A 55,866-nucleotide genomic window follows, 5' to 3' on the forward strand; every position below is an offset into this window, starting at 1 on the left:
GTCATGGAGCCTCCCGGAAGCCTGGTCGTCATATCGGTGACGTTCTGCTTGTCATCACTTGGATGACATGTTACAACGAAGGCAGGTGAACCGCATTGGCAGCAACGTGCCTGACCTGAACAACTGGAGGTGTTTCACGATGTTGATGCGCACCGACCCGTTCCGTGAGCTCGACCGGCTCACCCAGCAGCTCCTGAACACGACCGGGACCTGGACGCGGCCGTCGGCAATGCCGATGGACGCCTACCGTGAGGGCGAGGAGTACGTGATCGCCTTCGATCTGCCCGGCGTCTCCGCGGACGCGATCGACATCGACGTCGAGCGGACCATGCTGACCGTCAAGGCCGAGCGGCGGCCCGTCGCCAAGGCGGACGACGTGCAGATGGAGCTCTCCGAGCGGCCTCTGGGCGTCTTCTCCCGCCAGGTCGTGCTGGCCGACACCCTGGACACGGAGCACATCAAGGCGGACTACGAGGCGGGTGTGCTCACCCTGCGCATCCCGATCGCCGAGCGGGCGAAGCCCCGCAAGATCGCCATCGGTGGCGGCTCCGCGCACAAGGAGATCAGCGGCTGAGTCCCCTCCCGGCCGCGCCGGAGGCGGGGGAGCGGGCCACCCCCGCGGCCGCCCCCCGCCCCCGGTCCTCCGCTCGCCGCCGCACAAGCAAGGGAGCCGTGATGACCATGCGATGGGAGGCGTTCCTGGACCAGGTCAAGGAACGCGGCGACTACGAGACCACCAAGGAGGCCGAGCGGGCGGCCCGCACGGTGCTGGCGCTGCTGGGCGCGCACCTGGTGGGCGAGGTACGGGCGGAACTGGCGGCCCGGCTCCCGGAGGAACTGGCACTCCTCCTGCTCAATCCGCTCCAGGCGCACGAGCCGCTCCCTCCGGAGCGGTTCGTACGGGCCACCGCCGCGTGGATCGAGGGAGCCACCGAACAGACCGCGGCCTGGGACGTGGGCGCTGTGCTCAGCGTGGCCTCGGACGCCGCGGGCGACGAACTCACCCGCCGCATCCTGCTCCAACTCCCGGTGGGCTACGACCTGCTGTTCGGCCATCCCCAGCGCGTATAGCCCGCGAGCGGCGAAACCCCTGTTCCTGACCGGGCGAGCCGCCGGCCACCGCCTCGCGATCACCTCGCACGAGAAAGGCAACCGCGTCACCGACGATTCCCCTGCAGGAGCCGTGCCGGTCCACCGTCGGCACGACCTGGCTCGCGGGCCGTCCGACGGTCAGGCCAGCAGGCTGACGACGTCCAGGACGCCCAGTTTCCCGGTCAGACCCACCACCCTGGCGAAGCCGCGCGGCACAACTCGGGCGCGGAGCGTCACCCGCGCCTTCAGCGGCGCTCCGTCCGGTGCCGACGCCAGGAGCCGCAGTTCTTCGTTGACGTGCAGGAACTCCTGGTCGGAGGCGCGAAAGTCCCAGCAGGCGGCTGGGAACCCGATTCCGGAGGAGGTGATCCGGGGGCAGTAGACCGTACGCCTCCGGGTCACCTGTGGCGTCAGCTCGGCGCCGAGCCCCGCCACCACCGTGTCGAAGGACAGGCCCACCCCGAGCGTGGTCTCGATCTCCACCGGCTCCTGGCCTTCGACCAGGATCGGCGCCATGTCCTCCACCCGGGCCCCCGCGGTCACCGACAGGTCCAGCACCAGGCGCGACCAGCGCACGGTGCACTCGGGGTGCGTCTGTACGACACAGATCAGGGGGATGTCGTAGCCACGGCGGCCGGGTTCGCCGGTGCCCAGGGACTGCACTGTGCCCCGTGCGAGGCCGATCCTGGTCTCCCGCCGCATGGTTCGGATCACCTCCTCGTGCACAGCCTCGAAGCCCCGCTCATCCCGGTCCTCCTCCACCTCCGGCTCGACGAGGGCCAACAACTCGAACCGGTCCGGCAGTTCGCGCGACAGCAGCACGGTGACCTCCACGGGTGTACACGACGGAACCGGACGGAACAGGAAGGGAGCCGTGGCTACGGCCCGGCGCGCCACTCGCCGAGCAGGCAGAACGCGGCCCACTGGTCGATCCGGCCGCGGCCGGATCGGTTCCGTGCGGTGAGCATCGCCGTCCTGAGGGCCTGCCCCGGGGCCTCGCCGCTCAGCGTGAGGTCGTGGAAGTCCCCCATGATCGTCGCCGTGGGCGCGTCCGGTACCCGCCACAGGCTGGCCACGAGAGACCGCGCGCCCGCGTACAGGAGCGAGCGGCTGAGCCCCAGGGTCTCGTCGGTACGGCTCTCGTCCCCCAGACCGGTCTCACAGGCCGACAACACGGCAAGCCGCAGACCGTCCCAGTCCTGCCGGAGGATGTCCCGGGCAGTCAGCACTCCGTCCGCCAGGACGAGTCCTGACGACAACGGGTCGTCGGCGTCGAACGCGGCATGACACGCCGCGTGGAAAACCTCTGCCCCCGGAACCCGGCGCAACACCTCCGCACGGGTCGCCTTCGGCCCGAGCAACGGCCGGCCGCCAAGTCGCCGGCCAAGGATCTCGGCCTCCGCACGGGCATACGGGAGGTCTCCCAGGGTGTCACCGAGGACGACAGCGCCGGCGCCTCCGCCCGGTGGCCGTCTGCGCAGCGTGCGCAGCACCGACACCGTGGGCAGATAGGCCACCGGGTTGCGGTCCAGCAGCATGGATCCCCCCGGCAGGGCCAGCGCGTGGAACGGCACATGGTGCAGGGCGCCCGTGGGACAGATCAGCACCGTGTCCTCGGGCCGGCTCAGCTCCGCCAGCGGGGCGACGAGCGGATCGAGGACGTGGAAGAGGTCGGGTGCGTCCTCGACCAGCTCCCGTACCCGCCGGGTCCTGCCCATGTTGTCGGCGACGAAGCGGGTGATCTGCCCGATGTCACCGTCGACGGCGCGTACGGTGAGCCCGTGGTCGGGTGTGAGCGCGAACACGACCAGATCTCCCGCGGGAAGCCGGGCGTAGGAGGCGACCACCACGCGTTCACCGGCCAGGTCCGCCAGCACCGTCGCCGGGTCCGCGACCGTCGAGCGGCGCACTCCGACGTACTCCTGGGCATCGGCACCGTAGGCACCCATCTTCGTCCAGACGTCCTCCAGTTCGGCGACGGTCCGGTCACGTGCCGCCCAGTCGATCCGCTGCCGTTCGGCCTTGGCACGGAGTTTGAGCAACTCCGCCTCGCGGTCGAGGAGTTCCGCGGGCACCTCCTGGGGCGGTCGGAGCCGGGCAGTGCTCAGCACGTCGAGCAACCGCCGTGACCGGAGCCGTTCCGCCGTCATGAAGGCCCGGGCGACCTGCTGTCGGGAATCGTGACCCGTCTCCGCTTCCCCCGCAGCCAACTTGAGGCTGTACTCCATCAACAGCGCGTAGGTTTCCGCACGTTCGGACTGGAGGCGGCGGCGCAGATCCGGGTCGGGCTGTGACGCCCGGACCAGGTCGGCGAGGTCGACGGCGAGTTCCAGGACGTCGGTCGCCATGGCGAACTCGCCCCCGTCCCAGGCTGTTTCCGCCATGGGACGCAGTACGGGCCAGACCCGCTCCACCCACAGGATGCGGTGGGCCTGGCGCTCGGCACCGTCTGCGGTGAGACCGCGCGGGCGCCAGAGCAGCGGATCCCCCGCGCTGCCCGGCACGCCGGACAGCAGCAGCACCTGTTCGTAGGCCAGCACCGGGCTGCCCAGATCGGGCCGTCCGCGCAGCAGCTCGGCAGTGGCCGTCCAGTCCTGGGCCAACCGGTCGGCGTTGTCCGCGTTCAGTTCGCGTGCGCGTTCCAGATGATGCAGGGCGGTTCGGCACAGGCCGAGGCCGCCGAGCAGCCGTCCGAGGTGGCGATGGGCCAGGGCGATCAGCGGGCGGTTCCGGCCGTCGCCTTCCTCCGTGAGAGCGAGGACGGAGTGCAACTGCTCGAGCGCACCGTCCATGTCACCGCCCTGGTGCCTGAGGAGGCCCTCGGCGATCACGTCGCTGATCCGGTCCTGGTCGGTGGGAGGCACGATCTGGCCCCACTCGTGGAGCCTCAGACGGCAGGTCTTCGCGGCCTCGGCGTCGCCGCAGCGTTCGGCCAGCCTCAGGAGTTCCCTCGTCAGTTCGATCACCGGGTCCGAACCGGCCAGACGGTCCACGGCGGTGCGCCGGGGCACCCCGGCCCGGGCGCGTTCCCGCCAGTCGGTGTGCAGCCAGACCTCGGCCTCGCGGAGCCGCGCGTACGCCTCGCCGTGCCGCCCCATGCCGTCGAGGACGAGGGCCAGGGCGCTGAGCCGGTCGGAGATCAGCCGGGCCCGGCCGAAGCCGTCCGTGCGGCCGTCCGGCCACTGTTCGTCGAGGCGGGCGACGATCTGGAGGCTGCGACGGGCGAGGAGCCAGGCCCGCTCCAGGTTCCCGGCCCTCGCGTTCCACAAGAAGGCCAGCGTCGAGAGGTAGTGGGCGACCTCATTCCAGTGGGCCGCCCACCACTCGTCCAACCAGGCTGCGAACCGCGCGTCGTCGTCGAGAGCGTCGAGGAGCGGACCCATGGCCGGGTGCCTGCGGACCAGTGTCCGTTCCAGTTGGGCCGGCGTGTCCGCATCGATGCCGGGGTCCTCAGGTCCGGAGATGGGCAGACCGGCCCGGTCCGTGCCCGGAGCCACATGAGCCGGTGAGACTCGCTCCCGGGGCATGCCACGGGTGGACCGGTCCGGCCGGTCGGTGTCACCCCCGGTGTTCCCGTGGCCGGCGGAGAGGCCGAGCAGTTTCGCCGTGTACCACCCGCGATTCACGGATCGTCCGGGCTCTACGGGGCTCGGCAGCGCGTCGAGGAGCAGCCGGACGAATCCGTACTCGGGGTCGAGTTCCAGCGCGCGCGTGTAGCAGTGGCGGGCCGCCTCGGTGCCGTTGGGCCGGTTACGGAAGGTGTCGCCGAGGTAGCGCCAGGCCAGGGCCGACTCCTCGATGGCGAGCGACTCCTGGTAGTGAACCCGTGCGAGATCGAGCCGCCCTTGTACGAAGTGCACCTCCCCCAGCAGGAGCAGGGCAAGGCCACTGTCGGGTTCCCGGTCGAGGGCGGCCTGGTACTTCGACGCCGCCTGCTCCCACTCGGCGCATCGGAAATGCGCCTCCCCCTCCTCGATCAGTGTCACGGCCTCCTGCTGGGGGCGTGTGAGGTACGGCAGACCGAGCAGGGCGCAGACCCGGGCCGCGAGCTGCGGGGCATGCTCCATCATGTCCCGCAGCCACTGCCGCCCTTCGGGAAAGCCGAGGACCTGCGCGGCGGCCATGTGGACCATCACCTCGTCCGGGCGCAGTCCACCGATCTCCGGCGCCACCACCACCGTGTCGTTCTCATAGTGCATGAGCACCGGTCCGGGCGAAGGGGAGGGTGACACGGACGGCATCCCGCTCCTGTCGGGAAGGAGACGGGCCGTGTCCCGTTCGGGGGCCACACGGGACAGTGCGGCCTGCCAGTACTGTGCCTCGGAGGACTCCAGGCCCTGCAGATGCAGAACCAGCGCGGCGAGGATGTCCCGCTGCTCGGGCCGGGGCGGGTCGGACACGTACCGGCGCAGCAGAGCGGCGCCTTCCTCCATGCGCCCGGCCGCGGTCAGGACGGAGGAGAGCCGCAGGACGAGGCCTGTCTCCTCCTCCTCGGTGTAACGGCCGCCCGCCAGGGCATGGCCAAGGAGTTCGGCGACCACGTCCTGGCGGCCCTGCGACTGGTAATAGTTGGCCGCGATCCCGGCCAAACCTTGCGGGTGTGCCGCGAGCCGACCGAGCGCCGCGTCGCCCTGGCAGGCCCAAGTGACGGCCTGGGGGATCCGCCCCGCGACCATCAGCGAGGTGAGCACCCGACGCACCGCCCGGGCCAACTCCTTCTCCGCGCCCGGGGGCTGCTCCTGCGTCCACCGTCGCAGGGCCTCCGCGGTCTCGGGCCCGCGTTCGGCCTCCCACGTCTGGCTCAGATAGGGCCGGGCGAGCTCAACGACGAACACGGCGGCCGATCGCCGGACGCGAACCGAGTCCCGCAGGCGATTCTCCAAAGCCGGTTCGAGAGCCAGCAGCCGCAGGTCCGGTTCCACCGGGCGCCGGATGCCGTCGGATCCGTGCGCAGCACGGTCCCCGGCCACCGCCGCCTCACCGATCTCTCCGAGGACGTACGGCGTCACGGCGCTCCGTCTTCCGGCCTGAACGGCCTCGGCTGCCAGATGCACCGCCCACCGGAACCGGCGTGCCGCTTCGGTCAGGGCACCGTCGGCGTCGTCCGCCACTCCGTGCAGGAACTGGCTGTCCGCCCGGAACTCGTCGGCCAGCGGGGCGTCGCCCATGAGAAGAGCCATGGCGTCGAGAATCCTCGCCAGGGGCTTGAGCACGGGGCGCAGTCCATCCGCCTCGGACACGATACGAACGAACTCGATCGTCTCCACGATCAGCCGGACTTGATCTTCGTCGCGGTAGCCTTCCAGGGCCGCGACCAGCTGGTCGTCCGGCAGTTCGACCAGCCTCGACAGGTCCTCGCTCACGAGCGGACCGTCGTTCGCCGCTTCGCCGGTGCTTCCCCGGATCACCGACCAGACGAACAACAACGCCGAGTCGAGCATCGCGCACCCCCGTCCCGGGACGCCCCCGCACCCGAGGCGGAGATGCTACCCAGCGCCGGGCGGGCGGACACCGGCCCACGACGGCCCCTTCCGGAGCGCGGCACGTCGGACGGGCGGGGGGCGCGCGAGACCTCGGCGTGGCCGCTCGCCCGGGGGAAGCGCTGGTGGATCCGGAAGGCCGCCTCGCCCCGGTGCCGGCACGAGGCGGCGTCGCGCCGGCCGGGGTGCCGGCTCGGTGGTCCAGCGGGCCGCCCGGGCGGGCGGGACCGGATCGTCCGCTCGCGCCGGGTCCGGGGCGGGAGAGGCCCCGGCGGTCGAGTGTGGGCCCACGCCCAGGCCCGTCATCGACGCCGGCGTCGGTGTCGCGGTGCCGAAGGAGACGGCGGATGCGACCAGGCCGAGCCAGGTCCGCCCGGCCGCCGGTCCGACCACAGAGGTCGGCAGCTGCACCCCGGCCGTGGCGACGCTGCCGAAACCGACGAGCAGCACGACCACGGCGGAACGCCGCCCGGGCGCTGCGTTGTTCGGCCCTGTCCGAGCCGATCCGCACCGGCAAGGCAGCTATCGGGTCAGCCAATGATCCAGTTCGGTGAGGACGTTGTCGATCTCGGGATGGAGCGCGTCTGCTATCTCGGTCACGGTCTGGCCTTCGCGGGCGCGGCGGCCCGACTCGCTGATGATGATCTGGAACACGCCGGCCAGCGCGATGCCCTGCAGGCGGGCGATCTCCGGTGCGATCGAGCTCGACTCGCCGATGGCCGCGGCGAGCGCGTTGGCCTGGCGGTCGGTCAGCTCCAGGGCCAGTCGGTTGACCGCCGGGCTGATGGCCGCCAGATAGCCGAGTGTGCCGCGGGCGTTCTCCTGAGGCATGCCGCGGATCGCCGACACCGTCTCCAGGACGTAGTCGCGGATGGCGGCGGCCGGGCTGGTTCCCTCCGGCCGGGAGCGGATCAGGTCGCTCAGCCGCTGCTGTATCTGCTGTTCGCGGTCGGTGACCAGCTGTTCCTTGGTGGGGAAGTGGTTGTAGAGCGTCTGCTCCGCCACCTCGGCCGCGCGCGCGATCTCGCTGACTGTCACCTGCTCGTAGCCCCGTTCGGCGAACAACCGGGCCGCAGTCTCGGCGATCAGCCGGCGGGTGCGTGCCTTCTTCAGTTCACGAAGTCCAGGTTCTGCCACTCCGGAAGTGTACCAAGCTCCATAGTTGGATCCTGCCAAAAAAATATAGTTAACTCTAAAAATGGAGTACACTCCAGTTCATCGCCGAGAGGTGGGCAAGACGCCTCCCCGTGGTCGAGATCGGAGCACATGATGAAGGCAGCCCGTTTCAGCCGGTTCGGGGGTCCAGAGGTCCTCGAGATCGCGGATCTTCCGGACCCACGGCCGGGAGCAGGGCAGGTCAGGATCGCGGTGCGCGCTGCCGGCGTCAGCCTGAGCGACTGGAAGAAGCGCAGGGGCCTGATGGATCAGGGGCTCCCGCAGACCTTGGGCTATGAGGCGGCAGGGGTCGTCGACGAGCTCGGCGAGGGCGTCACGGACGTGGCGGTCGGCGATCGCGTGTTCGGTTTCTGTACCGACGGGGCGGCCCAGGCCGAACTGGCGGTGTTGTCCGCCTACGCGCCTGTCCCGCAGTCGCTCGACTTCGCAGCGGCCGCCGCGCTGCCCGCCGCCATCGAGACTGCCATGCGTGCGCTCGACCAACTCGGTGTCGGGGGCCGCAGCACGCTGCTCGTCAACGGCGCGTCCGGCAGCGTCGGCAGCGCCGCGGTTCAGTTCGCGGTGGCACGTGGTGCGCGCGTGATCGGCACCGTCGGCGCCGCGAATCACGACTACCTGCGCTCGCTGGGCGCAGAGCCCGTCACCTACGGCGAGGGTCTCATCGGGCGTGTACAGGACCTCGCTCCCGGCGGCGTCGACTTCGCGCTCGACGTCGCCGGCAGCGGCGTCCTGCCCGAGCTCATCGAACTCACCGGCGGCCCGGAACATGTCGTGACCGTCGCGGACTTCGAGGGCGCGCAGAAGTACGCGGTGACGTTCAGCAGGGGCGACTCCGGCCGTGCGCTCCATGCGCTCTCCGAGATCGGCGAGTTGATCGAGGCGGGGCGCTTCTCCCTTCCGCCGGTGCGGACCTTCCCGCTCGCCGAGGTCGCCGAAGCGCACCGAGTCAGCGAGGAGGGCCATGTGCGGGGCAAGCTCGTTCTGCTGATCGACTGAGCGGCCGCAATCGCCCATGGCGCCGATCGTGCATGTCGCCGATCGTGCCTTTCACGAGTGGTCGCGCTCCGCACCGCGACCGGTCGCCGGACGTCCCACCGCGCTCGTAAGCGCCTCACAACACCCCACCCAAGGAATCCACATGAGCGCCCACCGCCACCCGGACGAACGAGAAATCGAATGTGAGCGACCAGCGATGCAGTCTCCTGGCACACCCCGGTCGTTGCGGGAGGCATGGATGGCCCTGGCCGGTCTGTCCGCGGTGTTTCTCTTCGAAATGCTGGACAATTCGATCCTGAACGTCGCGCTGCCCACGATCGGCCGCGAACTGCACGCCTCGACGGTCACGCTGCAGTGGGTGACAGGCGTGTATGCCGTCGTGTTCGGCGGCCTGATGCCGGCGTTCGGTGCGATCGCCGACCGGTTCGGCCGACGGCGGATCATGCTCGTCGGGCTGGTGCTGCTCGGCGTGGCGAGCCTGGCGACAGCGTTCGTCACCACGGACGAGCAACTCATCGCCGTACGAGCGGTGATGGGGGCCGCGGCAGCGATGACGACCCCGGGGTCGATCGCGCTCGCCTTCCGTCTGTTCTCCGAAGACGGTCTGCGCGTCCGAGCGATGACCCTGATCTCGACCGTCGGCCTGGTCGGGCTCGCGATCGGCCCGACGGCGGGCGGCCTCGTGCTCGCCGTCGCTCCATGGCAGGTCCTGCTGCTGATCAACGTGCCGATCGCCGTACTCGCGATCATCGGCATACGCTCCGGCATCGCTGCCGACGTCGCAGCCGAACTGCACCGAGACCCGATGGACGTGCCCGGAGCCGTGCTGGGCACCGCGACGGTCGTCCTCGCGCTCGTCGCGCCGACGCTGTTCGTCAACGAAGGCACCGGTTCATGGGCGCCGTGGACAGCCGCCGCGGCGGCCGTTGCGGGGGCGATCCTCTTCGTCCTGCGTGAGCGCTCGACCCGGCACCCGCTCCTGGACCTGAAGCTCGTCGCCCGCCCGCTCGTCTCCGCCGGGCTGGCCTACAAGGCCGCGTCCGGGCTGGCGGTCGCCGGCATGGGCTACATGGTGACGCTGCAGCTGCAGCTCGACTGGGGATGGTCGCCCACGCTCGCCGCCGTCGGCATGCTGCCGCAGGTCATCGTCCTGGTCGCCGCCGGCCCGTTGGTCAACCGGTTCGTGGAACGGGCCGGTCTCGACCGGGCGGCATGGCTCAGCGCCACGGCGGTCGTGGCCGGGCTCGCCGTCTACGGTCTGCTGGGCCGCTCGGGATACGTGTGGGTCGCGATCGCGCTCGTGCTCGTCGCCGCCGGGATGCGTGTGGTCGGCGTCGTCGCCGGGGTCAACGTGATGCGAGGCCTGCCGAAGAACCGGACCTCGATCGGCGCCGCCCTCGTCGACACCGCGTCCGAGGTCACCTCCGCTGCCGGCATCGCCGTCACCGGAACCATCCTCGCAGGCCTGTTCACCGGCAACATCGCCACACCGGACTGGAGCGCACACCAGACCGCGCAGTTCCAGGACGCGACAACCCTCGCCGGTCTCGTACTCACCGCCGTCGCCGCAACGCTCGTCGGATGGGCGACAGTTCGTACACGCAACGCCACAGACAGCCTGACGAGCACGTCGAACGCCGGGCCTTCAGCGGGGTGACGCGACGCCCGGGACGCACCCTCGATGACGGAAGACACGCGTCCATGAAGCTGGAGGGCGTCGTGACGGTTTCGCCGGGGGAGTGCTTTGACGTGCTCCTTGGCCTAAAGTCCAGGGATTCCGGCCTGGGTCGTCTGACCCTTCCGGGGGCTTCCTGCTTCACCGCGCTGTGCGGGCACGGGTGCCCGTCTTACCGGCGCTCCACAGGCGTTTAGCGTCTCCGCCCGTCCGGCGGCGACGATTCGGCGTCCTTCGAAGAGGACGTTGCGGGCTGCGTTGTGGTCGCGGTCGTGCACGGTGCCACATTCGCTGCATGTCCACTCCCGGACGTGCAGGGGCTTGGGGCCGTCCCGGAATCGGCAGGCCGAGCAGACCTGCGAGGACGGGAAGGCACGGTCCACCTTGGCGAAGGTGCGGCCGTGCAGGTCCGCCTTGTACTCCAGCATGCCCACGAACGCGGACCATCCCGCGTCGTGCACGGACTTGGCGAGCCGGGTGCGGCCGAGGCCGGACACCGCGAGGTCTTCCACGTACACCGCTTGGTTGTCGCGAATGATCTGTGTGGATGCCTTGTGGTGGAAGTCCCGACGCCGGTCCGCCACACGCGCGTGCTGGCGTGCGACCTTGATACGGGCCTTGGCCCGGTTCTTCGATCCCTCGGCCTTACGGGACAGCTCCCGCTGAAGACGCTTGAGTTTCTTCTCCGCCCGGCGCAGGAAGCGCGGGCTGTCGATCTTCCTGCCGTCGGACAGGACGGCGAAGGCGGACAGGCCGAGATCGATACCGGCTTCGGTCTCCAGCTCGGGCAGGCTGTCCGGCTCGGTGTCCACGACGAAGCTGACGAAGTACCGGCCGGAGCTGTCTTTGGTGACGGTCAGGGACGTGGGTGCGGCCGGAAGGCGGCGGGACCACTTGACCTTGAGGCTGCCGACCTTGGCCACATACACGGTGCCGTCGTCCTGGAGAGAGAAGGCGTTGGTGTTGAGACGGACCGAATGCCGGGTGTCCTTCTTCGACTTGTAGCGGGGAGGGCCGACTTTGCGGCCCTGCCGCTTGCCCTTGAGGCTGTCGAAGAAGTTCTTGTAGGCGGTGTCCAGATCCCGCAGGGACTGTTGCAGGACGACGGCTGACACGTCGGCGAGCCAGGCGCGTTCCTCGGTGCGCTTGGCCTGGGTGATGCGAAGCCGGGACAGTTCGGCCGATGTCACATACGGCAGCCCCGCCGCGTGCGCTTGCTTCCGGTCGTGCAGGCAGTCGTTCCACACCACGCGGGCGCACCCGAACGCACTCGCCAGCGCGCGGCGCTGTGCGGCGTCCGGGTAGGCCCGGTAGTTGTAGCGGAGCTGCACAACCAAGATCTTACTACGATTGGTCTCATGGACGGACAGAACGACTACAGGCGTGGAAGACATGTTGTTTCGGCGATGCATGTGCACTTGGTCTTCGTGACGAAGTACCGGCGCGGGGTGTTCAACGACGAGATGCTGACACGCTGCGAGGAGATCATGCGCAAGGTGTGCGAGGACTTCGAGGCGGAGCTGAAGGAGTTCAACGGCGAACGCGATCACGTCCACCTGTTGGTGCACTACCCGCCCAAGGTCGCCGTCTCCAAGCTGGTCAACAGCCTCAAGGGCGTCTCCGCACGCCGGATACGGCAGGAGTTCACCGGCCGGCCGAAGGCTGGGGGAGAGTTCACCTGCCGGATCAACCGCGCCATCATGCACGGGCATCTGTGGTCGCCCTCGTATTTCTCGGCCTCGTGCGGCGGAGCACCGTTGGCGATCGTCCGCCAGTACATCGAGCAGCAGAAACGTCCGCTCTGAGGTGCACGTCAGAGCAGTCCTGAGATGCATTCATCCCCGGCGTGAACGCCGGGGCTTTCTGCAAGAGACCCGGTAAACATGGCGGAGGAATGACTCAGCGGGGACGAGAGCGTTTCCTGGAGCGGGAGTGCGGGCGTGGCGTGTCGGCCGGGAAGGCACGCGCGTGCTCACGGTAGTCAATGCTGATGACCGACGGTTACCGCGGGTCGTCCGAGGCTTGGGCGGGCCTGCTGCGGGACTGCGCCCGTTGGGGCATGTGGGCCCGGTCCTGTTTCAAACGTGGTCAGCTGGCCGAGCGCGAGGAGCAAGCAGCCTGATGGACACCCCCGATCCGCTGACCGACGAGGAACTCGCCGAGATCGAGGAGCTTGCCGGTGCTGCGACTCCCGGCCCCTGGCACGTGCGCCAACTGGACGACGACTTTGCCATGAGCCTCGTCGCCATCAGTACTGCCCCCGACACCGGAGCCGGCGAACGCTGGCCGGACTTCGACCACCACCAGATCGTGGCCGCCACCCTTGTCCAGCAGCCACGATATGTCGACGTCGCGGACGAACGCTGGGACGAGAACGCCCACTTCATCGCCAACGCCCGCCAGGACATTCCCCGCCTGATCGCCGAGATCCGACGTCTCCGCCTCCTCCTCGAAGCCAAGGACCAGAAGCCCGAGGAAGGTTGAAGCGCACCAAAGATCCACAGGAATTGACGATTACTCCCGAGAACGCGATCGCAGCGTTCGCGGAAACCTACGGCACCAGGTTCCCCAAGGCCGTCGCGAAGATCACCGACGGCTGCGAGGAACTGCCGGCGTTCTGATCGAGTCGACGTTCTCCACGGTCAAGCTCCACGCAAAGGTCCCCGCGGCGCCGGCAGCCCAGCCGCGGCCCTCGCGATGGTCTTCAAGCTCGTCGAGTCCGCTCAGGCTCGCCGACGGGCGATCACCGGGGCCCACCTTGTGCCCCTGGTCCGCGCCGGCGTCAGGTTTGAGAACGGCGTCCTCGTCGAGCGAGTGGAGGACGCAGCCGCCTAAAAGGCTGCTATCGGAACGGTGGCGCGTTCGCGGCGGGTCAGGGTGCGCATCACCGGAAGGACGCCGTGACGAGCCACGGCGATGCGGGTGAGGCAGGCGATCACCAAGTCGGTGGCCTCGGCCGGCACCGACGGTGTGGGTGCCTCCAGGCTGACGGCGAGGTCGTCGAGGTGGACGACGAGTTCCACGAGCCGGGTGAGCAGACACTGATCGAGCGGCAGTACGTGTCCGAACACGCCGACAGGCCGGTCGAGCGGCATGGTCGGCAACTGCACCGCTAGCCGGGCGCGAGCGGCGTCAAACTCCTCGGCGAGGGCGGCAGGTCCAACGGCCGCCTCCTGCTCTCCCACCGCGCGGATCCGACGCGGCACCGCATCCTCCAGATGCGGCGCCGGGCCGGTGCCGGACAGAAAGTACGTGACAGCATCGATGGGCGTCCCGCCCACCGGTGGCAGCTCGGCCGGCCACCGCTCGACGTTGAAGACCGCCCGGGCCAGATGCCCGGCCAGACCGCTGACCCGGAACTCGGCCAGCGCGCTCGGCTGCTCCCAACGTTCGGCCAACACGGGCGAACGCAGCATCCGGGACGCGACCTCGGCGGTGTCGAGAAATGCGGAGATCACATCGGCAGGCTAGCGGCCGGCCTGCTGTGTCGCCATCGGTTGCCCGAGATCGCCGAGGCGGCTCCCTCCGGCTCTGCCTGTGATCCTCCGGACAGGCCCTCATCACGAGTCACCCGATCCAAGCGGCGGCTCGTGTTCGTCGCGGAGCACGACCCGCGTCTCGGTCGGACCGGAAGAGCGCGGGCGCGATTCAGCGGACGGCCGCAAGACGACCAGGCGACGTCATGAGCTGCGGGGCGCGGTACTCCAGCTCGACCATCTGACCTTCGCGCACCTCGACGGTGATACCGGCCTCGCAACAGCGGGTCTTGAACAGGTAGCGGAAGTACACGTTGACCTGATGTGAGCCGGGGGTCGTCGGTATGAAGCGGCTGCGCCAGGCACCCTTGTGGGCCTTTCCGTCGACCTCGACGGTCAGGCCTATGAAGTAGAGAAACACCTGCATCGGGTTGTGGCGCCCCTGAATGGAAAAGCCCGTTTGCGTGGACAAGTTGCTCCTTCCTCAGTCTGTTGATTCCGCTGCAGGGTGCAGCGGACATCTCCGGCTCGCGGAGAGGATCGCACTCGTTCGGTGATGCCCGCGGCGGACAAGTCTCCCAGTCGTCCTGGACGGAGGCCTGCGTGAAACCACTCATCCTGACACGCAGATTTCTCCGGCGGGAACGGATTCCCGCCCGCCGTCTGCCGCGTGCCGAAAGCCGGTACCGGGCACGCAGTCGACGGCGCTGCTCACTGCTCTTCACACTGTGCCGCGGACTGCCACGCGGTGAACAGCGGCCGAGCTGCGCTGCCGGGGAAGACCACCATGCCAAGCGGACGGTCGACTGCGACGTGCCTGGCCAGTGGTCGGCGGCCGTCGACGCCCAGCTTCCGCGGGGAGGGTGATGGTGTGGTCCGAAAGAAGGCCCGTCCCGCCACCCACTGTCGTGGGACTGCCTACCGCGTAGCCGCTGGGACTTCCGGGCGAGGGTCGATCGGTGTGAGCACTCCTAGGCGATCCTCGACCTCCTCGGCAGCATCCAGGCAGAGGTCCTCCCGGAACGCGCGCCCGACGATCTGCACCCCCGAAGGCAGGCCGTCGGTCACTCCGGTCGGTACGGCGACCCCGGGTACGCCTACGAAGCTGGTCACCGTGCACAGGCGCATGCCCGAGCCGACTCGTTCCCGTCCTGCCTGGTCGCGTGACTCCAGCCCCGGCTCGACGGCCGGCTCGGTGAACACCGGCCCCAGCAGCAGCGGGTACTCGTCGAGGAACTCCGCCCAGGAGCGGCGGATGCCCAGCCAGACCCCCATCAGCTGCATGAACTCCGCCGCGGTCGCAGGCGGGGTCTTCTCCATCGTCATCTCGATGTAGCGATCTCCGCCCTCGCCGAGCAGCGTCCGCACCATCGGCCAGGACGGGGCGAACTCGGTCACGACGATCCGGTGATACGCCTCAAGTGCCTCATCCAGCCGCGGAACGTCCGCCATCTCCCGCACGGCGTACCCGGCGTCCCGCAGCGCGTCCGCCGCGGCCGCGACAGCCCCGCGGACCGTGGGGTGGACGCCGTGGCCGCCGGGATCGGCGACGACCGCGACCTTCACCGGTCCCGGCAGCGGCTCACCACGGACGGGCACCGGTACGGCCCGCGGGTCCCGCGGGTCGGTCCCGGCCAGCGCCTCGTATGCCAGCCGCAGGTCGGCGATCCTGCGGGCCAGGGGTCCGTCGGTGACCAGCATCTGTGAGGCCGGTCCTGGGTCGTCCGGGCCGAGAACACGGTGGTCGGCGGGGAATCGCCCGGCGGTCGGTTTCAGTCCCGCCACGCCGCAGAACGAGGCCGGGATCCGTACTGATCCGCCGGAGTCGTTGCCGAGCCCGAGCGCAGCCATGCCGGTGGCGACGGCCACTCCGTCGCCGCCGCTGGAGCCTCCGGGAGTCCGGCTCCGATCCCACGGGTTGACGGTGTCGCCGAACAGTTCGCTGCGGGTGTGCATCCCGGCCAGGACCAGGGTGGGTATGTTGCTGTGCCCGATGGGTATGGCTCCGGCAGCACGCAGCCGGGCCACCGGGGGTGCGTCGGCCGTCGCCACCAGATCGCGGAAGCGCGTGATTCCCATCGTGGTCGGCACACCTTCGACGGCGGTCGTCTCCTTCACCGTGAACGGCACCCCGGCCAGAGGCCCCAGCTCTTCGCCCGCGGCCCGGCGTAGATCCGTCTGCTCCGCGGCTTCACGAGCGCGGTCGGCCATCAGCTGAGTGACCGCGTTGACCTGCGGGTTGACGTCGGCGATGCGGTCCAGGTGACTTTCGACCAGTTCGACAGCCGATACGTCTCCATTCCGGACCGCCTTTGCCTGGGCTGCGGCCGGCATCTTCCACAGGGTGTCCCGCACGACTGTTGTCCTCCCGATTCATGTGCCGAAGCGCTCGCGTCGGAACCATAACCCAGAAGCGATACGCTTGTATTGGAAAAAGGAGGCGCCCGAACATGCCCAAGCAGGTGGACTACGAGAGCCGACGCCGACGGATCGCCGAGGCCGTCTGCCTCCTCGTCGACGAACACGGACCTGAGGGAGTGACCATGCGCGACGTCGCCACCCGCGCAGAGGTCTCCCTGGGTGCCGTGCAGCGTTGCTTCCGCAACAAGGAGGAGATGCTCCTGTTCGCCGTCGACCACGTCGGCGAGCGCATCATCGAACGTGTACGTGCCGGCCTGTCCAGCAGCCCGGCCCAGTCAGCCGCTACCGCCCTGGGACATGCGGCCACCGAGATCGCCCTGCTCCGCAGACAGCACCGCGCCGAGGCACGGGTGTGGCTCGCGTTCGTCGCCCAGGCCGCCGTCAGCGAGCCACTCGCCGCCAAACTCAGGATCAGTTACGCGGCTCTCCATGGCCTCCTCGGCCGCCTCATCACTGAGGCCGGCGAGAGCGGCCCGGCCGACGACGACCCTGCGACGCTCGATCCGCAGCGCGAGGCCCGGGCCCTGCTCGCCCTCGCGGACGGCCTGACCAGCCATGTGCTCATAGGGCACTTGACCGCCGAGGAGGCCGAGGACGCCCTGCACGCGCATTTGGTCCGCCTCTTGGAACGCCTCCACGCCAGCCACCCATGAAAGGGCGTCCGCACTCGGGGAGTTGACCGCCTTGCGCGTGCCGTGTCGGCTGCGCCTTCCTACGGACACCACGGCCGCGCGGGAGCCACGCACTTCTACTGACCCCCGTCAAGCCAGTGCCGGATCGGGCAACGTTCGCCCTGTTGTCGACCGGCGGCACCAGCTCGAGTTTGAGTGGCGCGGTCTACTCGGTGTCGAGCTGGTGATCGGCCCAGATGTAGCTCTCGGGTAGCAAGTCGGTGATGGCGACGGTTCGGATGCGGTCCTCTTCGCCGACGATGACCTTGAGGGAGGGGGATTTAGTCGAGGAGGACCTGACGGCACCGGCCGCACGGGGGAACAACACCCCGGTCACGGTCGCCCACGGCGACGATCGTGTCCAGCTCGTAGGCGCCCTGGGCGGCTGCCGTACCGATGAGGACCAGCTCGGCGCAGGGACCTCCCGTGAAGTGGTAGGCGTTCACCGCGGTGACGATCCGGCCGTCCTGGGCCCGGGCTGCGGCTGCCATGGTGTGGTTGTCGCCTCGACAGTGGGTGCGAGCGATGCGCGTCGCGGCCTGGATGAGTTCATGGTCGACGTGGTGGAGCTGCGTTGAGTGGTCGCGAACGTGGCCCTGACTCAGCGGGTCAGTCGGCACAGCAGAGATCATTTAGGGGACAGCCCTCAGAGAGGCGGAAGCGCCGTCGGTCCGGCTCGTCCGCGGCTGCAGTCACAGGCTCAGCAGGAGGTCCCGGACCGCTGCGGGCTGGGAAAGGAACGGGTGGTGGCCGGCGTCGAGCTCGACGACGCGGCCGGCCCGGCGGGCGAACTCGCGCTGCAGCCGCGGCGGGGTGCCCCGGTCCTGAGCGCAGACGAGGTACGTCGAGGGTAACTGCTGCCATGCGGCCGCCCCGACCGGCTGCCCGGTCACCTGCACGCTCTGCCGGGCGAGGTGGTCCGCCGCCTGCGCCTGGACCTCGGGGTCGCAGTCCTGCAGGAACGTGTCTACGAGCAGCTCGGGGCGAACCCCGAACGTGCCGCCATCGGGGTCGACGTGGAGGAACGGGGCGGGGCCGCCGTCCCCGAAATCCGACAGGCTCTGCCCGACCTCGGGCAGGTAGCTGGAGACCAGCAGCAGGTGGCGCACCGACCCGATTCCCGCGGCGGCTTCCGCGGTGATGATGCCGCCGTAGCTGTGGGCGACGACGACGGTCGGCTCGTCGCTGTCCTGAAGCACCTGCCGCACCGCGGCAACATCCTCGGTCAGCCCCGGACCGCCGACGCCGCCGGGCAGGCCCGCCTCGCCGCAACTCGGCAGCGCCGGGGCCACGCTCGACACCCCTCGCTCCTGCAGCAGTTCGGCGGTGCGGTGCCACCACCACGACCCGTCTCGCACACAAGCCCCATGTACGAAAACGACCCTCATCGCTACCTCCGTGTCTGTCCTCGGGGCTTACGGCACGATCATGGCAGGTTCGGGGTCACCAAGGGGGTGACACCGTCGTCCTCGAAGCAGAGACGTGACGATGCGGCGCGATCTTTGCTTCGCTTATGCGAGTTGAGGAACTTCGTCGCCGTCGCCGAGGAACTGTACGCGGCGTCGCCCTTACCGGCGCCGACAGCGGGGTCCCCCCGCAACCGACTGGTGCCGCCGGTGAAGACAGCATCCCCCGTCGTCCCCACACCGCCTGACCGCCGACCCCACCCCCAACCACGTCGCCCGTAGAGGCCCTCCCACAGCCGTCGGCCGCCGCCTCCCGCAACTCGGCTCGCACCTCGGCGTACTCCGTGCTTTCCAGCACCCGCCGTAGCCCGCGCGCACCGATCGGCATGCCGTCGCCGCTCGTGCCGAACCGCCCGAAGCGGTGTCCCGAGGCGGGACAGGGCTGTGGGCCCCGGGTGTTCCCGGAGCCCACAGGCCGGCTGCTGACGGTGGTTACCAGCGATACCAGCGGCCCTTGCGGCCGCCTGTGTCCGCACTGCGCATGGCGAAGCCGAGCAGCCAGACGGCCAGCACGATGACGGCGATCCACCACAGTGCCTTGAGCGCGAAGCCCGCGCCGAAGAGGACGAGAGCCAACAGCAGAACGAGAAGCAGGGGAACCATAGTTATCAACCTCCGTCGCTCCTCGTGCCCGGCGAAGAGAAGAACACACGGTCGATTCACCTGGTTTCTTCACCGTCCTTGCGGGAACTGGTCCCCGCTTCTCCACGGGTGTTCACCTCACCTACGGGCGGACGTCTGCCGAATACGCACAGGCCGCAGACGCTACGCAGTGTTGCCCCATCCCGCCGCCCCCCGGGCTCGGGAAGGGAGTACGGTGGCGGTACCGAGCGCACCTCGCACGCCGTCATCCGTTTCGGCGTCGCCCTCGGGGAACGGCAATCCCGGAGCGCATCGCGTCCGGTCGGAAATGAGCCGCCCCACATGAGCCTGATGAGCCTCGGAGCACTTGCCTCCTCCCGCAAGGAGAACGAGTTCCGGCTGCCGTTGCACCCCAGCCACCTCGAACGCATCGCCCCGGACGTACGCGAGCGGATCTTCCTCGAACAGGGCTACGGCCGACGGTTCGGCGTCGCCGATGACGCGCTGCGACCACTCGTGGCAGGCCTGCGCTCCCGTGCGGAACTCCTCGCCGAGTGCGACGTCCTGCTGCTGCCCAAACCCATGCACGACGACGTCGCCGAGCTGCGCGAGGGCCAAGTGCTGTGGGGATGGCCGCACTGCGTGCAGGACGAGAAGCTGACCCAGCTCGCCATCGACCGGCGGCTGACCCTGATCGCCTGGGAGGCCATGAACCACTGGACCTCCACCGGCGCCTTCAGCGTCCATGTGTTCCACAAGAACAACGAGCTCGCCGGCTACTGCTCGGTGCTGCACGCCCTCCAGCTCGGCGGGCTGACCGGCAGCTACGGGCGCCGCCTGCGCGCGGTGGTCATCAGCTTCGGCGCAACGGCGCGCGGAGCGGTCACGGGCCTGGGCGCCATGGGGGTTTCCGACGTCACGGTCCTCACCCAGCGCGCCGCCGCGGCGGTGGCCTCACCGATGCCATCCGTCGTGATGGGCCACTTCGAGGAGGAGGACGACTCGTCTCGACTGCGTGCCTTCACCGCGGCCGGTTCCGCGCCTCTGGCGGAGTACCTGGCCGGGTTCGACATCATCGTCAATTGCGTCCTGCAGGACACCGACGCGCCGCTCACTTTCGTCACCGACCAGGAACTCGCCTTGTTCCGGCCGGGCACCTTCTTCATCGACGTCGCCTGTGACGAGGGCATGGGCTTCGCATGGGCCCGCCCGACCACCTTCGGCGAGCCCATGCTCGCGGTGGGGCCGGGCTGTCACTACTACGCGGTGGATCACAGCCCGTCCCACCTGTGGAACTCCGCCACCTGGGAAAACAGCGAGGCGCTCCTGCCCTATCTGCGCGCGGTCATGAGCGGTCCCGCGGCATGGGACGGAGACGTCACGATCGGGAGGGCCATCGAGATCCGCGACGGCGTCGTCCAGAACCCGAAGATCCTCTCCTTCCAGCACCGGCAAGCCGCCTACCCCCACCCTCCCGAGGTCCCGGCGACCCGGCTGAACTCAGTGATCCACAGATCATCCATGCGACCGACCTGATCGCGACCTGGACGAGCACATCAGCCGGTGGCCGACTGGATCGTCGCCGGTCAGAGTCGGATTACGGGCTTCCTCGGTCGGCAAAAAAACTTCAGAACCGCGTCCCCTGAGGGCGAACTGGCAGCGGGCGTCCTCCTCCACCATGTCCAGAGACTGGTGTGCGGGGCGGGCGGGGTACTCGCGCTGGTCGTCGGCGGGTGTCCATGGTGAAGATCGTCTGACCTGTCGCCAGGGTCGTTGTCGGGTTCTGCAGCGGTGAACGCCATGCTCGCTCGTGTCCGCTCTCGATCGGTCGGCGTGCGGCCGAGTATGCCGGCACACATGGCAGGGGCCGATGTGGCGAAGTGATGTCGGGCAGTGTCGAGATCGACTGGCTGCGCGCCTAAGGATGGAGGGCTTTTCGTTGGCCTGTGGCGGCGGACCGTACGATCGCGTCAAGGAGTCGGTGGCGCTTGACGGCGTGGGTGAAGTCCGGGGCGACAGCCGTTCCGTGGACGAGGTCGTCCCGAATCGCGGCGTAGGCGTGCACCAGGGTGTGGATCACTGTTCCGGCCAGGCCGGGATAGTCGTCGTAGCCGCTGGGCAGCGTGACCTTCGTAGGCCGACCGCCGCTGCGTGTGCCACGCACCGTGACCGGACCGAGGTGCGGGAACTCGGCGGCGGTAATCTCGAGTCTCCCCTCCGTGCCGTCGATGATCAGAGAGAACCCTGCACTCGATGCCGCGCCTCCACGGTGGTGGACGGACAGGATCGCCCCGCCCGCCACGGTGCCCGAGATCGCGATCTGGTCCTCGGCGGTCATCGGGACGACCTGCCCGGTGCGCCCGAGGGGAACCTGGCGGCGCCGGGTCGCGGTCGTAGCGACCACTTCCTGAAGCTCGCCGACGACCATCGATACCAGGTCGATCGCGTGTCCGAACGCGATGGTCAGCATCGTGGCCCCGAGCTTGCGGTCGAGCGTGTAGACCATGTTCTGAGACACCGGAGTGCCCCATTCGGTCGAAGACGCCGCGACGGTGGCGGAGAGCACTTCCCCCACGAATCCTTCGGACACGAGGTCGGCCAGCCAGCGGAAGGTAGGCGAGGAGCGTCCCTGAAGACCGACGAAGGTGCGCGTCGTCCCGGCGGCACGCTCCATCTCCTCGGCCTCGCGCAGGTCGACGGCGAGCGGCCACTCGGAGAGCACCGGCACTCCCGCCTTCAGCACGGGCAACACGAGTTCGCGATGCTGGGGCACTTTGACGGCGACAACAACGAGGTCGACGTTCTCGTCGCCGGCGAGCTGCTCGACCGACGTGTACGCGGGTACGCCATACGCCGCTCCCGCGGCCTGGGCGGAGGCTTCGGAGCTCGCCGCCAGCGCGCGAAGCTCGATCCCGTCGACGGCTCTCAGCGCGGGCAGGTGAGCTCCGGCCGCCCAGCCTCCCGTGGCGCTCAGGCCGACGATGCCGACGCCGATCGGCTTACGGGGGTCAGGCACCGAGCTGCCGCCTCAGGGTCTCGGCGTCGTGCAGGGCCGTCATGTGCACGAACCGCCCGTCACGAACCTGGTAGATGGCGTACTCGACGATCTCGAACGAGGCGCCGGTGGGAGCCACGCCGAGCCACTCCTTGGCGGGCGTGCCCGTGTTGGTCAGACGGGCGGCCAGGCGATCACCATCGACCGCGATCTCCCGGGGCTCCCAGTGGAAGTCCGGGACCGCGTCGATGTCGCCGTTCAGCACAGCGATGACCTGGTCCCGAGTGCCCGGCTCGCCGTTCAGGGTGGTCTCGTCGTTGATGAACTCGTCCATGCGGGAGATCTCGTGTGCGTTGAGCGCCCCGATGTAGCGCAGGTAGAACTCACGCAGGTCGCTGTCGGACATGATCTCCTTCTTCGGCCCCCGGAGCGGAGGTCATGCTGGGTGTTTCGCGACGGCTCTTGACGGTTTCGTCGCGGTGATCGTCGGCAGGGGGAGGAACTACTGCCCGAAACTTCTGTCCCGGACGGTACCGAAGTTTTGCCGCACCGTCACGGCCCTCCTGCGCGGAGAATGTCTCACCGGGGCGAGCGAAGGGGTGCAGCCGCTATGCAGGCCAGCCGAGCAACGCCGTGTCGACGATCTCATCGAGCTCAGCAGGACCGAGGCCGTTGGCGGCCTGCACTGCGATGCCGAAACCCATCGTCATGATGAACCGGGCAAGATGCCGAGGGTCGGCGTCGCGCGGAAGATCACCCTCGTTGACGGCACGCCGGAAGCGCTCCTCGAGGCGGACCCCCGCGTCGTTGCGCCAGTCGACAAGCAGGTCGTGGACGGCCCGGCTCTCGTCGCTCGACGCCAGCGCGCCCTGCACGGTCAGGCACCCGGAGGGGCCGCCGGGAGGGGTCGTGGTGCGGACCGCTCCGCGGAGGAACGTCAAGGCCACAGCCCGTGCGGTGGGCTCCTCCAGGGCGCGCGTGGCATAGGCGGCCGGCCCCGCGCCGTAGCGCTGGAGGGCCTTGCGGAACAACTGCTCCTTGTTGCCGAAGGCCGCGTACATGCTCGTCTTGGTGATCCCCATGGCGCCGGTCAGTTCAGCGAGGCTTGCACCTTCGTACCCTCGGGCCCAGAACACCCGCATCGCGCGTTCCAGCGCCTGGTCGATGTCGAATTCTCGAGGCCGACCCATGACGGCCCTACGGGAGTCACCCATGCCACAAGCGTACCTCTCGGTACAGATCTACGCTGACCAGCAGTTTCATCCCACCCAGGCGACGAGCACAGTTCAGTACCGGTCGGTCTTGATGTGCTAGGGTTCTGCACCGACCGGTACTTAAGTGATGGGAAGGGAAGTCCGCGCCATGAAAACCGTTTCGCTCGGCAGCCTCAAGGTCTCGCGCATCGGTCTCGGAGCCATGGGAATGTCGGCGTTCTACACCGGCGCCGGCCAGTTCGACGACGAGTCGATCCGCACGATCCACCGCGCTCTGGACCTCGGGGTCACCCATGTCGACACCGCTGAGGGGTACGGCCCCTTCATCAACGAGGGGCTGGTCGGCCGGGCCGTGCAGGGGCGCCGAGACGAGGTCGTGCTGGCGACCAAGTTCGGACTGATCTCCCACACCGGTGGCACGGCTCCGGACAGCACCCCGGCCAACATCCGCCTGGCCGTGGAGGGATCACTGAAGCGCCTGGGCACCGACTACATCGACCTCTACTACCAGCACCGGGTGGACCCCGGCACGCCCATCGAAGAGACCGTTGGCGCGCTGGCCGAACTGGTGGCCGAAGGAAAGATCCGCCACATCGGCCTGTCGGAGGCCGGCCCCGCCACGATCCGCCGCGCTCACGCCGTGCATCCGGTCACCGCGGTCCAGTCCGAATACTCCCTGTGGACCCGCGACCCGGAGGCCGAGATCCTGCCTGTCCTGCGCGAACTGGGTATCGGCTTCGTGCCGTACTCCCCGCTTGGCCGCGGCTTCCTGACCGGCAACATCCGCTCCCTGAACGATCTTGACACCGACGACTGGCGCCGCACCAACCACCGCTTCGCCGACGGCAACCTGGAGCGCAACCTGCGAATCGTCGACGAGGTCCGGGCCGTAGCCGCCGAGATCGACACCACGCCCGCACAGGTCGCCTTGGCCTGGCTGCTCGCCCAGGGTGACGACATCGCGCCCATCCCCGGCACCAAGCGAGTCGCCCGGCTGGAGGAGAACGCCGCCGCCGACCACATCGAGCTCACTGCCGGCCACGTCGCCCGCCTGAACGACCTGCCCCGGGCCTCCGGCGAGCGCTACGACGCGGACAACATGGCCGCCATCGACCGCTGATCGAAGACGTACCACCACGCACGCCGCGGGCAGGCATCCGGGCGAAGAGTGCCGCATTCCCAATGAGACTGTGCAACATGAAGTACACAGGCCACGGTTCTGGTGTGCGGGGCGGGCGGGGTACTCGCGCTGGTCGTCGACGGGTGTCCATGGTGGAGATCGTCTGACCTGTCGCCAGGGCCGTTGTCGGCAGACCGCCTTGCCTCCTACGATCCCTGACCGGGCCGGTGCCGGGAGAGCGCGGGGAGGGCTTGGGGATGCTGGAGCTGGGCCTTGAGGTGACGGTGCGCGGGAAGCTGGAACCGTTGCGGGCGAAGATGACCGAGCTCGCCGACCGCGGCTGACTGCACAAGCGTCCTGACGGCAGGTTCGCCGCACGTTCCCAGGCGTAGGGAGGCGGGCGCCGACTGGGCATAACTGGCGGACTCCCGAAGGCAGTTGAGATTGGTGTGAAGAACCCGTTGCCACCGGCCAGATCACCCGGCCGCTGGGCGCCAAGCTGCGGGCGGCCGGTCTCGGGGCGATCGCCGACCTGGGCTTCGTCGGGCTCGACGACAGCGGCCCCGACACCGGCCCCGCAGTGATCACCGGTTACAAGGCCGCCCGGAACCGGCCCCTGGCACGAGGACAGAAGCTGTCGAACACCGCACTGGCAGCGGTCCGGGCACCGGTGGAGCACGGCTTCGCCACAATGAGCCGACATGCTTGATTTATTGCGCCCTGCGGCGCGCTGACCGGGCGCTCCAATTCGCCGAGCGCCTGAGCTGCCCCCTGGGTGTTGTCGTTGGTCGGTCGGCAGGGTCCGGCTCCCACACCTGTGCCCATGGGACTTCGCAGAGAGCCGAGCCGACAGGCGCCGGATAGTGTGACGCTCGTTCACTGGTAAGGCGACGGGGGCAACGATGCGCATTGCGGTAACCGGGGCAGCGGGCCGCCTGGGCAGGCGGGTGGTGCAGTTGCTCGCGGGCCGGGAGGGCGTGGACGTCGTAGCGATGACCCGGCGGAAGCTGCCTGCCGAGGCATTGCCGCCGCAGGTGAAGGTCGCCGTCGCCGACTACAGCGATCCGCCCGCTCTGCGAGCCGCGCTGAAGGGTGTGGACACCCTGGTCTTCGTCTCGAGTGACGGGCCCGATGCACGGATGCTGCTGCACCACCGCAACGTCGTCGCCGCCGTGACAGCCGAGCGCGTCAGCCATGTCGCGGCGCTGAGCAGCGTCGATGCCGACACGGCGTCCCCGTTCTGCTACGCCGTGGCCAACCGGCTCACCGAGGATCTACTCCTGGCCTCCGGCGTCCCGTGCTCGTTCGCCAGGGCTGCGCTGTACATCGAGTTCTTCCAAGACTGGCTCACGAAGGCGCGCGCGACCGGACTGCTGCGGCTCCCGGCTGCGGATGGCCGGGTCTCTCTGGTGGCTCGCGACGACGTGGCCCGCGCCCTCGCCGCGCTCGCTGTAGGCGAGCCGACCGGGCGTCACCATGACATCACCGGACCTGAGTCGGCGGACCTGGCCGGCATCGCCTCGGTCGCGGCGGAAGCGTGGCAGACGCCCGTCGCCTACGTGGACATCCCACCTGACACCTACTGCGCCGAGACAGCGGCGACCGGCCTGGATCCCTGGTGGCTCTACGCCTTCTCGTCCATGTTCGCCTCGGTGCGCGAACAACGCTGGGATCGAGTCTGCGACGACTACACCCGGCTGACCGGCCGCCTCCCCCTCGCTCTCCGCGACGTCCTATCGGCACAGGCGAGAAAGCCGGACACCGCCGATCGGGCAAATTGAAGCACTTCGTCCCACCGGCGTCCCCGACCGTCCACCGGCCGCAGAGCGTCACAGATCACCGGATCTGAAACAGCTTCTGCCAGGTCTCCCGCTTCGTCAGGCGCAACTCCGGTCCGTGCTTCGGCGGGCGGCCGCCCCTCGGGTCGTAGACCCGCGGCGGCTTCGGCAGCCACAGGACTCGGTCGGAGCGAAGGCTTCCGACCAGCTCGACCGGAAGGTGCGTCGCGCTGGTACCAGCCGGGGACGGGCACGTTCGCCTCGCGGGACACCTACCAGCTCGACCCTGCCCCGTCGGCCCAGGCCAACCAGTACGGGTACGCCAACGCCGGCCCGCTGGGCGGCACCGACCCGAGCGGACAGGACCTCGCTGATCGCGCTGCTGGTGAGCGAGGCGTGCAACATCGGGCACGCCCCGGTCATCGACGCCGAGGACGAGGCGCTCACGCGAGCCCGGCTGGGTCCACGTCGATCAGTACTACCTGCGGGTGGACACATCGCCGCGGTGAACGCGAAGCTGATCGAGGCTCAGGCCGAGGTGCCGATCGTGAAGTTCTGGGGCGAGGGGCTGCTGGCCTCGGTCGACGGGCTGCGGTTCGTCGTGCCGAAGCGGACCATGATGCCGGGCCGTCGCCGAAGTACTGCGTCAGGCGGAGTCGCGCGGCAATGCGCCGAGAACGGCCGCGAGGCTAAGCGGGTCGCGGCGGGCGATGTTGTGACCAACGGGAATCTCGTGAACCCGCCAGCCTGAGTCGTTGCGCAACCGTTCGGTCAGGGTCACGAACGGGCTACCTGCCCACGCGCCACCACTGATGAACGTTCGGCCGAGCGCGCGGTTGGGGTTGCCTCCCAGCCTGATCGACTGGACGAAGCTCGCCATTGGGTGCGGTCGCGCGCGAGGGTCGAGCCCATCAGGGACTGCGACCCAACGACCGTCGGCGCGGGCGCCGGCTATGAACGACTCCCGGAAGCTGTCACTGGTCAAAGACCAACACGAATCCCCGTCGTCCGGGACGTAGGCGTCGATGAAGACGAGCTGGTCGAGGCGGTCGCTGAGCCGATCCGCGACACCAGCGATCACCATCCCGCCGTAGCTGTGCCCGCACAGTGCGAGGGGCCTTTCGTCGCTACGGTCAATGATCTCGGCTACCTGGTCGATATGGGTGTCGAGGTTCGGCGGACGGTCCACATCGACTGGGCCGTCCAACTCCAACCCTGACAGGGTCACCGCCTCGACGTGGTGACCGTCTCGGTGCAGCTCGGCGGCCACCGAGTCGAACACCCATCCGCCTTGCCAGCCACCAGGCACCATCACGAACTTCACGGCGTCATCGTAGGTCAAGCAGAACCCGACGAGTACGGCTGGTGATCGCACGCCTCGGCAACGCTCGGGCTGGCGGCGGCGAACCGTAAGGCGAATCAGTACGCACCGGCCGGCTCCGGCGACGAAGCTCAATAGGCCCTCAAAGCCACGCGGTTCTCACAAACGGTCCTTTGTCGAGCAAGATCAAAGAGAGTCGCACGGAGATCGCGAAGTGCCGGTTCGGTTCGCAGAACCCGTTCTCACTCAGAGGCGGGTTCGAGGTACTTCTGAGAATCGTTTGTGACAGCAGCCACGGGCATGACGGTCCCTCAAGAGGCTTCCCCGAGCGACGCCGACGATGTCGAGCGCCGTCCCTGCCCCCGCTGCAAGGCCGACATCGGCTCGCCCTGCCGCTCGCGCTCCGGCGCGGTCGCCGGCACCTACCACACCGGCCGCATCACCAAGGTGCCCCGGCTCGCCAAGCACGGCATCCCGTGCGACAAGGTGTTCTCCGAGAAGATCAGCACCCGGGTACGGGTGCGTGCGGCCCCAGTTGGAGGCCGCGCTCGCGCTGGCCCGCCAGATCAAGGCCCACGTCCCGCACTGCCGGGGCAAGGCCCGGGGCAGGTTATCCCCACGCTCTGCTCACCGTCGGTCGGCCGGGGCGCGGGTGCCCGTCTGGTGTTAGGGGCCCGGGCGGTCTGCGGCTGCGCCGTGTGGGCGCGAGTAACCAAAAGCGGTGCCGCGGGCAGGCAGTGGCGGGGCCCGGGGGCCCCGGCCGGGTGCCCGCCGTGAGGGGGTGTCAGGTGATGGCGAGCCGGTCCACCAGCAGCTCCATCCTCGGCTCGAGGTACTCCGGCGGCAGCCGTCCCGCCCGGGTCAGGGTCGCCACTCCGTGCAGGGCCGCCCAGAACAGCTCGGTGAACAGCCCCGGGTGGACGCCGTCCCCGGCGACCTCGCTGAGGCTCTCCAGTAGCGCAGCGAAGGCGTCCTTGAGAGGTTCCGGGGTGTCCTCGTCGGCGAACGCCAGGCCGCCGTCGAGCTGGAACATGGCGTCGTAGACCGCCGGGTTGCGCTCGGCGAAGTCGAGGTAGGCGCGGGCGAGGGCGGCGACCCGCTCGCGCGGGCCGTCCGCGGCGGAGGCCGCGGCCCGCACCACCGCGGCCAGCTCGGCGGCACCCTCGAGGGCGACGGCGCCGATGATCTCGCGCTTTCCGCGGAAATGGCTGTAGAGGACGGGCTGGCTGTATTCGATGCGCTCGGCGAGCCGGCGGGTGGTGACCGCGTCCCAGCCCTGCTGCTCGGCGAGTTCGCGGGCCGTCGCCACGATGAGGCGCTCGCGGGCCGCCCGTTCACGCTCCTTGCGTTCCTGTACCGACATGACTCGATCCTAGCACTGCTAGACAATCAAGCGGCAGTAGTACTAGCGTTGCATTGCCATCTAGCGGCACTAGATTTCACGAGGGGTAGTCATGCTCAACGCACTTGAGGTCTTCACCACCGTGGTCGTCGGCCTGATGGTGGGGGTGGAATTCGCCGTCGCCTTCGTCATGAACCCGATCCTCAACGCCCTCCCCGAGGACAGTGGCCAACTCGGCCACGCCCACGGGGGCCGGATGCTCGGCGCCCTGATGCCGTTCTGGTACATCGGCTCGCTCGTCCTGAGCGCGCTCTGGGCGATCGCCGGATGGCATCACCACGGCGCCGGCCTGGTCGTCATCGCCGCCGCGCTGCTGATCCTGAGCGTGATCATGTCGCTCCTGCTGCTCGTCCCGATCAACAACCGGAACAAGACGTGGACCCCCGAGAACCGGCCCGAGGACTGGAAGGAGCAGATGAACCGCTGGCTCCGCTTCCACTACGTCCGCGTCGCCGTCATCATCGCCGCCTTCACCCTGCTCGTCGCCGCCCTCGCCTGAGCCCGCGGGGCCGACACCACGCCGGCGGTGCACAATCCCCACGCCCCGGGTGGCAGTTGGCCACCGAAATCCCGGCATCTGGGAATGCGACTGCCGCTGAGAGCCCACACCCGCGATCCCGAGAAGCTACGCACCTCGGTGATCTGCGGGACTCTCGGCTCTGGTTCGGGTGAGGTCTTTGGGATGAGGCCGCCTGTCCCGCGGTCAAGACCAACGCCAACGTCCGGCAGTTGCGGTCGGCGGCGAGAGGGACCTTGCTGGTCTGCCCGCCCCGGGAGCGCCCCAGCAGAGCGGATTTCAGGCGAACCCTGCGCCGACCCGGACGCGGCGCCGCTCGTCCCGCTCGGGATCGGCACCACCGTCCTGCCCGCTTCGCCCCCCTGGACGGCCCCCTTTGACCTGGCCTCCTCCTCTTCGACGGAAGCCCTCTCCAAGGAGGCGAGCACGTCCTGGCTCGTGTTCGTCCCGGCGGCAACGTGATGGGCCCGCACGGTGGGGGAGTCGATACTGACCAGCGACAGACCCACCTCACCCCGCTTCGCGGTTCGTAGGCCATCACCATCCTCGCTCGCGCCGTGTCCGGGCAGGGCGCGGGGGCTCGGGCGTCGTCTTCGATCATGCGGGTCAACCTCCGCTCCCGACGGTGGGCGGTGCTCACTGCGGCTCCCCGTCAGGTCAGCCGCGCAGGAAGTACAGGACGGTCGTGGTCATGGCGGTGGTCAGAAGGACGCCCCGCAGCAGCCAGGCGGGCAGTCGGCGGGCGAGGTGGGCGCCCGCGAAGCCCCCGAACACGGCGCCGGCCAGCATGACGGTGAGGAGCAGCGGAGCGCTCAGCGTGTCCGAGGCGATGAGGAACAGTGTCGTCGCGCCGACGTAGACGGCCGCGAGCTGGGCGATCCGCATCGGGTTGCTGACCGCTGCGTCGAGGCCGAGACCGATGCTCCACAGGGCCAGCATCATGATGCCTACGGCCCCGCCGAAGTATCCGCCGTACACAGCGAGGAAGAACTGTCCGGTGAGGACGGCCCGCGCACTCATACCGACCGAGCGGCCCAGCGTTCTGCTCAACGCCCTGGAAAGGCGACGGCCGCAGGCGAGGACCACGGTGGCGAAGGCGAGCAGCCACGGCGCCGCGGCGTCGAACGACGACGCGGGCAGCACCAGCAACAGACCTGCACCGACTCCACCGCCCACCACACTGATCGCTGTCAGTGCCTTGGTCGACGCAGGCCCGACCGGGGTGAGTTCGCGTCGGTACACCCATGCGCCGGCCACGGCGCCGGGCACGAGAGCGACCCGCGACACCACGTTCGCCGTCACCGGCGACAGGCCGAACGCGACGAGAGCGGGCAGCGCCACGAACGTCCCACCACCGCCCATGGCGTTGAGGACTCCGGCGGCGACACCGGCCAGCAGGACAAGCGACAACTCGGACACACGCCGAGGATCGCCCGGTGCCGATCGCTTCCACAATGCGTCATCGGTGTACCCAGCCTAAGCCTGCGGCTTAGCCTGAGCCGGTGCGCTATGACCTGGACGACCTCCGGCTCTTTCTCCACATCGTCACGGAGGGGTCGATCACGGCCGGTGCTCACCGCATGCACCTGAGCCTGCCCTCGGCCAGCGCCAGGGTGCGCTCACTGGAACACCATGCCGGTGTCGCCCTGCTGATCCGCGGCCGACGGGGCGTGCGGCCCACGCCTGCGGGGACGACCCTGGCCCGCCACGCGCGCGACGTGCTCGCCCAGACCGCGCGCCTGGACAGCGCCGTCGCGAGCTACACCCGGTCCCCGGGCGCCCCGCTGATCCTGCTGGGCGGCGGCTCCGCGATGCACCGCCTGGTTCCCCGGGCCCTGGTCTCCTTTCTCCGTGCACACCCGGACACCGATGTCACCGTCACCGAGAGCCGAACCCCGCGGACCGTGCGGATGCTCGCCGACGGAGAAGCGGACCTGGGGGTCGTCCTCGACGACGAGGCCCGCGACTGCGGCCTGCGCATGGAACCCCTCGGCGACGACTCCCTCGTCGTGATCGGCCAGGCCGGAGGCATCCTTGCCGGACGGACCGCGCTCACCTACCGCGAGGCCGCCGAACACCCCCTCGTCGGGCTCGACGCCGACTCCTCGCTGCGCCGCTGGATCGAGAAGCACCTGGGACCCCACGCTCCGGTGGTGCGCCACCGCACCACGGTCGCCAACCTGAGTGTCCTCGTCGCCCTCGCCGCCGCAGGCGTCGGGCTCGCCGTCGTACCACGTCGAGCCATCGATCCCCACCAGCCCGTGGACGTGAGCGAACTGCAGGACCCCTGGGCCCGCCGCCACCACCTCCTGGCCTGGGGCGTCAAGGCCCACGCCGCACCGACGGCGACCGAGGCCCTCGCCGAACACCTGCGCCTGGCGGCCCTGTCCGAGCCCGGGAGTCATGCGCGGGGGACTGCCCAAACGGCGGTGATGATGATGGATCCGGGCAGAAGGAGCGAGGACTCGCCGAGGCCGTAGACCAGTGCCGGCGACATTGCGGTCCAGTGGCCGGAAGGGATGCCGACGGCGACTCCGCTCGCGATGGCGAGGGCTCCGCCCACGAGCAGCGTTGTCCAGGACGCTATGCGCACCCGCCGGTTGAGGTGGACGTCGTCGCGCCACTGCTCCTCGGTCTGTCCTGCGGGCCGGATGGAGGGCGCTGCGGGAGGAGGCTGCCACCAGAAGTGGAAGACGGCTCCGGAGACGAGGACCCCGCTCGTCCAGACCAGGGCGTCGGACCACCCGGCGGCGCGATGGTGGAGAACGGAGTTGGTGAATCCGTTGGCGGACACGATGAGCATCAGCGTGGAGAACTGCGCGGCGAACTGGATGAGTCCGCGGAAGAAGCTCACCGTGTCGGGGGTGTCGCGGCCGTAGGCGGGCAGCAGCCAGGCCAGGGCGACGATCACCACGACGGCGTCGCCGGCGAGGATGGCGCCGGAGAACAACTGCTCGGTGATGGCGCGGTTGCAGACCAGTTCGCCAGAGGTGAGCGCGTACAGGTAGGACGCCGTGGCCAGACCGACGAAGCAGGGCAGCAGGAGTCTCAGGCCACGCGAGGCGTGGCCGTCACCCCCGGACGGGTTTCGCTCGCCGATGATGACGACGATGCCGGAAAGGACGAAGCCGGCCATGATTCCGCAGAAGGCGCTCATGGATCCGGCGGAGCCGACGGCGTTCCAGTCGATGCCTCCGGCGCCGGTGCTGCAGGTGTCGGGCTTGAACGCGGCCAGCCTTTCAAGTGAACTCATAGCGGCTGATGGTGACAGCGCGTCGCCTGACCGCGGAACTGGGTGGCGGGATCCTGACCGTCGTCTTGATGCATTCAGGGCGCAGGCTGTCGGCGCGCGCCTCGCAGTACGCGCCTCCTGCCGAAGCGGTAGGAATGGCGCCGTCCCATCCGGTTCGCTGGTGATGGGGGCGGGGCGGCGCAGGACCGAGCCCGCCCACTGAACCGAACGGGAGCTCCAGCCGGATCAACCTGCCCTCGATCAAGTGGAGAAGCTCGTTGCCCTTGACCGCAGCCTGGACCGACGTCTGCTCGTGCCCGCTGTCCTGGCGGTCGATGCGCTGCGATCATCGGTCCTGCCACCCGGAGGGAGTGACCGTTTGCGGCCGATGGCGGTCAGGAGGCGGAGGTGTCCGGGGCGTGAGCTCCTACGGGCACGTTGCCGACGGCGCGTTTGAAGTCGGGGCGGTCGACGACGGGTTCGTGGGTGCAGACGGCGGCGTGCCGGAGGCTGTCGCGGAGCCGCGTGAGCCGGTCGATCTGTTCGTGCAGGTTGCGGGCCTTGGCGGCCATGCGGGCTCGCAGGTCCGTGTCGGACGGCCGCGCCACGAGGAGCCGACCGGTCTCGGCGACGGAGAATCCGGCGTCGCGTGCAGCAGACGCGGGTCGGCGGCCGTCACGGCGCCCGTCAAATGGCCTGCGTCTGCAGGGGGAGTCGGCGGGGCGGCCGACTGAGGCGGGGCGTTCCCGGCTGTACTCCCCGGTCTGCCCCTGAGCCCTTCCTCGGTTACAGGCCGAGCCAGGCAGTGATGACGTTGGCGAGTACAGCCGCCGTCATGCTGGACACGACCTCGGTGGCCACGCGCAGGACGCGGGACCGGATACTGCTCTTTTCACTGTTCAAGGAATGTTCCCCTCTCAACTGGCCAGTCCCCGGCGGTGCCAGGGGCCGGTGAGCTTGAGAAAGGGCCTGGTGCAGACCCTAGCGTGTCTGCGGGGGCGGCTGGTAGCCGACCATGCAGGTACGCCGGCGCAGGATGGCCGAGGTGCACGTAGACGACGAGGTCGAAGCCGGCGAGTTCGGAAAGCAGGGCCGCGTACGGCTCCGGCACGTCCCTCTCCTCGACGCGCCAAAAGGTGCCGCAGAGGGAGAGCCTGATCGGGAAGCCACCCGCAGGAGTACGAGCCGCCTCCACCTCGTCGGGTGACCGGCACAGACATTGGTGTCTCCGCGGACATGCTTGGAATCATGACACTCGGCTCCACCGGAACGGGCCCGTGGATGGCGGCACGGTCCGGCGAGCCAAGGTCTGCCGTGACGAATGCGCGGTACTTTTCACCCTCTGATCAGCGATAAGGGTTGGCGTAGTCGCCTGAGTACCAGCACGAGTCGCCGCCCGCGTCGTCAACGCACGCGAAGATGCGAATGACGGCGATGGTGCGGCTGTTCGAGAATCGCAGTCCGGACAGGGTGAAGCCGCCGGAGGTGTTGCAGCCCCCGCTCCAGCGCTGTTGGGATCCGTTCGCGATGACCCCGGCTACGTCGTAGAGCCGGATGTAGCCGTAGACGTCGTTGTTGTCGCAGGCCGTGTCATAAACGGTGGCACTGATCCCCGTAATGGCGGTACGGCTCCACGTCCAGGAATAGGAGGCCCTGACTCCAGTTCCGGTTGAACCGCCCGAGGCAGCCTCGGCTGGAAGGGTGAGGCCCACGGAAATGCCCGCCACCAGGGGAAGAACCACGAGGCTGCGCCGTAAGAAGCGATCAATCTTTCTCTTCATTGCATCGGTTCCTTCTCTTTTTGATCAGCCAGAGCCGGGAGAGACGGATTCGGATCCCGGAGATCCCCAGCGCGCTCAGGGTAGCCAGGTAGTTCGGTGGTCACAATGGTCCCGGGAATTACCACCCGCACGCCGACGCGAACAGCGGCGGATTTGCGGACCGTTCGCACCGGCCCGGCGCCGAGGCCAGGATCCGGTGGATCTCGTAGTGCGCGGGCGCTGGTCACTGACTCCGACGAGGATCTCCACGGCTGGTCCGTTGGCCAGGAGCTTGCCCAGGCCCAACTGGCGGGCATGGGCGATGTCCGCGCAGCTCGCGGGTTCGGCCGGGCTGCAGAACAGCAGCCGTCCGTCAGCGCCCGTGACGACCATGGAAGTACTCGAGGGGCAGGGGCAGATGTGCGTGACGGTTTGTCATGCTGCGCGTTGATCGAGTGATCACTCCTCAGCAATGGAAAGGGAGATCACACGATGCTTAGGCGTGTGAGTCGAGTCGTGGTGGCTGTCGGGGTATTCCTTGCGCTGGCTCCTGCCGCACATGCAAGCGCGGCGGACGTGCAGGTGCTTCCTGACTTCTTCTGGAAGAGCGGCGCGGCGGCGTCCGGCCCCGACGTGTGCCCGGCGGGCTACCTGTGTCTGTATTCCGACCCCGACTACAACTACACGGTGAACGAGTGGGGTGGATGGGAGCAGCCGACCGGCGGCAATATGTTCGCCACCCGGGTGGCGGTCGCCAATATGGGTCACGGCATGAATGATCGGGCGTCATCCCTGGTCAACCACACCGGTAGGCCGATGAAGATCTACGAGGACACGGATTTCCGCGGTCATGAGTTCCATGTCGGCGGACTCAACCGCACCCAATTCCGCACACTGCGACCGGCTCCGACCTGGACCGGCGACGTGAACTACGGGCCGGAGCAAGGCTTCGACTGGAACGACAAGATCAGCTCCGTGCGAGCCTGACCTCGCGCAAGATCCTGAGAACCCAGCCGAGAACCCAGCCGAGAACCCAGCCGTGAAGCCTCGGCCCCGGGCCTCGGCCGTTGCCGAGGCCCGGGCGGCCGGTCGCGGCGACCCAGAGCACACACCTCACCAAAGGTGAAAAGGGCAGGCGTCCGGGCCCCTTGCGCTGGTCACAGCCTCGGTAGCGACAGGCCGGGCACCTGCGGTGCGCCGGTCCGCGGCTGGCTGCACAAAACAGCCTGACGGTCGTTTCACCACCCGCCTATGAGTAGGGGCGCAGCTGCCTGGCGCAGCGCGACGCAGGGGTAACCCCGGTGCTGCAGGCGGCTGTTGGAATTGTGTGACGAATACCAAAGAGCATGCCGAGGACACCTGCCCGCTTGTCTACGAGTGCCGTCTGCCACTGTCCACGCGCACCGTCGATCACCTCGCCGATCTGCTAGGGCGCCATCTGAAGGCGATTCGGTTGGCCGACATGGCCGACATGGCCGACGGCAGTGAGGTGTCCGAATCCTCCGTCCGATGCTGGCGCGACGAGCTGACCACACCTGGGCCGCCGCGCCCGGAAGAAGGCCGCCAAGGTGTCTGCACGGAGCGAACGTGGGCGACCTACCCCTGGCTCAGAAACTCCCGCACGTCCGCGGCCACAGCCGTCATTCCTTCACCGGCTTCGATCACGGTCGTCACCGTGCTCTTCCAGCCACCGGGAAAGAAATCGGACTGAAGCGTCCAGCACAGATGCACATGACCACCCGAGCCGAAGGTCGCCGTCAGGACCAAGTGGTTGTTGATCCAGACCCGCTCCCCATCCCAACCACGGAAGTCGCGCGCAAGGCCGTCGAAGAACTCGCTCATGTCATCCCAGACGGTGACGGTCACGTTGTCGAGCCGTGCACGCACACCATCAGCAACGGCCTCCACCGCGAAGGCAGTCTCGTACTCATCCGTACGCGACCAGTCGAACAACCGGACAGAGGCCGCCAGCACCCCCTGCCCCCGCAGGACGAGCTCGACCTGCCCTGGACCCACCTCGATCAGACTCACCCGCCGAAGGCTACGGACGTCAACACGTTGACGACACCGACTTCGCCAACGCGTCCTCGACCGAGGAAATCAGCAGCTCCTGGAGAACCGGGTAGCGCTCTACCGGCGGACCGCCGAGATCAGTCCGCCGGGCTGCTCCTCGCGCTGCTGCGGGGTGCTGATCGGGTGGCCGTAGGCGGCGGCGCGCTCGCGCAGGGTGTGGGTGTCGGCCTCCCAGCCGTGCCCGGCCAGCCAGCCCACCGGGTCGTCGGGCATCTCCGAGACCCACATGGACGCCGCCGATCCCGGCGCGGCGTCCGCGCCGAAGCGCTCGATCACGCCGCGCGAGCCCAATGTCAGTCCCATTCGGCTGCCTGGCGCCGACTGCGTGCTGATCCGGGCCAGCAGCAGTTCCACCGCGTCCTCGGGCAGATAGATCAGGAGTCCTTCAGCGATCCACGCGGTCGGCGCAGTCGGGTCGTGCCCTGCGGCGGCCAGTGCGCCTGGCCAGTCCTCACGCAGATCCACTGGGACGGTGATCCGCTCGCAGCGTGCGACGGCCCGCTCCTGGCGCAGCACCGAAGCCTTGAAGTCCAGTGGTGCGGCGGTGTCGACCTCGAACAGCCGGGTGCTCTCGGGCCAGTCCATCCGGAAGGCCCGGCTGTCCATGCCGGCGCCGAGCAGCACGACCTGCCGGACCCCGGACGCGGAGGCCTGTTGCAGCAGGTCGTCGAGGAACTTCGTCCTGATGACGATGGAGAACGCCACGGCCAGCCGGCGGCGTCGCGCGGCCTCGCCATCGGGCAGCGGCGGCGAGGAGGGCCACAGGCCGCCGGCGGTGGCGAAGGCCTGTGCCAGTGGGTCGCGGAACAGCGCGTTCTCCCGCTCGGTCTCCAGCGCCCGCACCCTGGCCACCCCCACTGCTGTGGCCCACACTCCCGACGGCTGCGCCCGCTCCCGCTCATCAGTCACCGCGCCAGCCTAGATGAACGATTCCAAGGGTCCTGATGAGGGGAGCCGGGTTCATTCGCGGCCAGGCGGTCATGTGCGCAATGACCGCCTACGACCACGGAAGCCACCGCTAGGCGAAGATCAACAGTCACTGCTGCGATTGCTCTCCTAGAGGCTCTAGGTTATACCTAGAGATATTAGGATCGGCTTTGGGGGGGGCATGGTGCGAGCCGGGTTTACGGCGAAGCGGGTGACGATCGCGGGCGCCGGGCCGGCGGACGAAGTGGGGCTCGACCAGGTGGCCGTGTCGCAGCTGGCGCGGCGACTGGGCGTGAACGACGCGAGCCTCTATACATACATCCGCAACCTGGAGAATCGGCCGGGGCGGAGCGCGCTTCTGACGGCGGACGAGAAGATCCTCCGTATCGCGGAGGCGACCGCCGACCGGTCGGGCAACGACGCTCTGGTCGCCGTTGCGAACGCCTGGCTGCAGTACGCCCACAAGCACCCGGCCTGCTACACGGCGACGCAGCCCCCGATCCAGATCGACCCTGAACCGGCCGGCCGCAAAGGCGCCCGGACCGCGGCGCGCGGTCGAGCTGACCTACGGCATGCTGCGCGGCTACGGACTTGCCGAGCCGGTCTCGCCGACGCGTTCCGGCTGCTGCGCAGCACACTCCACGGGTTCGTCACCGTGGAGGCTGCGGGCGGGTTCGCGCACGAGCGTCCCCGCCGCAGCACTCCTGGATTCGAGCCCTCGACGCCCTGCACGCCCTCCTGGAGCACCGCCCCCGTCCCGAGAAGGAGAACCCGCATGACCGGCCCGACCATCGGCAGCCTGCGCGTGAACGGCGCCACCCTGCACTATGAAGTACGCGGTCAGGGCCCACTCCTGCTGCTGGTCCCCGGAGGGGCGGGTGGCGCGGCCTCCTTCGACGGCATCGTCGACGGACTGGCTGTCGAATACACCGTCGCGACCTACGACCCGCGCGGCATGTCCCGGAGCACGCTGGACGACCCCGAGGCCGAGCAGCGAGTGGCCGAGCACGCCGACGACGCGTTCCGGATACTGGAACTGTTGTCGCCTGGTGAGCCCGTCCGGGTGTTCGGCGCCAGTTCGGGCGCGATCGTCGCCATGCACCTGCTCACCGCCCACCCCGAACGCCTCGCACGTGTGGTGGCGCACGAGCCGCCGTTGGTGGAGGTCCTTCCGGACGCCTCCGAACATCGCGCGCTCATCGCGCGTGTGCAAGACACATTCCGCACGCAGGGGCTCATGCCGGCGATGGCCGTGTTCGTTGCGGGGATGAAGAAGGACGGCGAGACCACCGAGCCGGAGGCCGAGATCACGCTGCCGCCGCAAGCAGCGGGGCGGGCCGAGCGAACGATGGCCAACCTGCCGTACTTCGTCGGACGCATCGTGCCCAGCTTCATGTCCTACGCCCCGGACATCCACATGCTGGAGGGGCTGTCGCACCAGCTCGTGCTCGCCTGCGGCGAGGACTCACGCGGCGAACTGCCCTACCGTCCGGCCGCCTTCCTAGCGGAGCGTCTTGGCACGGAACTCCAGCACTTCCCCGGCGGGCACACCGGACTGACCACACACCCCGCCGAGTTCGGAGAACTCCTGCGAAAGGCCCTCCGCGCCTGACTCCCACTCACCCGTGCCTCCAGCCGCGCCCAGTCGATCATGGCCGCTGCCGACCCGGACGCTCTGTCGACGTACCCGCTCAGTCAGCGGTCGCCGCGCAGCGTCAGAACGTGCACACCCTTAAAAGGCGGTTTCAGAAAGGCGGATCGTCGGTAAAGCCTTCAACGTGTGCACGGACGTCAGCGGGGTGTGTGTGCCTGTACTGCTGGAAGGGCGTAATGTCCTCGCCCCAGCTGGCGAGTGTGTTGATCGCTCGCTGCCGGTAAGGCGCGCTGTCGGCGGCGAGAGTCCACACGTCATCACGCAGGCCTTCAGCCTGGTGGGCGAGCTCTGGGGAGGCAAGCAACGGAAGTACAGCAGCCAGGGCGGCATCGCGGATAACTGGCTCGTCGTCTGTGAGGAAGGGCTGAATGGCGTCATAGAGGGTCGGTCGAAGGGAGCGGAACGCCTCAATGTCAGCTTCGTAGCCGTCAGGTGACTCCTCGTTGGCGTCCCAGGCGGTGCTGCCGAGCCAGTTCAGGAGACCGACGCGAAGGAGGAAACGCGGTTCCTCACCGAAGTTGGCGGCGTCCCATGGCCCCTGGTCGGTGACTTTGGTGAGAGTCCGCGGGTGCCCGAGGATCGCCGCCACGAACGACGCCGCCGGCGCCGTGGCGCTGTAGAAGGTGGCCTGATGCGTGACAGCCTGCTGCAGGTTACGGAGAGCAGTGCCCTGCTTGCCCGCGTCGGTGTCGAGAAGTTGTCGCAAGATCACAGGCGTCGCTGGCGCAACGTTCGGGCAGCAGTGCTCCGCCGAGCTCCAGTCCGTCCGCAGCAGCAGCTCTTCCGGATCGACGGAACGATCTTGCTGAGGGTTCATACTCATCGGGCGAGTGTGGCAGCTGGCCAGTGCATCACTGCACTCAGGTCCGGACAGCCTGCTCATGCGACAAATGCTTGGACACTTGGCGCAGGCAGATGACGCAGCACGCAAGTTGCAGAAGTCCCAGATGCAGTCAGTGCGGCGCTCGTAGCGGGTTCGCAGTCGCTTGAACTGAGGTAGCCAGCCGGTTGGGTCGGCCGCGCGGCGAGGTGCCTGCCGAAGCAGGTCCTGTTCCGCGCGGCCTCCCGCCGAACCGGACATGACGGTTTCCCGGTCATCCGGCTCTCCCGTGATCACGGCGTGAATGATCTGGCCGTCTGTGTCTCATGGATGCGGTCATGGCAGGCGTCGCAGGCCACGACGGTCTTGCGGCGCCGATCCAGCATGACTCGTGCCCAGTCGGACGGCGGCCATCCGGCATGCGCGAGGTCGGCGAGGGCACGGATGTGATGCACCTGGACATCGCCCGTGGCTCCACAGATCTCGCAGGTGTCCGCCAGGAGCCGAGTGATCAGCTCCTTGTGCGGATAGTCCACCCAGACCGGCCGTCGATCGGTGATTTTCGCCGATCGCTGCCGCTGGAGGGGTATTCCACCGAACCGGGCCACCAGTGGCTTCCTGTTCTTCCGTTCGATGCGGGCCTCGAAACAGACGCGGGGCCCGTTCGGGGTGTCGATTCTGGTCTTGTGCTTGGCGGCCATCTTCGACGCCGATGAACGGTGCTTGGCCGCAAGGGTTTTCAGCATGGAGGTCTCCATGACCCATTGCAGCCGGTGCAGCCGGAAGACATCTCCGGCGAGCAGGTAGTACTGAATGACGCCCCGGTAGACGGCCCCGAACGTGGCAACGATCGCGTGGTCGCTGCTGTTGATCAGAGCCTTTCGTTTCGCGGGTTTCCCGCGGAACAGGTAAGGGGCGCATTTGGCCTTGATGGCATCCTTCGGGACACGAAGAGCGATCTGACCGTTGACGCGTCGGTAGCGGCCGGTCTTCTTCGTGTCGTTGTGCTGGACGACGATCTCGTATCCGAGGAACCTCGCGGCCCGGGTGCGGGCATGAGTGATCAGTGTTTTGTCCTGGGACAGTTCCAGCTTGATTTCGTCACGCAGGAACTCGGCCAGGCGCTGCTTGATCTGCTCGGCCTCGGACTTCGGTCCGGCAAAACCAAGGAGGTGATCGTCTGCATAGCGGATGTAACGCAGCCGCCGATAGCCCGGATCATTCGGGTCCGCGCTCGGCAGACTGGTCATCCGCTGACGCAGCACACGGGCTTGCGCCCGGTCACCGCGCCAGCGGGCTTTCGCCGGCAGATTCTGCAACTCCAGATAGGCCGGGTTGCGGGTCCGGCGCTCTCCCCGGGTGTACTCCGGAATCAGAACCGTCTCGACGAACTCGTCCAACTTGTGCAGGTAGATGTTGGACAGGATCAGGGAGGCAACGCCGCCCTGCGGTGCTCCGGACAGCGTGGCACCCCACTTCCAGTCCTCCAAGTATCCGGCTGTCAGCATGTTCCGCACCAGCCGCAGAAACCGCTGGTCATGGATCCTCTCACCGAGGATAGACAACAGGACCTGATGGTCCAGACTGCCGAAACAGTCGGCGATGTCGCCCTCGATGAACCAGGCCGAACCGGCCCAGGTGTTGGCCACCTCCCGCAACGCGGTGTGGCAGCCCCGCCGGGGACGGAATCCATGCGAACGGTCGGAGAACGTCGGCTCGTAATACGCCTCAAATAACAGGCGGACCACCTCGCCGACGAGCTTGTCCGACCAGGTCGGCAGCCCCAGCGGGCGCGTCTTCCCCTTCTTCTTCGGGATCTGGACGCGCCGGACCGGACGGAAGCGGTAACGCTCGTGGCGCATCGCCTCGATAATCCGGTCGATCTTCCGCTGTGACATGCCGTCAGCGGTCTCCGATGTAACTCCGGGCGTCATCGCGCCGTGGTTGGCGTAGATGCGACCGTAGGCCAGCAGATACAACTGCGGGTTGAACAGCTGCCGATACAGTTCCTTGCACGGCAGGCGGCGCCTGCCGCGTTCACGCAGGACACCCAGCACCGTTGCGGCGCTCTGCATTTCGCATACCTCCCGAGTCTCGGGTGTCCGAATCACCTGGCCCCCTTCGCCCTGCGAACGGCTTTCCCGTCCTCCCTGGCCGGGCGTTAATCCGGCGACTACTACGGGGCCTCCGTCGCCATAGGACTCGCGTCCCGTAGGCGATCCCACGTTCGTCTCTGTCTGTACGTTCTAGCGCGACGTAGGCGTCCCACTCATCTCCTTGAATGTCCTCGCTGGACATCGCTCCACGCTCCGGAAGTTGCTCCGGCCGCACGATCGAGGCCAGGGCAGAGCGCGGCGCCGGTTACAGATGTCTTTCCGGCGGATGGGAACTTGCATCTTCTGGAGATTGGACTTCAAACAATCCAGTCTTCGCCATATCGCGCGGGCCACCCAGTGCACCGTGCCTGACAACTGGCCCCGGTCACTGGTTTTCTGACATGCTGTTGTCCCCTTCACCTTTCGAATCCAGGTAAGTCATCGGGCCCAGGAACCTCCTTCCGAGTTCCTCCCGGCTCAGCCGGGGATACAAACAGAGCGCCTCGTGGCGCACAAAGTGCGCTTGACCACCCACCGGGCCTTGCAGGCCTGAACCGCGGGCGACGCCGCGCCGGTCGATGAGAGGCTTGATGCCGCGCTTCCACAGCAGGCGGCGGTCCTTGTCATAGTCGTATCCGCGGTCGGCGTACAACCGCTTTGGCCTGTTGCGAGGCTGGTCTCGCAGTTCTCGTATGCGGGGGACCGCATCGAGAAGAGGGATCAGCTGGGTGACGTCGTGCCGGTTCTTGCCGGTCAGCGAGACAACGAGCGGGGTGCCGTGGCGATCGACGAGTACATGGTCTCGGACTGCGGCGGAATCAGCGGAGCTGTGCGCTCCCACAGGGCATTAGAAACGAGATCATCGGACACCTCGCAGACCCTGCCTGCGAAGACCATCAACCATCAGCCGACACACCGATCACGTTTTGAAACCGTCGGTAACCAGTGAGCGGTGTGCATCGTGAAGTCGCAGGTCGCGGCTCTGGTGTGAATGACGAGTGGGGTAGCGCCGGTCGGCGGCCGATGACCTTGGTGTAGGTCATTGGGTGGTCGGGTTCCGGTGGGATGCCTGGTTCGGCTGCGCTCGCGACTTGCCCCCGCCTACGATCCGTCGGCAGGTCGGCACGCCACGAGATCGCGGGAGGACCCGGGATGCAGGAGCGGCAGTGGATCACCGCCCGCCGGAGCGAACTGGACGCTCTCGCCGAGGAGTTGACCAAGCAGCTTCAGGAGGTCCAGGTCGAGCGGGACGAACTGGCGATCGCGGAGCGGGTGTTGAACCGCCTGGCCGAGCAGGTCCAGGCCGACGCCGAGGCTGTCGCTCCGGTGTCGGCGAAGGTGGCCGGGCGGGCAGTCCTGCTCATCCCGCACCGCAGCGACGCGGCCGACGAGGGCGCGCTGCCCGGCGACTACCGCAAGATCCTGGCGATCGTCCGGGAGGCCGACGGCCCGGTGCAGGTCAGGGCGGTCGGCGAGCGGCTGGGTCTGAACGCTTCGGTGCGCGGCAAGCTGGAGCCGCTGCGAGCGAAGATGACTAAGCTCGCCGATCGCGGCTGGCTGCACAAACGCCCCGACGGGAAGTTCACCGCACGCTCGTAGCCACGCCGCCGACGGGTGCCTTGAGGGCCGTAACCGGCGGGTCCCCGGCGGCAGTTGAGTTTGGCGTGAAGAAAAACAACCCTCTCGCCGGGGGCCCTGGCGGCCTTGTTTACAGCGCACGCCTGCCGCTGTCGAGTGCGACCCTGAACCGGCTCGCCAGTCTGGTCCGCGGCCACCTGAAGAAGATCGGCTCGCGGTGGCGGGCCCCGCCCGCGGGGAAGATCGCCGCCATCGTGCTCGCGGTGCTGCGCTGTGACCAGCGGCCGGGCGACCTGGCCGGCGGCAACGGGATACACCGCACCACCGTGACTCGGTGGGTCAGGGAGGTCGTCGGCCTGCTGGCCGCTCGCGCCCCGCGCCCGGACCGCGCCCTGAAGAAGATCACCCGAACGGGTGGCGGGGTGGTCCTGCTGGACGGCTCGCCGATCCGCACCCGGCGGCGCACGGGGACGCAGAACCGGAAGAACTACTCCGGCAAGTACAAACACCATGGCCTGCTCGTGATCGCGCTCACCGACGACAAGGGTCGACTGCTCTGGGTCTCGGCGGCCCGGCCTGGACGTACCTCGGAGATCACCGCCTGCCGTCACGACCGGCTCACCGTCAGGCTGCGGGCGGCCGGCCTCGGAGCCATCGCCGACCTGGGATTCGTCGGGCTCGACGACAGCCGTCCCGATGCCGATCCGGCGGTGATCACCGGCTGCAAGGCCGCCCGGAACCGGCCGCTGACACGCGGGCAGAAGCTGTCCAACAAGGCCCTTGCCGCAGTACGGGCGCCGGTCGAGCACGGCTTCGCCCACCTGAAGAACTGGCGCGTACTCGGCAAGGTACGCACCGACCCGAAGTGGGCGACCGCCCTGGTGAGGGCTCTGCTGGTCCTGACGAACCGCGAAGTCTCCCGGTGACCGACGCCATCCTCTGCGTGAACCGGACCGGGATCCCCTGACGTCACCTCCTGCTCGACTGCCCGCACAACGGCTCACGGCGTGCTAGGTTATAGGTCGACCACTAACGTAGGAGTGAAAATGACAGTCCAGGAAGACGACGCCGCCCGCCGCGCCGCTGCCCAGCACGCCGTGGCCGAGCACCTGCGCCTCACCGCTGCCGGACACACCGAGGAGTGGGTGAAACTGTTCGCCCCGGACGCGGTGCTCGAGTTCCCGTACGCGCCGGCCGGCGTGCCCCAGCGGGTAACGGGGCGAGACGCGCTGCGCGCGCACATGAGCAACTTTCCCGAGACCTTTGACGTGGAGTTCGTCGACCTGGTGTTCCACGAGACGGTCGATCCGGGCCTGGTGATCGCCGAATTCCGCTCGAAGGGCACGGCGCTGCCGACCGGCAAGCCGTACGAGCAGACGTGCATCTCCGTCGTCCGGACCGATGACGACGCGCGCATCACCCACTACCTGGACTACTGGAACCCGCTGGTGGCGATCGAGGCGCTCACGCCCCACGACGTGCCGTCCGACTCCGATCGCAGCGTGGCTTTTGGAGGCTGAGGGGAGCCGTGTTTGACTGACGCCCATGCCTGCCGCCGGTACCAGCACGAAGAGCGACGAACGACGTCGGGCCATCGTGGCCGCCGCGGTCGACTGCTTCGCGCAAAAGGGTTTCTACGGTACGACGACGCACGAGATCGCAGACTGGGTCGGCGTCTCTCAGCCGTATCTCTATCGCCTGTACCCGAACAAGGAAGCACTGTTCGCGGCGGTGGTCGACCACGTGTCCGTCGTGATGACCGACACGCTGGTCGCTCACTCGCCGGCGTCGGGTGGGGCCGGGCCGGCGCCCGAGGCGGCGTTGGACGCGGCGCGCAGCGCCTACGCCGCGCTCGTCGCGGACCGGAACATCCTGCGTTTCCTCATGCACGCGAACTGTGCCGTCGGCGAGCCGCTGGTGGAGCAGGCCGTGCGCCGGTGCTACGCCAAGCAGGTTGACACCGTTCGGCAGCTGCTGGGCGACGACGAGGCCGTGCGGCGCTGGTTCGGCGCCGGAATGCTCGACAACGTGGTCGCCGTGCTGGGTCTGGCCGACATCGATGAGCCGTGGGCGCACGTCCTCACCGCTCGATGATCGGACACTGGCAGTTCGGCGACGACGGCCCTGATTCTTCCTCGTAGGCCAACTCGGCCGATGGGACTCGGCTTCTTCAGCCGCGGGCAAGCTTCGTCCGGGTCGGCCTCCTCCCGGGCGGGCGTCGGGGCGACGGCCGTGGCGGCCTCCGCCACAGCCCGGTCCTGCTCGGCCAGCCGGTTCAGGACCCGGCGATCACGAGCTCCTCCCTCTCGGCCGGGACCACCTGCAGGTGCTTGGCCAACTACGCAGCGAGCGTGTCCAGTTCACTCCGCGAGCCGTGGTCCGCTTCAGCTCCCGCATCCCCACCCTCCGACGCTCTCCCGGCCCAGCCCGGCCCGGGATCGTAAGAGCGGCACAGCGGTCGGCGCAGCACAAACCGAGGACGGCTCCGAACGACATGTCAGACGATCTTCGCCGTGGACACCGGCCGACGACCAGCGCGAGTAGCTCTCCCGACCCTCACACCAGATCCGTGACCAGCAACTTCACGATGCACACCACTCAGTGGGAAGCAGCCGGGATGAACGAAGGTGCGGTATCCGGGACGGTTGCGGTTCGGTGACCGTTCCTTGCCGACGCCTTGCCCAGGGCTTGGCGTGAGGGCCATGGCATGAGCGGGCAGGCGAGAAGGCATGACAGTGAACGATTCTCGCCAAGGCACCGCACTCCTGTATGACCCTCTGCGCAATAAGGGGACCGCGTTCAGCGCGACGGAACGGACAGAGCTCGGCCTCGACGGGCTGCTGCCGCCTGCCGTGGAGACCCTCGACGACCAGGCCGACAGGGCGTATGCGGCGTTCCTCGGCTACGACAAGCCGCTGAACCGGCACATCTACCTGCGCCAGCTCCAGGACACCAACGAGGTGCTGTTCCATCGGCTGGTCACCCGCCACCTGGAGGAGATGCTGCCGGTCGTCTACACCCCGACGGTCGGTGAGGCGTGCCGCCGCTTCAGCGAGATCTATCGCCGCCCACGCGGGCTGTTCCTGTCGTACGACGACCGGCACCGTTTCCGGGAAATCCTGCGCAACCGCCCGCACGACGACGTGGACGTCATCGTCGTCACCGACGGCCAGCGCATCCTGGGCCTGGGCGACCAAGGGGTCGGTGGCATGGGCATTCCGATCGGCAAGCTCAGCCTCTACACGGCGATCGGCGGCATTCATCCCGCTCGTACGCTGCCGATCCTCCTGGACGCCGGGACGGACAACGAGGACCTGCTGGACGACCCGCACTACCTGGGCCGCCGCGAGCGCCGGGTGACCGGGGCCGAGTACGACGAGCTGGTGGAAGCGCTGGTGGCGGCCGTGGAGGCTGAGCTGCCGGAAACACTGCTGCAGTGGGAGGACTTCGCGACGGCGCACGCCCGGCGGATCCTCACCCGCTACCGGGACCGGCTGCTGACCTTCAACGACGACATCCAGGGCACCGCCGCCGTCGCGCTCGGTGCACTGACCACGGCGACGCGGGTGGCGGGGACCCGGCTCGCCGGCCAGCGGATCGTGATCCTCGGCGCGGGCTCTGCCGCGATCGGTGTCGCCGACATGATCCGTGCCGCTCTGGTCGACGACGGCGTGCCGGAGGAGGAGGCCGTCTCCCGGTTCTGGTTCGTGGACGTCGACGGGCTGCTGACCGGCACCCGTGACGGGCTGACCGACGAGCAGCGGGTCTACGCCCGCAACGACGAACAGCAGTCGTACAGCCTGGCCGAGGTGGTGGACCGGGTCGAGCCGACCGTGCTGATCGGACTGTCCACTGCGCATGGCGCCTTCACGGAGGAGATCGTGCGGCGGATGGCGTCCTCCTGCGACCGCCCGGTGATCTTCCCGCTGTCCAACCCGACCTCCCACGCCGAGGCCGACCCCGCCGACCTGGTGCGCTGGACGGACGGCAGGGTGTTGGTCGCCGCCGGCTCCCCGTTCCCGCCCGTGACGGTCGACGGCCGCGAGGTGCCGGTCGCGCAGGCGAACAACGTGTACGTGTTCCCGGCCATCGGCCTGGCGGTCACCGCATGCCGGGCCACCCGGGTCACGGACCGGATGATGGTGGCAGCCGCCCGCGCGGTCGGTGAGTGCGCCGCCCGGTTCGCCCCGGAAGACAGCGGCGCCCCCGCGCCGCTGCTGCCACCCCTGCGGCACATGCGGGACGCGGCCCGGGAGATCGCGGTGGCCGCAGCGACGGCGGCGGTGGAAGACGGCGTCGCCCCGAAGGCCACGCAGGAGGAACTGCGCACGGCTGTCGAGGCGGCCCAATGGAGCCCCAGGTACGCGCAGTGACGGCCAGAGCCTCGCGCGCCCGGCGCGCCGACTCGCGCTGCTCGCCTGGCAGACGAAGAGCCCGGTCCGGCACGAGGGCCCGTGTCGCCCGTACCGCGGTCCGGACCGCACGGGCCGCCCGCGGGACTCGGGCTGCCGGATCCTGTCTTCAGTACACGATCGAGCTGTACGCGGCCGATGTCTGTGGCGTCGGCACACCCGCGAAGCGCCGACAGGCGCCCCGGCCTCCGACCGACCACCAGCACGGCCGCCTGCCACCCCCGCTCACAGAGGACGGGTGAGACCACAAGGCATGACCCGTACCGTACGTGGCACCCGTGGTGAGTATGAGCACCACTGAAGTACGCCGGGGCGAGCCGGTCACCACCGTTCTCACCTGGGAGGTGCGCCCAGGCCGGGAGCAGGAGTTCGAGGACTGGACGCACGGGATCGCCCGTTGCGCCAGGCGGTTCCCGGGCAACGAAGGCGTCTCGTGGCTGCGCCCCGAGGAGGGCCACCGCTACCACGCGGTGCTGCGCTGGTCCGATCCGCACCGGCTCGCCGCGTGGCTGGAGTCGGAGGAGCGGGAGTCCTGGCACGCGCGGATCGAGGGCGTCGCCACGGAGATCGGCAGCGAGCGGCAGTCGACGTCCGGGATGGAGACCTGGTTCAACTTGCCCGGCACCACCGTGCAGGCCCCGCCCCGCTGGAAGATGGTGCTCACCACGTTCCTCGGCGCCTATCCGTTCACGCTGCTGATCCAGTGGCTGGTGACGCCCCGCACGGGTACCTGGCCACTACCCCTACGGGCCGCCGTGTTCCCCATAGTCCTGCTGCCGACGCTGACGTATGTGGTGATGCCGAGCCTGAGCCGTCTGCTGCGGCGCTGGCTGTACCCTCCGCCGGACAGATGATCAGGTGCTCCCGGACGATCCCGGCGCGCACCACGAACAGGATGCCCTGGAACACCAGTTGGTTCGGATGCCGCGATGCGTCCCGGCGCTGCGCGGGCTGAGCCCGGTGAACGGGACTGTCCAGAAGGCTTCTGACGCCGTGATCACAGCTGCCGTGATCGGGATCATCCCACCCCGAGACCGCTGACAGGACGCCCTCGATGCACGGTGTGCGCTTCCCTCTGCGGTTGGGAAATCCCTTTGTCGGAATTCCCAGTGAAGCTCGACACTGAGGTCATGCTTGGATTCGTCAGGACCGACAATGAGGCCCTCGTCTCCTGTTTGGGCGATCCGCAGCGTGCGGTTGCGGCCTACCACGAACTGCTGCGGCGTGGCGAGGGCGCACTGAGCGCCATCCGCGCCGGCTTGCATCACGACGATCCGTCAGTCCGAGAGGGCTGCTGTCGCCTCCTCGATCACCTGGTCGACACGGATTCCATGGACGAGCTCATCGCCATGACCGACGACCCCGACGCGCGGGTGAGGATCTCTGCCTTTCACGCCCTGGCGTGCGACCGGTGCAAGGGCGACACCTGTGCACCGGGCCCGGACCGGGTTCTCCAACCCGCGCTGCGGCACCTGGCCTCCGACCCCGACCCGCAAGTCCGGAGCAGGGCCGCTGAACTCGTCGGGAAGTTCGTGCACACAGATGCCCGCGCCATCGCTGCCCTAAAGGCATCCCACGCCCATGACCCGAGCGCGGCGGTCCGCAAGAAGGCGGGCTGGTACACGCCCAGCGGGACCATCTACAAGCGGACCGTTCCACGTGGTTCTCAGGCAACGGGACATTTTCAGTGATCCTCAGTAGGTAGGGGAGTAGCTCCAGGAGCTGGAAAAGTGCTCATCGACCCCGCCGCGCACCACCCTCGGCTGGCGGCTGGCGGCTGGCGGCTGGCGGCTGGCGGCTGGCGGCTGGCGGCCCAACGGTCCTCAGCCGACCGACTCGGCGGCCGCCGACTCCCGGAAGTCGACGACAGCTTCGCTGTTGGTTCGCGCCCACTGGGTCAGCATCACGATCGGCTTTTGGACCGTCCGGCCGAGCGCGGTCCCGGCTGTACTCGACCGGCGAAGGCGAGATGATCTCGATCGCCGGCCGTGCGGGGCAGTCGGCGAGGAGCACCTTGCCGCTTTCAGGCCCCCGCCCCTGCCGTGCTCGCAATGCCGGCTGCGGTCATACTCACCTACCGACGGTTACCATTTGGTGCCTATCGGGTCCCTACCGTCGACGCCATGGAAATGCATTCCGGCAAGGACCCCATGCCCACGCTCGACCGTCAGATCATCGTCGTCAAGCCTGTCACCGTTCCCACCACCGGCCGAGGCATCGACCTGCAGGTCAAGGTCACCGCACCCGCCGACGGGAGGAACTTGCCCGTCATCGTCTTCTCCCACGGCAACGCCTGGTCGATGGACGGCTACGAGCCCATCGTCGACCGCTGGGCGGCTGCCGGGTTCGTCGTGGTTCAGCCCACCCACCTGGACTCCCGCCGCAACGGCATCGGCTTCGACGATCCCCGTTTCGCCACCATCTGGCGCGTGCGCATAGCCGATCTGCACGCCGTCCTGGACGGCCTCAGGGACATCCTCGACCAGCTCGGCGGCCTGACCACCCGTGTCGACCGCGATCGCGTCGCTGTCGTCGGGCACTCATGGGGAGCACAGACCGCCGGCGCCCTCCTGGGTGCCCGCGTCTTCGACACCGAGGGCAACCCGGGCGAGGACTTCTCCCATCCCGCCGTCAAGGTCGGCGCACTCATCGCGGCGGCCGGTACCGGCGACACCCTGACCCCCTTCGCACTCGAGTATCTCCCGTTCGCGCGCCCGGACTTCTCCAGCATGACCACTCCTGCCCTGGTCATCGCCGGTGGAAAGGACCAGTCGGCCATGTCCACCCGCGGACCTGAGTGGTTCACCGACGCCTACCACCTCAGTCCTGCCCCGAAGGGACTGCTCACCATCGCCGAGGGCGAGCACCTCTTCGGCGGAATCTCCGGCGAGGCCGCCAAGGACACCACCGACGAGGACTCCGCCCGCGTCGTCCTCGTCGCCGACGCCGTCTCCGCCTACCTGCACGACGTCCTCAGCGCCGACGCAGGAAGCCGGCAGGCCCTGCAGGACCAGATCAGCCACAACACCGGCGCCTTCAGCACCGAGAGCAAGTAGGCGCCTCGCGGCCGGGCTCGCGATCTGACAGGTCGTCCTCGAGTCTCAGGCCAGGAGACGGCGAGGCCGGGAGTGTCATGAATCAGACGACTCCTCCGGGGAAGATCACATCTGGTTCATGACACTCCGAGCGTGGGCCCCGAGGCCACTCGGCAAATCGGTTCAAGAACAGGCACTCCACCTCACGATTCAACCCGGCCGAAGATGACTCCCAGGAGTGGCCTGGCGCATGATCAGCTCAACGCGCCGCCGCTGACGAGCAGCTGCTGCCGGGAGTGGCGGCTCGGCGCTGGGAGTGTGGGCGCCGGCGGGTGGTGCTGGGCTGCCCCGGTCAGGCGCCTGCGCCGCCGTCGACCGGCACGATCGCGCCGGTCACGTACGAGGCGCGGTCGCTGAGCAGCCAGGCGGCCGCCTCGGCGATCTGCCGGGGCTCGGCCATCTTGCCGAGCGGGATCGACGCGGTCATCTGCTCGACGATCCCGGGAGTAGCCGCTTCCCAGGTGTCGATCATCTCAGTGGAGGTGCCGCCGGGGGTGATGCCGTTGACCCGGATGTTGGCGGGGGCCCAGTTGACCGCGGCGGTCTCGGTGAGGCTGTTGAGCGCACGCTTCATGGCGCCGTATGCGGGCAGGGCGGGGTTCGCGCGGCGGCTTCCGATGCTGGAGGTGTTGACGATCGCCCCGCCGCCGCCCTGTCGCATGAGTGCGGCCTCGGCGGTCATGGCGGTCCAGTGCGAGCGGAAGTTCACGACGAACTGTTCGTCGATGTCCTCGTCGCTGGTGGTCTCGACCGGGCCGAACTGCTGCTGAGGGACTGCCCCGTTGTTGAAGGCGCCGTCCAGCCGGCCGTGCAGCTCCTCGACGCGGCCGACCGCCGAGCGGATGCTTCCGGGGTCGGCCAGGTCCAGTGTGACGGCGTCGGCGACGCCGCCGTCGGCGCGGATCTCCTTCACGATGCGGTCGAGGGCATCGGTGCTGCGGGCGGCGAGCACGACGGCGGCGCCCTCGGAGGCGAAGAGCCTGGCCGCGGCATCCCCGATGCCGCGGCTGGCGCCGGTGATGAAGATGACCTTGCCGGTGAGCAGACCGATGGGAGCGCTGCCGGTGGTGTTCGTGTTGTTCGTCATGGCAACAGCGTCCGGCCGGCTGCCGGCCGGATACAGGCACAGCCTGTACCAGGATCCGCCGCCGCGCCGCGCGCACACTGGGCGTATGGACAAACAGGAACTCGGGGCCTTCCTCCGCAGCCGCCGCGAGCGGCTCTGCCCGCAGGACGTCGGCCTCCCCTCCGGTCCGCGACGCCGCACACCAGGTCTTCGTCGCGAGGAAGTGGCGGTCCTCGCGCACATCTCCACCGAGTACTACATCCGCCTCGAGCAGGGCAGGGCACCACGCCCCTCGGGCGACGTCCTGGCGGCGATCACCAGCGCGCTGCGGCTCACGGATGCCGAGTCCGACCACCTCCACGTCCTCGCGGGCACCGCGCCGAACCGTACGGGCCTGCACCGGCGCGACGTCCGCCCCAGCATCCTCGCCCTCCTCGAGCGGCTGCCGCAGACGGCCGGCTTCGTCATGTCCGCCACGTGCGAAGTCCTCGCCTGGAACGATCTCGCGGCCGCGCTCATGGAGGACTTCGCCCCGCTCGCCCCAAAGGACCGCAACCTCGCCCGCCGGGCCTTCCCCGGACCGCAGCCTGCCGATACAACGCTCTACGGGATCTCCGACGCCGCCGACTTCCGGCTGGGCGTCGTGATGCAGCTCCGCACCACCCTCGCCCGCTACCCCACCGATCCCGCGGTGACCGGCCTCGTCGATGAACTCCGCGACACCAGCCCCGACTTCGCCCGGCTCTGGGAACGCCATGACGTGCAGGCCGCGCCGATGCTCACCAAGACCTTTCGCCACCCGACCGTCGGCGAGGTCACCGTCGACTGCGACACCCTCACCCTCGCCGACCGCAACCAGTACCTCGTCCTCTTCAGCGCGCCGCCGGGATCCCCCGGCGCCGAAGCCCTCGCTCTGCTGAACGTCCTGGGAACAGAGGCCAGTCGCTACCCGCGATAGCGCCACAGCCAGCCACCGCGAGCACCATCGCCGACAGGGCGACTTGCTGATCCGGCCGGCCGCGGTCTCCTCGACCGGCACTGCTTCCGGGGGGCGCCGAACTCGGCCGATGTCTCCCTGGCTGGCATCTCACCGCCAAAAGGGCTTGCTGGGACGGAGAGCGGTGGCAGTGGTGGTCTCCGCGCAGGGGCTCCCGCTTGAGGGTGGCGTGGCAGCTCTCGCAGGCGGCGTTGTCGGTGGAGGTGCCGACCGCGCCCATGGACTGGGTGACACCCAACTCGCCGCACAAGTCGGCGAATTCACGCGACATGTACTGGGCACCGTGACCGGAGTGGAAGACCACCCCGCTCAGACCACCCCGCTCAGACCGCCGTGTGTCGCGGCTGCCACCGCAGGGCGTCGGCGACGAGTTCGGTGCGCATGTGGGCGGCGACGCACCAGTCGGGCACCCGGCGGCTGAAGCAGTCCAGGACAGTGGCCAGATAGAGGAACTGGCCGTCCCCGATGGGGAGACAGGGGCGATGCCGCCCACGTACGTGACTCCGGGCGCCAGGGCGGTGAAGTCCCGCGGGAACAGGTCCGGAACCGGTGTCACTGTGAGCGGCGCGAAGCCGCCACCTCACGTCGGCGCCCGCGGAGTCGCCCGAGCCGCTCGTGCACGCGGTCAGGGGGAGGGCGAAGACCAGAGCGGGCGCTGCCGGCGGCGCACGTGTCGGCATCAGGTGTTCACCTGCTCCGTGAGCCTGCCCTTGCGCAGGTTGAGAATGCGGTCGGACTGGGCGGCCAGTTGCTGGGAGTGGGTGACGACGACCACGCACTTGCCCTGCTCATGAGCGAGTTCACGGAAGGTGTCGATGATGCCCTGGGCGGTGTCCTCGTCGAGATTTCCGGTGGGTTCGTCGGCGAAGAGGATGTCGACGTCGCAGGCGATGGCGCGGACGATGGCGACGCGCTGCTGCTGGCCACCAGAGAGCTGCATCACGTTACGGGTGGCCATCGTCTTGTCGAGGCCGACCTGTTCCAGCAGATGCAGGGCGTGGGCCTTACGGCTCCCGGTCGCGGGTTTGGCACCGGTGATCTCCATGGCGCAGATGACGTTCTGGAGAGCGGTCATGTAGGTGAGGAGGTTGTACTGCTGGAAGATCGTGGCGGCATGCTTGTTGCGGTAGCGGCCGAAGCCGAGTTCGGTGAGGTCCTGGCCGTCGAAGCTGATCGTGCCCCTGGTGGGGGTGTCGAGGCCGCTGGCGAGGCTGAGCAGGGTGGTCTTGCCGCTGCCCGAGGGGCCCAGGATGGTGTAGAACGTGCCGCGTTCGAAGGCGTAATCGATGCTTTTGAGAACCGTGGTCCTGCGGCGCTGGCCGGAGTAGGTGTGGCTGACGTCGGCGAGGCGCAGAACGGGCGGGGTGGCGGTGGTGCTGGTCATGGTGGGTCACTTGCCCTTCGTCAGGATGGTGCGGGGGCTGAGGCGCAGCACGGCGCCGGCCGGGATGGCGGTGGCGAGCAGGCCGATGCCGAGGCCTATGCCGCCGACGGTGGTGAGGTCGGCCCGGTCGAGCGCCACCGTGATCGTGTCGATGGGGTCGGCGTTCTCGACGGGCTTGTCGTTCGGGTCGATGCCCTGATCGATGCCGGTGCTGCCGGGGGCCGGGGGCTGCCAGGAGTCGATCTTCCGCTCGGCGGCGGCGGCCTCCTTGCCGAGCAGCGCCTGGCCGGCGCTCTGCGTCAAGGTTGGGGCGAACAGGGAGCTCAGGCCGATGGCCGCGACTGCCACGAGGACGATCTCCAGGGCCTGCTGGGCGATGAGCTTGCTCTTCTTCTCACCCATGGCCAGCAGGACGCCGTACTCCTTGTCGCGTTGCTTGACGGCGAGGTTGACCAGGAGGGCCAGGACTGCCGCGCCGGCGAGGCCCATCAGCCACATGGCGACGGTGGCAGTGGAGCGGATGCTCTTGAGCGGGCCCGTCATCTGCTTGATGGCCTTGTCGTTGGCGTCCAGCTTGAAGCCATTGAGCGCAGCGCCCGCGATCCGCTTCGCCTCCTCCTTGAACGCGCCCTGCACATCGGCGTCCTGGAGGAGGAAGGTCGCCTTGCCGACCTGCAGCGGACCCTTTCCTTCGGACTCGAGTGCGGAGATACCGCCCACGGTTCCGTACATCAAATTGGCCGGGCTGAGGAAGTTCTCGGGTTCGGGTTCGGTGCTGGGGCGCGGGTCACGGTAGATACCGGCCACGGTGAAGTCGGCCGTCGTCTTCTCGTCGTTGCCGGTCAGGGTGATCTTGTCGCCGACCTTGAGGCCGTTCTTCTGGGCCAGCCGCACCTCGATCAGGAGTTGCTTCTTGTCCTTGTCGGCGACCGTGAGGTGCTTGCCGGCCAGGAGGGTGAACTTGCCATTGCGGAAGTCGGGCAGCAGCGAGGAGTCGAGCACGCCTGTGGCCGCGGTGCCGCCGGGGCCCATGGTCTGGGTCTTCGGCCCGCCGTCGACCAGCTTGTACTTGCCCTTGAGGATGGCGCGGTCCCACATCGAGTAGGTGTACTTCTGCACCTGGGGCAGCGCGCCGAGCTTGTCGACGGTCGCGGGGTCGATGCGCGGGGCCTGCATACCGCCGCCACCGCCGGCTCCCATCGCGCTCATATCCATTTCGAGGTTGACCTCGGCGCCCACGGAGCGCTTGGCGTCCTGCTCGGCCTGGGCCGTCGCGTCGTTGATCAGGACGCCGGCCACCACCATCACGGAGATGACGAGGAAGGTGGCGAGGGTGATCAGGGTGCGGCCCTTGCGGGCCCACAGGCTGAGCCCTGCACGCTTGACGAAG

Annotated in this window: 51 protein-coding genes and 7 pseudogenes (2 of these 58 running past the window's edge); 28 read left to right on the top strand and 30 right to left on the bottom strand. The window is 68.7% G+C overall.

What is annotated here, in order from left to right; genetic code table 11:
- Nucleotides 1-5, bottom strand: the 5' end (the start) of a protein-coding gene (locus tag ABT057_RS24980; RefSeq protein ID WP_352345799.1) for a type III effector protein. The gene continues 673 nt to the left of window position 1, outside the view; only the first 5 of its 678 coding nucleotides appear in the window; it begins with the start codon at nucleotides 3-5; the stop codon falls past the left edge of the window.
- A gap of 134 nt (nucleotides 6-139) precedes the next feature.
- On the opposite strand from ABT057_RS24980, the gene ABT057_RS24985 reads away from it, so the two are divergent.
- Nucleotides 140-574 (top strand): Hsp20/alpha crystallin family protein, encoded by a 435-nt coding sequence (locus tag ABT057_RS24985; protein ID WP_352345800.1) that lies wholly within the window; start codon nucleotides 140-142, stop codon nucleotides 572-574.
- Between the two features lie 101 nt (nucleotides 575-675).
- The gene (locus tag ABT057_RS24990; protein ID WP_352345801.1) at nucleotides 676-1,071 is read left to right on the top strand and encodes a DUF2267 domain-containing protein; all 396 of its coding nucleotides are present in this window, start codon (nucleotides 676-678) and stop codon (nucleotides 1,069-1,071) included.
- 159 nt (nucleotides 1,072-1,230) lie between these two features.
- Here ABT057_RS24990 and ABT057_RS24995 read toward each other — a convergent pair whose 3' ends face one another.
- From ABT057_RS24995 to ABT057_RS25005, 3 genes are all read right to left on the bottom strand, one after another.
- Nucleotides 1,231-1,926, bottom strand: a complete 696-nt coding sequence (locus tag ABT057_RS24995) for a hypothetical protein (RefSeq protein WP_352345802.1) — start codon at nucleotides 1,924-1,926, stop codon at nucleotides 1,231-1,233.
- 44 nt (nucleotides 1,927-1,970) lie between these two features.
- The gene (locus ABT057_RS25000) at nucleotides 1,971-6,533 is read right to left on the bottom strand and encodes a CHAT domain-containing protein (RefSeq protein WP_352345803.1); all 4,563 of its coding nucleotides are present in this window, start codon (nucleotides 6,531-6,533) and stop codon (nucleotides 1,971-1,973) included.
- Between the two features lie 561 nt (nucleotides 6,534-7,094).
- Nucleotides 7,095-7,709 carry a TetR/AcrR family transcriptional regulator gene (locus ABT057_RS25005; RefSeq protein ID WP_352345804.1) on the bottom strand — a complete coding sequence of 205 codons (615 nt, stop codon included), beginning with the start codon at nucleotides 7,707-7,709 and terminating at the stop codon, nucleotides 7,095-7,097.
- Between the two features lie 132 nt (nucleotides 7,710-7,841).
- Here ABT057_RS25005 and ABT057_RS25010 point away from each other — a divergent pair, with 132 nt between their 5' ends.
- A complete protein-coding gene (locus ABT057_RS25010; protein ID WP_352345805.1) occupies nucleotides 7,842-8,744 on the top strand; it encodes an NADP-dependent oxidoreductase in 903 nt (300 codons plus the stop codon).
- Between the two features lie 238 nt (nucleotides 8,745-8,982).
- Entirely contained in the window at nucleotides 8,983-10,401 is a 1,419-nt protein-coding gene (locus tag ABT057_RS25015; RefSeq protein WP_352345806.1) for an MFS transporter, read from the top strand.
- A 104-nt stretch (nucleotides 10,402-10,505) separates the two neighbouring features.
- Here the strand turns inward: ABT057_RS25015 and ABT057_RS25020 are convergent, their stop codons facing one another.
- Nucleotides 10,506-11,750, bottom strand: a complete 1,245-nt coding sequence (locus tag ABT057_RS25020) for an RNA-guided endonuclease InsQ/TnpB family protein (RefSeq protein WP_352345807.1) — start codon at nucleotides 11,748-11,750, stop codon at nucleotides 10,506-10,508.
- A gap of 27 nt (nucleotides 11,751-11,777) precedes the next feature.
- Here ABT057_RS25020 and tnpA point away from each other — a divergent pair, with 27 nt between their 5' ends.
- The 3 genes and pseudogenes from tnpA to ABT057_RS49245 all read left to right on the top strand — a co-directional run.
- Nucleotides 11,778-12,224, top strand: a complete 447-nt coding sequence (gene tnpA, locus ABT057_RS25025) for an IS200/IS605 family transposase (RefSeq protein ID WP_352345808.1) — start codon at nucleotides 11,778-11,780, stop codon at nucleotides 12,222-12,224.
- A 316-nt stretch (nucleotides 12,225-12,540) separates the two neighbouring features.
- Nucleotides 12,541-12,903: a hypothetical protein gene (locus ABT057_RS25030; RefSeq protein ID WP_352345809.1), complete on the top strand. Its 363-nt coding sequence runs from the start codon at nucleotides 12,541-12,543 to the stop codon at nucleotides 12,901-12,903.
- Nucleotides 12,867-13,254 (top strand): annotated as a pseudogene (locus ABT057_RS49245) (IS256 family transposase); the annotation flags it as partial. The gene ABT057_RS25030 and the pseudogene ABT057_RS49245, both read left to right, overlap by 37 nt.
- On the opposite strand, the gene ABT057_RS25035 reads toward ABT057_RS49245, so the two are convergent.
- From ABT057_RS25035 to ABT057_RS25045, 3 genes are all read right to left on the bottom strand, one after another.
- Nucleotides 13,251-13,877, bottom strand: a complete 627-nt coding sequence (locus tag ABT057_RS25035) for a maleylpyruvate isomerase N-terminal domain-containing protein (RefSeq protein WP_502973963.1) — start codon at nucleotides 13,875-13,877, stop codon at nucleotides 13,251-13,253. The pseudogene ABT057_RS49245 and the gene ABT057_RS25035 overlap by 4 nt on opposite strands.
- A 190-nt stretch (nucleotides 13,878-14,067) precedes the next feature.
- Nucleotides 14,068-14,367, bottom strand: coding sequence for a hypothetical protein (locus ABT057_RS25040; RefSeq protein ID WP_352345811.1), 300 nt, complete (start codon nucleotides 14,365-14,367; stop codon nucleotides 14,068-14,070).
- Nucleotides 14,368-14,813: 446 nt separating this feature from the next.
- Entirely contained in the window at nucleotides 14,814-16,250 is a 1,437-nt protein-coding gene (locus ABT057_RS25045) for an amidase (protein ID WP_352345812.1), read from the bottom strand.
- 95 nt (nucleotides 16,251-16,345) lie between these two features.
- On the opposite strand from ABT057_RS25045, the gene ABT057_RS25050 reads away from it, so the two are divergent.
- Nucleotides 16,346-16,969 carry a TetR/AcrR family transcriptional regulator gene (locus ABT057_RS25050; RefSeq protein ID WP_352345813.1) on the top strand — a complete coding sequence of 208 codons (624 nt, stop codon included), beginning with the start codon at nucleotides 16,346-16,348 and terminating at the stop codon, nucleotides 16,967-16,969.
- Between the two features lie 184 nt (nucleotides 16,970-17,153).
- Here ABT057_RS25050 and ABT057_RS25055 read toward each other — a convergent pair.
- The 3 genes and pseudogenes from ABT057_RS25055 to ABT057_RS25065 form a co-directional block, all read right to left on the bottom strand.
- Nucleotides 17,154-17,619 (bottom strand): annotated as a pseudogene (locus tag ABT057_RS25055) (cytidine deaminase family protein).
- Nucleotides 17,620-17,679: 60 nt separating this feature from the next.
- Nucleotides 17,680-18,375 (bottom strand): alpha/beta hydrolase, encoded by a 696-nt coding sequence (locus ABT057_RS25060; protein WP_352345814.1) that lies wholly within the window; start codon nucleotides 18,373-18,375, stop codon nucleotides 17,680-17,682.
- A gap of 510 nt (nucleotides 18,376-18,885) precedes the next feature.
- The gene (locus tag ABT057_RS25065) at nucleotides 18,886-19,056 is read right to left on the bottom strand and encodes a hydrophobic protein (protein ID WP_352345815.1); all 171 of its coding nucleotides are present in this window, start codon (nucleotides 19,054-19,056) and stop codon (nucleotides 18,886-18,888) included.
- 321 nt (nucleotides 19,057-19,377) lie between these two features.
- On the opposite strand from ABT057_RS25065, the gene ABT057_RS25070 reads away from it, so the two are divergent.
- Nucleotides 19,378-20,571, top strand: coding sequence for a N(5)-(carboxyethyl)ornithine synthase (locus ABT057_RS25070; RefSeq protein ID WP_352345816.1), 1,194 nt, complete (start codon nucleotides 19,378-19,380; stop codon nucleotides 20,569-20,571).
- Nucleotides 20,572-20,953: 382 nt separating this feature from the next.
- Here ABT057_RS25070 and ABT057_RS25075 read toward each other — a convergent pair whose 3' ends face one another.
- The 3 genes from ABT057_RS25075 to ABT057_RS25085 form a co-directional block, all read right to left on the bottom strand.
- Nucleotides 20,954-22,051, bottom strand: coding sequence for a Gfo/Idh/MocA family protein (locus ABT057_RS25075; RefSeq protein WP_352345817.1), 1,098 nt, complete (start codon nucleotides 22,049-22,051; stop codon nucleotides 20,954-20,956).
- Nucleotides 22,044-22,436 (bottom strand): ester cyclase, encoded by a 393-nt coding sequence (locus tag ABT057_RS25080; RefSeq protein ID WP_352345818.1) that lies wholly within the window; start codon nucleotides 22,434-22,436, stop codon nucleotides 22,044-22,046. The genes ABT057_RS25075 and ABT057_RS25080 overlap by 8 nt, the downstream gene beginning before the upstream one ends.
- A gap of 202 nt (nucleotides 22,437-22,638) precedes the next feature.
- Nucleotides 22,639-23,244 carry a TetR/AcrR family transcriptional regulator gene (locus ABT057_RS25085; protein ID WP_352345819.1) on the bottom strand — a complete coding sequence of 202 codons (606 nt, stop codon included), beginning with the start codon at nucleotides 23,242-23,244 and terminating at the stop codon, nucleotides 22,639-22,641.
- A gap of 148 nt (nucleotides 23,245-23,392) precedes the next feature.
- Here ABT057_RS25085 and ABT057_RS25090 point away from each other — a divergent pair, with 148 nt between their 5' ends.
- From ABT057_RS25090 to ABT057_RS25095, 3 genes and pseudogenes are all read left to right on the top strand, one after another.
- The gene (locus ABT057_RS25090; protein ID WP_352345820.1) at nucleotides 23,393-24,364 is read left to right on the top strand and encodes an aldo/keto reductase; all 972 of its coding nucleotides are present in this window, start codon (nucleotides 23,393-23,395) and stop codon (nucleotides 24,362-24,364) included.
- A gap of 457 nt (nucleotides 24,365-24,821) precedes the next feature.
- Nucleotides 24,822-25,052: pseudogene (locus tag ABT057_RS49250) on the top strand (IS5/IS1182 family transposase); the annotation flags it as partial.
- A 214-nt stretch (nucleotides 25,053-25,266) separates the two neighbouring features.
- Nucleotides 25,267-26,145 (top strand): NAD(P)H-binding protein, encoded by an 879-nt coding sequence (locus ABT057_RS25095; RefSeq protein WP_352345821.1) that lies wholly within the window; start codon nucleotides 25,267-25,269, stop codon nucleotides 26,143-26,145.
- 79 nt (nucleotides 26,146-26,224) lie between these two features.
- On the opposite strand, the pseudogene ABT057_RS25100 reads toward ABT057_RS25095, so the two are convergent.
- Nucleotides 26,225-26,362, bottom strand: a pseudogene (locus tag ABT057_RS25100) (transposase); the annotation flags it as partial.
- Nucleotides 26,363-26,527: 165 nt separating this feature from the next.
- On the opposite strand from ABT057_RS25100, the gene ABT057_RS25105 reads away from it, so the two are divergent.
- Nucleotides 26,528-26,893, top strand: coding sequence for a Tn3 family transposase (locus tag ABT057_RS25105; protein WP_352345822.1), 366 nt, complete (start codon nucleotides 26,528-26,530; stop codon nucleotides 26,891-26,893).
- On the opposite strand, the gene ABT057_RS25110 is transcribed toward ABT057_RS25105, so the two are convergent.
- Complete coding sequence (locus ABT057_RS25110; protein WP_352345823.1) at nucleotides 26,789-27,466, bottom strand: alpha/beta fold hydrolase; 678 nt, start codon at nucleotides 27,464-27,466, stop codon at nucleotides 26,789-26,791. The two genes, ABT057_RS25105 and ABT057_RS25110, sit on opposite strands and share 105 nt — an antisense overlap.
- A 297-nt stretch (nucleotides 27,467-27,763) precedes the next feature.
- Between ABT057_RS25110 and ABT057_RS49255 the strand changes: the two genes are divergently transcribed.
- Nucleotides 27,764-28,240 (top strand): zinc finger domain-containing protein, encoded by a 477-nt coding sequence (locus tag ABT057_RS49255; protein WP_502973964.1) that lies wholly within the window; start codon nucleotides 27,764-27,766, stop codon nucleotides 28,238-28,240.
- 7 nt (nucleotides 28,241-28,247) lie between these two features.
- On the opposite strand, the gene ABT057_RS25115 is transcribed toward ABT057_RS49255, so the two are convergent.
- A complete protein-coding gene (locus ABT057_RS25115) occupies nucleotides 28,248-28,826 on the bottom strand; it encodes a TetR/AcrR family transcriptional regulator (protein ID WP_352345824.1) in 579 nt (192 codons plus the stop codon).
- Nucleotides 28,827-28,917: 91 nt separating this feature from the next.
- Here ABT057_RS25115 and ABT057_RS25120 point away from each other — a divergent pair, with 91 nt between their 5' ends.
- Nucleotides 28,918-29,364 carry an anthrone oxygenase family protein gene (locus ABT057_RS25120; RefSeq protein WP_352345825.1) on the top strand — a complete coding sequence of 149 codons (447 nt, stop codon included), beginning with the start codon at nucleotides 28,918-28,920 and terminating at the stop codon, nucleotides 29,362-29,364.
- 675 nt (nucleotides 29,365-30,039) lie between these two features.
- Here ABT057_RS25120 and ABT057_RS25130 read toward each other — a convergent pair.
- The gene (locus tag ABT057_RS25130; protein ID WP_352345826.1) at nucleotides 30,040-30,801 is read right to left on the bottom strand and encodes a sulfite exporter TauE/SafE family protein; all 762 of its coding nucleotides are present in this window, start codon (nucleotides 30,799-30,801) and stop codon (nucleotides 30,040-30,042) included.
- An 83-nt stretch (nucleotides 30,802-30,884) separates the two neighbouring features.
- Here ABT057_RS25130 and ABT057_RS25135 point away from each other — a divergent pair, with 83 nt between their 5' ends.
- Nucleotides 30,885-31,862, top strand: coding sequence for a LysR family transcriptional regulator (locus ABT057_RS25135; protein ID WP_352345827.1), 978 nt, complete (start codon nucleotides 30,885-30,887; stop codon nucleotides 31,860-31,862).
- Here ABT057_RS25135 and ABT057_RS25140 read toward each other — a convergent pair.
- From ABT057_RS25140 to ABT057_RS25155, 3 genes are all read right to left on the bottom strand, one after another.
- The gene (locus ABT057_RS25140; protein WP_352345828.1) at nucleotides 31,784-32,635 is read right to left on the bottom strand and encodes a hypothetical protein; all 852 of its coding nucleotides are present in this window, start codon (nucleotides 32,633-32,635) and stop codon (nucleotides 31,784-31,786) included. The two genes, ABT057_RS25135 and ABT057_RS25140, sit on opposite strands and share 79 nt — an antisense overlap.
- Nucleotides 32,636-33,009: 374 nt before the next feature.
- Entirely contained in the window at nucleotides 33,010-33,441 is a 432-nt protein-coding gene (locus ABT057_RS25145; protein ID WP_352345898.1) for a MerR family DNA-binding protein, read from the bottom strand.
- A 519-nt stretch (nucleotides 33,442-33,960) separates the two neighbouring features.
- Entirely contained in the window at nucleotides 33,961-34,395 is a 435-nt protein-coding gene (locus ABT057_RS25155; protein WP_352345829.1) for a hypothetical protein, read from the bottom strand.
- Between the two features lie 483 nt (nucleotides 34,396-34,878).
- Here ABT057_RS25155 and ABT057_RS25160 point away from each other — a divergent pair, with 483 nt between their 5' ends.
- Complete coding sequence (locus ABT057_RS25160) at nucleotides 34,879-35,361, top strand: peptidase inhibitor family I36 protein (RefSeq protein WP_352345830.1); 483 nt, start codon at nucleotides 34,879-34,881, stop codon at nucleotides 35,359-35,361.
- 609 nt (nucleotides 35,362-35,970) lie between these two features.
- Here ABT057_RS25160 and ABT057_RS25165 read toward each other — a convergent pair.
- On the bottom strand, nucleotides 35,971-36,405 hold the full coding sequence (locus ABT057_RS25165) for a DUF6228 family protein (RefSeq protein WP_352345831.1): 435 nt from the start codon (nucleotides 36,403-36,405) through the stop codon (nucleotides 35,971-35,973).
- Nucleotides 36,406-36,504: 99 nt separating this feature from the next.
- Complete coding sequence (locus ABT057_RS25170) at nucleotides 36,505-37,356, bottom strand: class I SAM-dependent methyltransferase (RefSeq protein ID WP_352345832.1); 852 nt, start codon at nucleotides 37,354-37,356, stop codon at nucleotides 36,505-36,507.
- A 199-nt stretch (nucleotides 37,357-37,555) separates the two neighbouring features.
- Here ABT057_RS25170 and ABT057_RS25175 point away from each other — a divergent pair.
- A pseudogene (locus ABT057_RS25175) lies at nucleotides 37,556-38,005 on the top strand (TetR/AcrR family transcriptional regulator); the annotation flags it as partial.
- Between the two features lie 144 nt (nucleotides 38,006-38,149).
- The gene (locus ABT057_RS25180; RefSeq protein ID WP_352345899.1) at nucleotides 38,150-38,986 is read left to right on the top strand and encodes an alpha/beta fold hydrolase; all 837 of its coding nucleotides are present in this window, start codon (nucleotides 38,150-38,152) and stop codon (nucleotides 38,984-38,986) included.
- Between the two features lie 133 nt (nucleotides 38,987-39,119).
- Here the strand turns inward: ABT057_RS25180 and ABT057_RS25185 are convergent, their stop codons facing one another.
- The 3 genes and pseudogenes from ABT057_RS25185 to ABT057_RS25195 form a co-directional block, all read right to left on the bottom strand.
- On the bottom strand, nucleotides 39,120-39,851 hold the full coding sequence (locus ABT057_RS25185; RefSeq protein ID WP_352345833.1) for a hypothetical protein: 732 nt from the start codon (nucleotides 39,849-39,851) through the stop codon (nucleotides 39,120-39,122).
- Nucleotides 39,852-40,141: 290 nt separating this feature from the next.
- The gene (locus ABT057_RS25190; RefSeq protein ID WP_352345834.1) at nucleotides 40,142-41,923 is read right to left on the bottom strand and encodes a reverse transcriptase/maturase family protein; all 1,782 of its coding nucleotides are present in this window, start codon (nucleotides 41,921-41,923) and stop codon (nucleotides 40,142-40,144) included.
- 537 nt (nucleotides 41,924-42,460) lie between these two features.
- Nucleotides 42,461-42,725: pseudogene (locus tag ABT057_RS25195) on the bottom strand (transposase); the annotation flags it as partial.
- Nucleotides 42,726-43,096: 371 nt separating this feature from the next.
- On the opposite strand from ABT057_RS25195, the gene ABT057_RS25200 reads away from it, so the two are divergent.
- The 8 genes from ABT057_RS25200 (at nucleotide 43,097) to ABT057_RS25235 (ending at nucleotide 50,990) form a co-directional block, all read left to right on the top strand.
- Entirely contained in the window at nucleotides 43,097-43,543 is a 447-nt protein-coding gene (locus ABT057_RS25200) for a hypothetical protein (RefSeq protein WP_352345835.1), read from the top strand.
- Nucleotides 43,544-43,608: 65 nt separating this feature from the next.
- Nucleotides 43,609-44,448 (top strand): transposase family protein, encoded by an 840-nt coding sequence (locus tag ABT057_RS25205; protein ID WP_352345836.1) that lies wholly within the window; start codon nucleotides 43,609-43,611, stop codon nucleotides 44,446-44,448.
- Between the two features lie 120 nt (nucleotides 44,449-44,568).
- Entirely contained in the window at nucleotides 44,569-45,042 is a 474-nt protein-coding gene (locus ABT057_RS25210; protein WP_352345837.1) for a nuclear transport factor 2 family protein, read from the top strand.
- Between the two features lie 25 nt (nucleotides 45,043-45,067).
- The gene (locus ABT057_RS25215) at nucleotides 45,068-45,616 is read left to right on the top strand and encodes a TetR/AcrR family transcriptional regulator (protein ID WP_352345838.1); all 549 of its coding nucleotides are present in this window, start codon (nucleotides 45,068-45,070) and stop codon (nucleotides 45,614-45,616) included.
- A 635-nt stretch (nucleotides 45,617-46,251) separates the two neighbouring features.
- The gene (locus ABT057_RS25220) at nucleotides 46,252-47,895 is read left to right on the top strand and encodes an NAD-dependent malic enzyme (RefSeq protein WP_352345839.1); all 1,644 of its coding nucleotides are present in this window, start codon (nucleotides 46,252-46,254) and stop codon (nucleotides 47,893-47,895) included.
- 326 nt (nucleotides 47,896-48,221) lie between these two features.
- The gene (locus ABT057_RS25225) at nucleotides 48,222-48,788 is read left to right on the top strand and encodes an antibiotic biosynthesis monooxygenase (RefSeq protein ID WP_352345840.1); all 567 of its coding nucleotides are present in this window, start codon (nucleotides 48,222-48,224) and stop codon (nucleotides 48,786-48,788) included.
- A 255-nt stretch (nucleotides 48,789-49,043) separates the two neighbouring features.
- Nucleotides 49,044-49,625, top strand: a complete 582-nt coding sequence (locus tag ABT057_RS25230) for a HEAT repeat domain-containing protein (RefSeq protein WP_352345841.1) — start codon at nucleotides 49,044-49,046, stop codon at nucleotides 49,623-49,625.
- 432 nt (nucleotides 49,626-50,057) lie between these two features.
- The gene (locus tag ABT057_RS25235) at nucleotides 50,058-50,990 is read left to right on the top strand and encodes an alpha/beta hydrolase family protein (RefSeq protein ID WP_352345842.1); all 933 of its coding nucleotides are present in this window, start codon (nucleotides 50,058-50,060) and stop codon (nucleotides 50,988-50,990) included.
- Nucleotides 50,991-51,321: 331 nt separating this feature from the next.
- On the opposite strand, the gene ABT057_RS25240 is transcribed toward ABT057_RS25235, so the two are convergent.
- Complete coding sequence (locus ABT057_RS25240; RefSeq protein WP_352345843.1) at nucleotides 51,322-52,116, bottom strand: SDR family NAD(P)-dependent oxidoreductase; 795 nt, start codon at nucleotides 52,114-52,116, stop codon at nucleotides 51,322-51,324.
- An 85-nt stretch (nucleotides 52,117-52,201) separates the two neighbouring features.
- Here ABT057_RS25240 and ABT057_RS25245 point away from each other — a divergent pair, with 85 nt between their 5' ends.
- Entirely contained in the window at nucleotides 52,202-53,053 is an 852-nt protein-coding gene (locus ABT057_RS25245) for a helix-turn-helix transcriptional regulator (protein WP_352345844.1), read from the top strand.
- A gap of 178 nt (nucleotides 53,054-53,231) precedes the next feature.
- Here the strand turns inward: ABT057_RS25245 and ABT057_RS25250 are convergent.
- The 3 genes and pseudogenes from ABT057_RS25250 to ABT057_RS25260 form a co-directional block, all read right to left on the bottom strand.
- Nucleotides 53,232-53,639, bottom strand: a pseudogene (locus ABT057_RS25250) (DDE-type integrase/transposase/recombinase); the annotation flags it as partial.
- A gap of 132 nt (nucleotides 53,640-53,771) precedes the next feature.
- Nucleotides 53,772-54,476, bottom strand: a complete 705-nt coding sequence (locus ABT057_RS25255; protein ID WP_352345845.1) for an ABC transporter ATP-binding protein — start codon at nucleotides 54,474-54,476, stop codon at nucleotides 53,772-53,774.
- 6 nt (nucleotides 54,477-54,482) lie between these two features.
- Nucleotides 54,483-55,866: the 3' portion of an FtsX-like permease family protein gene (locus tag ABT057_RS25260; RefSeq protein ID WP_352345846.1), read on the bottom strand. Its footprint extends 5 nt past the window's final position; 1,384 of the gene's 1,389 nt are visible here — the last part of the coding sequence; its start codon lies off the right edge, out of view; its stop codon occupies nucleotides 54,483-54,485.

It is taken from the genome of Streptomyces sp. NPDC002588, from assembly GCF_040295925.1.
Taxonomy (GTDB): domain Bacteria; phylum Actinomycetota; class Actinomycetes; order Streptomycetales; family Streptomycetaceae; genus Streptomyces.

Coding starts and splice junctions, on each gene's coding strand:
- ABT057_RS24985 (WP_352345800.1), top strand. CDS start 140: ATGTTGATGCGCACCGACCCGTTCCGTGAGCTCGACCGGCTCACCCAG.
- ABT057_RS24990 (WP_352345801.1), top strand. CDS start 676: ATGACCATGCGATGGGAGGCGTTCCTGGACCAGGTCAAGGAACGCGGC.
- ABT057_RS25000 (WP_352345803.1), bottom strand. CDS start 6,533: ATGCTCGACTCGGCGTTGTTGTTCGTCTGGTCGGTGATCCGGGGAAGC.
- ABT057_RS25010 (WP_352345805.1), top strand. CDS start 7,842: ATGAAGGCAGCCCGTTTCAGCCGGTTCGGGGGTCCAGAGGTCCTCGAG.
- ABT057_RS25015 (WP_352345806.1), top strand. CDS start 8,983: ATGGCCCTGGCCGGTCTGTCCGCGGTGTTTCTCTTCGAAATGCTGGAC.
- tnpA (WP_352345808.1), top strand. CDS start 11,778: ATGGACGGACAGAACGACTACAGGCGTGGAAGACATGTTGTTTCGGCG.
- ABT057_RS25030 (WP_352345809.1), top strand. CDS start 12,541: ATGGACACCCCCGATCCGCTGACCGACGAGGAACTCGCCGAGATCGAG.
- ABT057_RS25050 (WP_352345813.1), top strand. CDS start 16,346: ATGCCCAAGCAGGTGGACTACGAGAGCCGACGCCGACGGATCGCCGAG.
- ABT057_RS25060 (WP_352345814.1), bottom strand. CDS start 18,375: ATGAGGGTCGTTTTCGTACATGGGGCTTGTGTGCGAGACGGGTCGTGG.
- ABT057_RS25065 (WP_352345815.1), bottom strand. CDS start 19,056: ATGGTTCCCCTGCTTCTCGTTCTGCTGTTGGCTCTCGTCCTCTTCGGC.
- ABT057_RS25070 (WP_352345816.1), top strand. CDS start 19,378: ATGAGCCTGATGAGCCTCGGAGCACTTGCCTCCTCCCGCAAGGAGAAC.
- ABT057_RS25080 (WP_352345818.1), bottom strand. CDS start 22,436: ATGTCCGACAGCGACCTGCGTGAGTTCTACCTGCGCTACATCGGGGCG.
- ABT057_RS25085 (WP_352345819.1), bottom strand. CDS start 23,244: ATGGGTGACTCCCGTAGGGCCGTCATGGGTCGGCCTCGAGAATTCGAC.
- ABT057_RS25090 (WP_352345820.1), top strand. CDS start 23,393: ATGAAAACCGTTTCGCTCGGCAGCCTCAAGGTCTCGCGCATCGGTCTC.
- ABT057_RS25095 (WP_352345821.1), top strand. CDS start 25,267: ATGCGCATTGCGGTAACCGGGGCAGCGGGCCGCCTGGGCAGGCGGGTG.
- ABT057_RS49255 (WP_502973964.1), top strand. CDS start 27,764: ATGACGGTCCCTCAAGAGGCTTCCCCGAGCGACGCCGACGATGTCGAG.
- ABT057_RS25115 (WP_352345824.1), bottom strand. CDS start 28,826: ATGTCGGTACAGGAACGCAAGGAGCGTGAACGGGCGGCCCGCGAGCGC.
- ABT057_RS25120 (WP_352345825.1), top strand. CDS start 28,918: ATGCTCAACGCACTTGAGGTCTTCACCACCGTGGTCGTCGGCCTGATG.
- ABT057_RS25140 (WP_352345828.1), bottom strand. CDS start 32,635: ATGAGTTCACTTGAAAGGCTGGCCGCGTTCAAGCCCGACACCTGCAGC.
- ABT057_RS25155 (WP_352345829.1), bottom strand. CDS start 34,395: ATGAAGAGAAAGATTGATCGCTTCTTACGGCGCAGCCTCGTGGTTCTT.
- ABT057_RS25180 (WP_352345899.1), top strand. CDS start 38,150: ATGACCGGCCCGACCATCGGCAGCCTGCGCGTGAACGGCGCCACCCTG.
- ABT057_RS25185 (WP_352345833.1), bottom strand. CDS start 39,851: ATGAGTATGAACCCTCAGCAAGATCGTTCCGTCGATCCGGAAGAGCTG.
- ABT057_RS25190 (WP_352345834.1), bottom strand. CDS start 41,923: ATGCAGAGCGCCGCAACGGTGCTGGGTGTCCTGCGTGAACGCGGCAGG.
- ABT057_RS25200 (WP_352345835.1), top strand. CDS start 43,097: ATGCAGGAGCGGCAGTGGATCACCGCCCGCCGGAGCGAACTGGACGCT.
- ABT057_RS25210 (WP_352345837.1), top strand. CDS start 44,569: ATGACAGTCCAGGAAGACGACGCCGCCCGCCGCGCCGCTGCCCAGCAC.
- ABT057_RS25215 (WP_352345838.1), top strand. CDS start 45,068: ATGCCTGCCGCCGGTACCAGCACGAAGAGCGACGAACGACGTCGGGCC.
- ABT057_RS25220 (WP_352345839.1), top strand. CDS start 46,252: ATGACAGTGAACGATTCTCGCCAAGGCACCGCACTCCTGTATGACCCT.
- ABT057_RS25225 (WP_352345840.1), top strand. CDS start 48,222: ATGAGCACCACTGAAGTACGCCGGGGCGAGCCGGTCACCACCGTTCTC.
- ABT057_RS25235 (WP_352345842.1), top strand. CDS start 50,058: ATGGAAATGCATTCCGGCAAGGACCCCATGCCCACGCTCGACCGTCAG.
- ABT057_RS25240 (WP_352345843.1), bottom strand. CDS start 52,116: ATGACGAACAACACGAACACCACCGGCAGCGCTCCCATCGGTCTGCTC.
- ABT057_RS25245 (WP_352345844.1), top strand. CDS start 52,202: ATGGACAAACAGGAACTCGGGGCCTTCCTCCGCAGCCGCCGCGAGCGG.
- ABT057_RS25255 (WP_352345845.1), bottom strand. CDS start 54,476: ATGACCAGCACCACCGCCACCCCGCCCGTTCTGCGCCTCGCCGACGTC.